Origin of the sequence: Streptomyces sp. NPDC047841 (genome assembly GCF_040704085.1) — a bacterium.
Lineage (GTDB): Bacteria > Actinomycetota > Actinomycetes > Streptomycetales > Streptomycetaceae > Streptomyces > Streptomyces argyrophylli.
Genome location: NZ_JBEYRP010000026.1, coordinates 57672 through 101109, shown reverse-complemented (window position 1 = coordinate 101109; position 43438 = coordinate 57672). Strand labels below are relative to the sequence as shown.

Annotated in this window: 35 protein-coding genes and 1 pseudogene (1 of these 36 running past the window's edge); 16 read left to right on the top strand and 20 right to left on the bottom strand. The window is 72.0% G+C overall.

The window, feature by feature from the left end; translation table 11 throughout:
- Positions 1–221 (bottom strand): HD domain-containing protein (locus AB0947_RS34110; RefSeq protein WP_366754246.1); only part of this gene is annotated, 221 nt, incomplete at its 3' end.
- A gap of 651 nt (positions 222–872) precedes the next feature.
- Between AB0947_RS34110 and AB0947_RS34105 the strand changes: the two genes are divergently transcribed.
- Positions 873–3743 carry a BTAD domain-containing putative transcriptional regulator gene (locus AB0947_RS34105; protein WP_366754245.1) on the top strand — a complete coding sequence of 957 codons (2871 nt, stop codon included), beginning with the start codon at positions 873–875 and terminating at the stop codon, positions 3741–3743.
- A 99-nt stretch (positions 3744–3842) separates the two neighbouring features.
- Positions 3843–4382: a sigma-70 family RNA polymerase sigma factor gene (locus AB0947_RS34100; protein WP_366754244.1), complete on the top strand. Its 540-nt coding sequence runs from the start codon at positions 3843–3845 to the stop codon at positions 4380–4382.
- On the opposite strand, the gene AB0947_RS34095 is transcribed toward AB0947_RS34100, so the two are convergent.
- The gene (locus AB0947_RS34095) at positions 4366–5772 is read right to left on the bottom strand and encodes a hypothetical protein (RefSeq protein ID WP_366754243.1); all 1407 of its coding nucleotides are present in this window, start codon (positions 5770–5772) and stop codon (positions 4366–4368) included. The genes AB0947_RS34100 and AB0947_RS34095 overlap by 17 nt on opposite strands.
- A 154-nt stretch (positions 5773–5926) precedes the next feature.
- Here AB0947_RS34095 and AB0947_RS34090 point away from each other — a divergent pair, with 154 nt between their 5' ends.
- The 3 genes from AB0947_RS34090 (at position 5927) to AB0947_RS34080 (ending at position 12568) form a co-directional block, all read left to right on the top strand.
- Positions 5927–7732: a putative T7SS-secreted protein gene (locus tag AB0947_RS34090; protein ID WP_366754242.1), complete on the top strand. Its 1806-nt coding sequence runs from the start codon at positions 5927–5929 to the stop codon at positions 7730–7732.
- A gap of 80 nt (positions 7733–7812) precedes the next feature.
- The gene (locus AB0947_RS34085; RefSeq protein WP_366754241.1) at positions 7813–8106 is read left to right on the top strand and encodes a WXG100 family type VII secretion target; all 294 of its coding nucleotides are present in this window, start codon (positions 7813–7815) and stop codon (positions 8104–8106) included.
- Between the two features lie 70 nt (positions 8107–8176).
- Positions 8177–12568, top strand: coding sequence for an FtsK/SpoIIIE domain-containing protein (locus tag AB0947_RS34080; RefSeq protein ID WP_366754240.1), 4392 nt, complete (start codon positions 8177–8179; stop codon positions 12566–12568).
- 75 nt (positions 12569–12643) lie between these two features.
- Here AB0947_RS34080 and AB0947_RS34075 read toward each other — a convergent pair whose 3' ends face one another.
- Together AB0947_RS34075 and AB0947_RS34070 are read right to left on the bottom strand one after the other, a co-directional pair.
- Positions 12644–13297, bottom strand: a complete 654-nt coding sequence (locus AB0947_RS34075) for a hypothetical protein (protein WP_366754239.1) — start codon at positions 13295–13297, stop codon at positions 12644–12646.
- The gene (locus tag AB0947_RS34070) at positions 13294–13596 is read right to left on the bottom strand and encodes a hypothetical protein (protein WP_366754238.1); all 303 of its coding nucleotides are present in this window, start codon (positions 13594–13596) and stop codon (positions 13294–13296) included. Before AB0947_RS34070 ends, AB0947_RS34075 begins: the two co-directional genes overlap by 4 nt.
- 158 nt (positions 13597–13754) lie before the next feature.
- Here AB0947_RS34070 and AB0947_RS34065 point away from each other — a divergent pair, with 158 nt between their 5' ends.
- Positions 13755–14405, top strand: coding sequence for a hypothetical protein (locus tag AB0947_RS34065; protein WP_366754237.1), 651 nt, complete (start codon positions 13755–13757; stop codon positions 14403–14405).
- 798 nt (positions 14406–15203) lie between these two features.
- Here the strand turns inward: AB0947_RS34065 and AB0947_RS34060 are convergent.
- From AB0947_RS34060 to AB0947_RS34005, 12 genes are all read right to left on the bottom strand, one after another.
- Positions 15204–16133: an LD-carboxypeptidase gene (locus AB0947_RS34060; protein ID WP_366754236.1), complete on the bottom strand. Its 930-nt coding sequence runs from the start codon at positions 16131–16133 to the stop codon at positions 15204–15206.
- 90 nt (positions 16134–16223) lie between these two features.
- Positions 16224–17393 carry a M20/M25/M40 family metallo-hydrolase gene (locus AB0947_RS34055; RefSeq protein ID WP_366754235.1) on the bottom strand — a complete coding sequence of 390 codons (1170 nt, stop codon included), beginning with the start codon at positions 17391–17393 and terminating at the stop codon, positions 16224–16226.
- Positions 17386–18225: a M55 family metallopeptidase gene (locus tag AB0947_RS34050; protein WP_366754234.1), complete on the bottom strand. Its 840-nt coding sequence runs from the start codon at positions 18223–18225 to the stop codon at positions 17386–17388. The genes AB0947_RS34055 and AB0947_RS34050 overlap by 8 nt, the downstream gene beginning before the upstream one ends.
- Positions 18222–19376: an o-succinylbenzoate synthase gene (gene menC / locus AB0947_RS34045; protein WP_366754233.1), complete on the bottom strand. Its 1155-nt coding sequence runs from the start codon at positions 19374–19376 to the stop codon at positions 18222–18224. The genes AB0947_RS34050 and menC overlap by 4 nt, the downstream gene beginning before the upstream one ends.
- Positions 19373–20260, bottom strand: a complete 888-nt coding sequence (locus AB0947_RS34040; RefSeq protein WP_366754232.1) for a hypothetical protein — start codon at positions 20258–20260, stop codon at positions 19373–19375. Before AB0947_RS34040 ends, menC begins: the two co-directional genes overlap by 4 nt.
- Positions 20257–21282, bottom strand: coding sequence for an ABC transporter ATP-binding protein (locus AB0947_RS34035; RefSeq protein ID WP_366754231.1), 1026 nt, complete (start codon positions 21280–21282; stop codon positions 20257–20259). Before AB0947_RS34035 ends, AB0947_RS34040 begins: the two co-directional genes overlap by 4 nt.
- A complete protein-coding gene (locus AB0947_RS34030; protein WP_366754230.1) occupies positions 21279–22319 on the bottom strand; it encodes an ABC transporter ATP-binding protein in 1041 nt (346 codons plus the stop codon). Before AB0947_RS34030 ends, AB0947_RS34035 begins: the two co-directional genes overlap by 4 nt.
- Before the next feature lie 5 nt (positions 22320–22324).
- Entirely contained in the window at positions 22325–23290 is a 966-nt protein-coding gene (locus tag AB0947_RS34025) for an ABC transporter permease (protein ID WP_366754229.1), read from the bottom strand.
- Complete coding sequence (locus tag AB0947_RS34020; protein ID WP_366754228.1) at positions 23287–24345, bottom strand: ABC transporter permease; 1059 nt, start codon at positions 24343–24345, stop codon at positions 23287–23289. Before AB0947_RS34020 ends, AB0947_RS34025 begins: the two co-directional genes overlap by 4 nt.
- A gap of 3 nt (positions 24346–24348) precedes the next feature.
- Positions 24349–26190: an ABC transporter substrate-binding protein gene (locus tag AB0947_RS34015; RefSeq protein ID WP_366754227.1), complete on the bottom strand. Its 1842-nt coding sequence runs from the start codon at positions 26188–26190 to the stop codon at positions 24349–24351.
- A 256-nt stretch (positions 26191–26446) separates the two neighbouring features.
- The gene (locus AB0947_RS34010) at positions 26447–27760 is read right to left on the bottom strand and encodes a M20/M25/M40 family metallo-hydrolase (RefSeq protein ID WP_366754226.1); all 1314 of its coding nucleotides are present in this window, start codon (positions 27758–27760) and stop codon (positions 26447–26449) included.
- A 244-nt stretch (positions 27761–28004) separates the two neighbouring features.
- The gene (locus tag AB0947_RS34005; protein ID WP_366754225.1) at positions 28005–28973 is read right to left on the bottom strand and encodes an SIS domain-containing protein; all 969 of its coding nucleotides are present in this window, start codon (positions 28971–28973) and stop codon (positions 28005–28007) included.
- 128 nt (positions 28974–29101) lie between these two features.
- Between AB0947_RS34005 and AB0947_RS34000 the strand changes: the two genes are divergently transcribed.
- The 5 genes and pseudogenes from AB0947_RS34000 to AB0947_RS33980 all read left to right on the top strand — a co-directional run.
- On the top strand, positions 29102–29824 hold the full coding sequence (locus AB0947_RS34000) for an XRE family transcriptional regulator (RefSeq protein WP_366754224.1): 723 nt from the start codon (positions 29102–29104) through the stop codon (positions 29822–29824).
- 4 nt (positions 29825–29828) lie between these two features.
- Complete coding sequence (lysA, locus tag AB0947_RS33995; protein WP_366754223.1) at positions 29829–31217, top strand: diaminopimelate decarboxylase; 1389 nt, start codon at positions 29829–29831, stop codon at positions 31215–31217.
- Positions 31218–31425: 208 nt separating this feature from the next.
- A complete protein-coding gene (locus AB0947_RS33990) occupies positions 31426–33489 on the top strand; it encodes a prolyl oligopeptidase family serine peptidase (protein WP_366754222.1) in 2064 nt (687 codons plus the stop codon).
- 1038 nt (positions 33490–34527) lie between these two features.
- Positions 34528–36450: an N-acetylmuramoyl-L-alanine amidase gene (locus tag AB0947_RS33985; RefSeq protein WP_366754221.1), complete on the top strand. Its 1923-nt coding sequence runs from the start codon at positions 34528–34530 to the stop codon at positions 36448–36450.
- A gap of 453 nt (positions 36451–36903) precedes the next feature.
- Positions 36904–37080 (top strand): annotated as a pseudogene (locus tag AB0947_RS33980) (hypothetical protein); the annotation flags it as partial.
- 792 nt (positions 37081–37872) lie between these two features.
- Here the strand turns inward: AB0947_RS33980 and AB0947_RS33975 are convergent.
- Positions 37873–38616 carry a nitroreductase gene (locus AB0947_RS33975; RefSeq protein WP_366754220.1) on the bottom strand — a complete coding sequence of 248 codons (744 nt, stop codon included), beginning with the start codon at positions 38614–38616 and terminating at the stop codon, positions 37873–37875.
- A 393-nt stretch (positions 38617–39009) separates the two neighbouring features.
- Here AB0947_RS33975 and AB0947_RS33970 point away from each other — a divergent pair, with 393 nt between their 5' ends.
- The 4 genes from AB0947_RS33970 (at position 39010) to AB0947_RS33955 (ending at position 41337) form a co-directional block, all read left to right on the top strand.
- Positions 39010–39687 carry a TetR/AcrR family transcriptional regulator gene (locus AB0947_RS33970; RefSeq protein WP_366754219.1) on the top strand — a complete coding sequence of 226 codons (678 nt, stop codon included), beginning with the start codon at positions 39010–39012 and terminating at the stop codon, positions 39685–39687.
- 188 nt (positions 39688–39875) lie between these two features.
- Entirely contained in the window at positions 39876–40409 is a 534-nt protein-coding gene (locus AB0947_RS33965; RefSeq protein WP_366754218.1) for a DUF4863 family protein, read from the top strand.
- A gap of 181 nt (positions 40410–40590) precedes the next feature.
- Positions 40591–40878, top strand: coding sequence for a helix-turn-helix domain-containing protein (locus AB0947_RS33960; RefSeq protein ID WP_366754247.1), 288 nt, complete (start codon positions 40591–40593; stop codon positions 40876–40878).
- Positions 40879–40896: 18 nt separating this feature from the next.
- Positions 40897–41337, top strand: coding sequence for a GNAT family N-acetyltransferase (locus tag AB0947_RS33955; RefSeq protein ID WP_366754217.1), 441 nt, complete (start codon positions 40897–40899; stop codon positions 41335–41337).
- Here AB0947_RS33955 and AB0947_RS33950 read toward each other — a convergent pair.
- From AB0947_RS33950 to AB0947_RS33940, 3 genes are all read right to left on the bottom strand, one after another.
- Positions 41273–41551: a nuclear transport factor 2 family protein gene (locus tag AB0947_RS33950; protein WP_366754216.1), complete on the bottom strand. Its 279-nt coding sequence runs from the start codon at positions 41549–41551 to the stop codon at positions 41273–41275. The two genes, AB0947_RS33955 and AB0947_RS33950, sit on opposite strands and share 65 nt — an antisense overlap.
- Positions 41548–42048, bottom strand: coding sequence for a hypothetical protein (locus AB0947_RS33945; protein ID WP_366754215.1), 501 nt, complete (start codon positions 42046–42048; stop codon positions 41548–41550). The genes AB0947_RS33950 and AB0947_RS33945 overlap by 4 nt, the downstream gene beginning before the upstream one ends.
- A gap of 83 nt (positions 42049–42131) precedes the next feature.
- A complete protein-coding gene (locus AB0947_RS33940) occupies positions 42132–42734 on the bottom strand; it encodes an isochorismatase family cysteine hydrolase (RefSeq protein WP_366754214.1) in 603 nt (200 codons plus the stop codon).
- Between the two features lie 454 nt (positions 42735–43188).
- Between AB0947_RS33940 and AB0947_RS33935 the strand changes: the two genes are divergently transcribed.
- A protein-coding gene (locus AB0947_RS33935) for a hypothetical protein (RefSeq protein ID WP_366754213.1) crosses the window boundary here: on the top strand, positions 43189–43438 show its 5' portion. The gene runs 131 nt beyond the window's last position; only the first 250 of its 381 coding nucleotides appear in the window; it begins with the start codon at positions 43189–43191; the stop codon falls past the right edge of the window.

The window sequence follows — 43438 nt, the reverse complement described above, 5'->3', positions numbered from 1 at the left end:
CGGTAGTCGTCCGTCAGCCCGAGGTCGTGGAAGAGGCCGCCGACGTAGGCGAGCTCGGGGTCCACCTCCAGGTTCCGGGCGGCGCTCTTGAGCATCCCCCAGAGGAACACGCGGCGGGAGTGGTGGAACAGCGTGTCGTCGGCGGACAGGCGCACCAGCTCGGTGGCCTCGCGGACCAGGGCGGTGTCCGGGACCGTGATCCCGGCGATCGTTTCGGGCATTGTGTCTCCAAAAGGGAAAGGTTCAAAGCATCTGTCGCTTCCGTCCCAGCTCCACGTTCCCTGATCGACGTTGCGGTGAGAAGCGTCCGAACGGACGCATGTGCCACGGATTCGGACACACGATGGCGTACGGCGAGCGGGCCGGCCCCGGTCGGCGTCACACGGGCTGCTGGAGCAGGGCGCCCCCTTCGCACCGGCCTCGGGCTGGTCCGCCGGGCAGCGCCGGGCGCCGGGCACCTTGGCCCTCGACCCCTCGCCGTGCCGTGCCGCGATCAGCCACGGTCTCACCCGCCACACCGCGCGCACCGTTCTTCGACAGCATGGGGCGACCCGGTCACCGCCCTCGGCATCAGCGCGCCAACCCAGCGCCTCACAAGGGGCCCCAGTCCCCGATTTCTGTGGGACCGCCGTGCCACGGGCGGTGGTCCCAGCGCATAAAGGATCGGACACCGGAGCGGGCGGGCCCTGCGCGTTCGAAGAGACGATCCCGGCCTGCAACCGAAGCCGGGCGAGGTCGTCATCGACATAGCGGCCCGGGATCCCCATGCGTCGCCCGGCGGGCGCGGACTCTATGCTCGTCCGCGTCGGCGCGCCCCCCGACGGTCGGGCGGGCCGGTCGTCCATGTCGTCACAGTCGGTTCAGGGGATTCGGTGCGTACACGATTCGCCGTGCTCGGGCCCGTCAGAGCCTGGCGCGACGAGACGGAACTGGTGCTGGGACCGCCCAAGGAGCGCGCTCTGCTCGCGTTGCTGCTGAGCGCGGCGGGACATCCGGTCGCCGTCCACGAGATCGTCGATGCGCTGTGGGGGCAGAACCCGCCGGACACCGCCGTCAACGTGGTTCAGCGGCACGTCGGAGCACTGCGCCGGCTGCTCGAACCGGATCTCCCGGCCCGGGGGACGTCACGGTGGCTGGTGCGCGGCTCGGGCGGCTACCGCCTCGAAGTGGACCCCGACTCGCTCGACCTGCTCCGCTTCCGCGACCTGCGGCAGCGGGCGGAGCAGGCGGCTGGAGACGGGGACGCGACCGGCGCCACCGAGCTGTTGATCGAAGCGCTGGCCTTGTGGCGCGGGCCCGCAGCCACCGGGATCACGGCCGAGGTGCGCTCCCATCCGGCCTTCACCGGCCTCGACGCAGAACATCTGGCCGCCGTCAAGGAGGCGGCCGAACTCGCTCTGGAGGCCGGTGGGGGACTGGGCGCCCGGGTGCTGGTCACGCTTCGGCAGGCCGCCGCGCAGCACCCGTTGGACGAAGGACTGCAGGCCAGACTGATCCTGGTGCTCGCGGCCACCGGTCATCAGGCCGAGGCGCTGGACGTCCACCGAAGCGTGCGCGCCCGGCTCGCCGACGAGTTGGGCGTCCAGCCGGGCCCCGAACTGCAGGCGGCCCTGCAGCGAGTCCTGGGGCGTACTCCCACCGCCTCCGGCGAGGCAGCGGCAGCGGCGCTCGACTCCCAGCCGGCACAACCAGGTGCCCTCGCCACCGTGCGGCCCGCTCAGCTCCCTGCGGACCTGGCCTCCTTCACTGGTCGGCACAGTGAACTCGCCCGCTGCCGGCAACTCCTGCCCGAGGCCGGAGAAGTGCCGCCGACCGTGGTGATCAACGCCGTCGGCGGCATGGCCGGCGTCGGCAAGACGACCCTGGCGGTGCACTGGGCGCACAGCGTCGCCGACCGCTTCCCCGACGGGCAGCTCTACGTCAACCTGCGCGGTTTCCACCCCAGCGGTTCGATCATGAGCGTGTCCGAGGCGATCCGCTCGTTCCTCGACGCGTTCGGCGTGCCCGCGCACCGCGTCCCCGCCGGGCTCGACGCCCAGGCCGCGCTGTACCGCAGCCTTCTCGCCGACCGGCGCGTCCTCATCGTCCTCGACAACGCGCGCGACACCGAGCACGTGCGCCCCCTGCTGCCCGGCGCGCCCGGCTGCCTGGTCGTCGTCACCAGCCGCAATCAGCTCTACGGGCTGGTGGCCGGCGAGGGCGCGCACTCCCTGACGCTGGACGTGCTCCCCCCCGCGGACGCCCACGAGTTCCTGGCCCGCCGCCTGGGAGCCGAACGCGTGGCGGGTGAACCCGAGGCGGTCGCGGAGATCATCGAGCTGTGCGGGCGTCTCCCGCTGGCGCTGGCCGTCGTCAGCGCCCGCGCCGTCGTGAACCCGACGTTTCCGCTGGCGTCCGTCGCCGCCGATCTGCGCGAGAGCGAGGACAGCCTCGACGCGTTCTCCGGAGAGGCCCCGATCGCGGACGCCCGCAGTGCGTTCTCCTGGTCGTACCGACTCCTCACTCCCGCGGCGGCCCGCGTCTTCAGGCTGCTGGCCCTGCACCCGGGCCCCGACTGCTCGCCGGCCGCCGTCGCCAGTCTGGCCGGGCTGCGAACGAGCCAGGTACGACCGCTGCTGGCCGAGTTGGTGCGCGCGCACCTGCTCTCCGAGACGCTGCCGGGCCGCTACGGCTGCCACGAACTGCTGCGCGCCTACGCCGGCGAGTTGGGCCGGGCCGAGGACGGCGTACCGGATCTGGAAACGGCCCGGCGCCGGCTGCTCGACCATTACCTGCGCGGCGCGCACGCGGCCGACAGTGCCCTCGCGCCCAGCCGCGAGCGCATCGCGCTGCGCCCCCACCTGGCCGGTGTGACCGTCCCGCGCCTGCCCGACCAGGCGGCGGCGGCCGAGTGGCTGGAGACCAACGGGTCCGTCCTGCTCGCCGCGATCGAACAGGACGCGCGGCACGGCAACGGTGAGTACAGCTGGCAGCTGGCCGCGACCCTGGACATGCACCTGGACCGCACAGGCCGCCGGCAGGAGCAACTCGCGGCCCAGACGTTTGCCCTGGGAGCGGCCCAGCGGCTGGGCGACATCCGCGGCCAGGCGCACGGGCACAAGGCCCTCGGCTTCGCCTGCGGTCGCGTGGAACGGTGGGACGAGGCCGACGCCCATCTCGCGCGCTCGCGGGAGCTGTTCGCCGAGATCGGTGACCGGGCCGGTCAGGCCAGGGCCCATCGCCACTCCGCCTTCCTGGCCAACCGGCGCGGACGGCACGTGGACGCCCTCGCCCATTACGCCGATGCCAGTGCCCTCTACCGCGCGGCCGGATGGCGCAACGGCGAGGCGAACGTCGCCAACGAGGTGGGGTGGACGTACGTCCTGATGGGCAGGTACGCAGACGCCCTGCGGGAATGCGGCTGGGCGCTGTCGGTCCACCGGGAGGCCGGTGACCGCAACGGCGAGGCCGCCGCCTGGGACAGTCTCGGGTACGCCCACCACCACCTGCACGAACACGACCGGGCGCTGGAGTGCTACGAGCACGCGCTGGAGCTGTACCGGGCGATCCGCGACCGCTATCTGCAGGCCGACACGCTGGTGCACATCGGCGACACCCACCGCGCGGCCCGCCACGGCACCCGGGCCGCGCTCGCCTGGCGCGAGGCACTCGGCATCCTCGAGGACATCGATCACCCGGAGGCCGCGCACGTCCGCGACCGGCTGACGGACCTCGCCGTACCCGGGCGGTCCGGGCGTCAGTAAACCGTCAGCGTTCCGGAAGCGGGCCCTGCCTACGCTCCCCGCGCTCCGCTCCATCAGGAGCGGCAGCCGCGTACGGCACTCCCCTTCAGGAACTGGATCATGACCACGACCACTGACGTGGCCGCCACGTCGGCCGAGCAGCGGGACGAACTGCTGCACACCCTGGTGTCCGACCACGCGAAGGCGTTGCTCGCCTACGCGGAGAAGCTGCTGAGAGATCGCCACCTGGCGGAGGACATCGTCCAGGAGACCCTCATCCGCGCCTGGCCGCACACGGAACGGCTCTACAGCACCGAGGGATCGGTACGCGGCTGGCTGCTCACCGTGACCCGCAACCTCGTCGTCGACCGGATGCGCAGCGCGGCCGCCCGGCACGAGACCATCGGCGCCGACGACCGGGACATGCCCCTGCCCGACCACTCCGGCGCCGTGCTGACCTCGGTCGAGGCGGCCGACCTGCTGCGGCAGCTGTCCCACGAGCACCGGGAGGTCCTGCTGCACACCTGCATGTACGGCAGGACGGCTCAGGAGACGGCCCGCATCCTGGGGATACCCGCGGGCACCGTCAAGTCCCGCCGGCACTACGCCCTGAACACCCTGCGCGCCAAGGCCGGACACGGGCTCAGGCCGGGACGGTGAGCCGCATGTCCAGCACCGGGATCTCCACACGGCCGCCGGCGTCGGTGTGCCAGCGCCAGTGCGCGCCGTCGGCCTCGCCGTAGACCAGTCCGGTCCATCCGGCACCGCCCGGCCCGCACAGGGCGGCCAGCTCGGCGGCCTCCCGCTCGCCGGGCGTCCCGGCCACCACCACCAGGCCCCGCACCGGTCGACGCGCCGCGCCGGCGCGCAGGGTGCCCCGCCCCGTGGCGGGCGCCGTCGGAGCAGGTGCCTCGACCCGGGGAAGCTGCCGCAGACCCGCCGGCACGGTGAGTGGCGGGGCGCCGTCCACCCCACGCAGCACGGTGACCGGCGTGTCGGGCCTGGTGCGTGCGATCTCGGCCAGCAGGTTCAGCACGACGTCCCGGGCCACGCCCTGGTCACCGCTGACGCTGAGGACACCGTCCAGCCGGCTGAGGTCCACGAACACGGGTTCGTCCGCGTCGTCCGTGCCTGCACGGACGAGGCAGGCCGCGCCGATCGACGCCTGCGTCGTCGTACCGGTGTCCTCCCCGCGGGTCAGCCGGCCCGCGGCGCTCGCGGGGCGGCGCCAGCGCGTGCCGTCGATGTTCGTCCACGGAGCGTCGGCCGTGTCCGGGGCCGCCAGCCACACCGTCACGCCCGTGCCATCGACGCGCAGCGCGTGCACCGGCTTCTCGGGTTGCTGTCGGGTGGGCCCGAACTCCGCCAGGGTGCCGTAGGCGCGTCGTACCGATTCCACGTCCGCGGCGAACCGGCGGCCGGTCGCCCGGCGTTGCATGAGCCGCCTCTTGCGCCGCATCGGCTCTCCCAGCCTGCGGGCCCCGCGCACCACGGCGCGGTACCAGGTGCGCACCTTCCGCCTGCCCACGATGCCCGCCGTGATCAGGGCGAGCAGGACCGCGCCGAGTACCGCGACGGCCGCAGCCAGCGGGATGGTGAACATCGTGGACGCCTGCCGTCCGGCGGCCGGGGGAGCGGAGGCGGCGCCCCGGGCCCCGGTGTCGCGGGCCAGCCGGACGTCGGGGCCCGCGGCGTCCTGCGGCAGGCGCAGGATCCAGCCGGGGTGCAGCGGGGCGTCGGGGGCGGTGAGCGCCCCGCCGTCCTTCTGCGCCAGGCCGCGGTTGAGGTCGAAGATTTCGCCGGAGCGTGATGTGTCGCCCAGGGTGGCCGCGGCGATCGACTGCAGCGTGGCGAGCTGCCCACCCGTTTGTGCGGGGTCCGGGACCAGGAACACCTTGACCAGATCGTCCCCGGGCGCGGCGTGCGCGGGAGCGGTTGCGCCCAGTGCCACCAGGCACGCGGCCAGCAGCGCCGCCAGGACTTGCAGAAGTGTTCGTGCCTCAGCGGTCGCCGGCCTGTGCTCGGACCCTCGGTCCGCGCCGTTGCTCATCGTGTCCACCCATGTCCTCCGGGGTCGCGTTGCACCGACTACACGGATCCATGCGGCGAAAACGTTCGACGCGAAGTCCGGTTCGAACCTTTCGGCAGGCTCGGCCCGTGTATCTGGCGACCACAGCTCACACGCACTGCAGCGGGGGATCGCAATGGCACGTCGGCACTCGAGTCCCGAGGACTTCCGGCTCGTCGGCATGGACTCGGACCCGACGCCGGGCGACCCCGCCCTGATCCAGGGTGTGATGCAGCGGTACCGGGACATCGGGGACGCTGCCGAGAAGGCGCTCAACGTCCTGAAGAAGGACGGCACGATCTCGCAGGGCCGCGGTTCGGCGATGGACCAGCTGAAGCAGAAGATCGGCGACGATCTCCCGAACAAGCTGACCAAGACCATGACCTCCTACCACGACGCGGCCCAGGCCTACAGCGACTACATGCCGCGGCTGCGCGAGGCCCAGGACACCTTCGACCGGGCCGTGGACCAGGCCCGGGCCGCCGCACCGCAGGCCGACCAGGCGCCCAAGCAGCTCGGCGCGAATCCGACGGACCAGGAGAAGTCCGAGGCGCGTCGGACCCAGGACGCCATCGACGCCGGCAAGGCCGAGCTGAGCGCGGCCAGGAGCCTGGCCGAACAGGCGAAGTCGATGCGGGAGAGCGCGCAGCGGCAGTGCGCGGAGGTGCTGGACCGGGCGGCCGGGGAGGCGATCCCGGAGCGGAACATCTTCCAGAAGATCGCCGACTTCTTCAAGGACTTCCCGTTCGTCCAGATCCTGCTGGCCGCCCTCATCGCCGTCGTGGCCGTGTTCTTCCCGGTGGTCGGCGCGCTGCTGGGCGGGGCGCTCTTCGTCTTCAACCAAGTCGTCGCGAGTCAGACCGGCGGCCTCAAGGCCGGTGACTTCGTCGTGGGCCTCCTGGGGATCATCCCCGGCGGCTCTCTGCTGAAGCTGGGCGGCCGGGCCGTCGAGGCGATCGCTCCGGCCGCCGTGGCCGCCGTGAAGAGCTCAGGGTTCATCACCAAGAGCACCGCGTCGATCACCGGGATCGGTGAGTCCTTGGCCAACAGCAAGGTCGTCGGCGGCATTCTCGCCAACCCCGTCGGCAAAGTCACCACGGAGGTCACCGGCAAGTTCCTCGCCAACTCGGCGCTGGAGGCGGGAGCCAAGGCGGCCAACCACGACAAGATCACGGCCGCCGGCGTGTTCGCCGGGGCCGCGGCCGGAGCCGCGGCCGGAGCCGCCTTCAAGGGAGGCGTCGGCAGGATCGGCAAGGGCCGCGGGAACCCTGCGATGGAGGAAGGCAAGGGCGGCCGGTTCGGCGATACGACGGCACCCGCGGCCGGTGACACGGTGGGCAAGCGGGCCGCCGACCAGGTCGGTGGCTTCGTCGAGGAGGGCGCCACCCTCGGCACCAAGATCGGCGTGGGCGTCGCGCAGGGCGGTGATCCCCACGAGGTCGCGGCCGGCGAGATCGCCAACTCCGCGCCGAAACTGGGCGCGGGGCCGATCGGGAAGGCAGGGCTCGGCCGCACGATCGACGGCCTCACCGGCAAGATCCCCGTCAAGGGCAGCCCGAGGCCGTCGGCCGGCCCGGCCGTTCCTCCCGCCGCGCACCCTTCGGCGCCGGATCCGGCGCAGGTGCCTCTCCCGTCGTCGCCCACGGCTTCGCGGCCGTCGAGTCCGGTTGCGCCGGATCCGGCGCAAGTGCCTCTCCCGTCGTCGCCCACCGGCTCGCGGCCGCCCACCCCGGCACCCGTGAATCCGGCGGACGTCCCGCTGCCGCCCTCCCCGACCACCGACTCCCCAGGACGGCCCGCGGTCCCGCCCGTCAGCACGTCCGACGCGCAGTCGAACGCCGGCAGTGAGTCGCCGTCGCCGTCTTCGTCCCCGTCCGGCGACGGATTCGTCACGGCGCCCACGAGCCCCTCGGACAGCCCGGATACCGGCGGCGGCCGCTGACACACCGCCGGACGTCCGCGCACCCAGCCGTCCGTCCCGACCGGGACGGTTCGCACCGCAAACCAGCAAGGAGCACCTCCATGCCCAACTACAGCGTCAACTCCGACACGACGTCCTCCACCTCGCAGGCCCTCCTCAACGACTTCTCCCAGTTGCAGGACAAGCTCAACGAGGTCAAGGGCAAGATCTCCAACCTGCTCGCCGACGGCTACAGCACCCCGGCCGCCCAGCAGAAGTTCTCGCCGTTCTTCGACGAGTTCGCCAAGGGCTTCGAGCAGGTCAACCAGGGCCTGCAGGGCATCGGCCAGTACGTGAAGTCCGTCGGCGAGGCCTTCGACCAGACCGACAGCCAGCTCGGGTCCAACCTCGCCTGACCCACCGGCTCGGCTCGCCGCAACGGCGGTCGGTGCCGCACCCACCTCCACACGAGAAGGACGATGAGCAGTGCGATTGACCGTCAGCGTGCGTGATCCGCAGGTCGAGGGGGTGTCCACCACCGTCGCAGTGGAAACCGAACCGTCCGTGCGAACGGGCACGTTCGCGGCCGAGCTGGCCCGCGCCGTCGGATACGCCGGGGCGACGGCGGGGGAGCCGCCCCTGTACATCGGCCCGACCCCCGTCGACCCGCACACGACCCTCCGGGGCGCCGGTGTGCGAGACGGCATGGACCTCGGGCTCGGCGCTCCCCTGCCCAGGGGGCCCGAACCCGAGGGCCGCACCGAGGTCCGGCTGGTCTCCGGCCCCGGCGCGGGAACCGTCTTCCGGCTCGTCCCCGGCGACTACGACATCGGCAGCGGCGCGACCTGCCGGGTCCGCCTCGCCGAGGGCACCCCGCCGCTCGCGGCCCAGGTGCGGGTCCGCCTCGACGGCAGCGCCGAACTCCTCATGACTGACGGCGCGTTGCTCGACGGCAAGCCCGCGCGGAGCCCCGCGCCATGGCGGGAGGGCAGCCAGCTGGCCGTCGGCGACATCCTGCTGGAGCTGACCTCACGCCCGACCGCCCGCGCCCCCCTGACCCCCGCCCAGGACGGGCTCGGCCTGGAGTTCAACCGGCCGCCGAGGTTCCTGCCACCGGCCGCGGGCGCGAAGTTCCGGCTGCCCACCCCGCCGGTCAAACCCGACAAGCGCCCCGTACCGCTCCTGCCGATCCTGCTGCTGCCCGCCGGCAGCGCCGCGATCGCCATCTTCGTCACCCACCGTTGGTCCTTCGTCTTCATCGCCCTGCTCTCGCCGATCGCCGCCCTGGTCACCCAGTTCGGGGGACGCAAGCAGGCGATGCTCAAATACCTGGAGCAGAAGGAGGAGTACGAGCGCACACTGGCCAGGGTCCGCGCGGACATCGACGCCGCCGTGCTGGAGGAACAGCACCAGCTGCGCCAGTCCCTGCCCGACCCGGCCGCCCTGATGCAGATGGCGGCCCGGCCCTCCGAGCGGCTGTGGGAACGCCGCTGGCAGGACCCCGACTTCCTGTCCCTGCGCGTCGGCACCACCGACCTGCCCTCGGCGACCAGCGTCGACGACCCCCAGCAGGACGAGCACCGGCGCAACACCGTGCCATGGCTGAACCAGGTCCCCGTCGCCGTGCCGCTGCGCCGGGCCGGGGTCGCGGGTGTCGCCGGGCCGGGAGCGACCCGGCTGGCCGGCTGGCTGGCCGCCCAGGCCGCCGCCCTGCACGGCCCCACGGACCTGAGGATCGTCGTGCTCGCGGGCCCGGACGGGGAGCGCGACTGGTCCTGGACCCGCTGGCTGCCCCACACCCAGGCCCAGGGCGAGGACGCCTACGCCCTGATCGGCACCACCGCGGACTCCCTGGCCCGGCGCATCGGCGAGCTCGGCCAGCTCGTCGCCTCCCGCCTCGCCGCCGGCCCCGACGTCACCCGTGGCGGAGCGAACGGCTACCCCGACGTCCTCGTCGTCCTGGAACAGGCGCGCCGGGCCCGCTCGCTGCCAGGAGTGATCGCACTGCTACGCGACGGCCCGTCCGTCGGCGTCCACACCATCTGCATCGACCGCGAGGAGCGGCTGCTGCCCGAGGAGTGCGGTGCCGTCGTCGTCACGGGCGCGGACGCCACCACCGTCAGGGTGCGCACCGGTTCCGGCGCGGCGCTGGACGACGTACGCGGCGACTCGCCCGAGCCCGACTGGTACGAGCACTTCGCCCGTGCGCTGGCCCCGTTGCGCGGGGTCGGCGACAGCGACGAGAGCGCTCTGCCCGGCTCCGTACGCCTGCTGGACCTGCTGACCCTCGAACCGCCCACCGCCGAGGCCGTGATGGCGGGCTGGTCGCTCGGCGGCCGCAGCACCCGAGCGGTGCTCGGCGTCGGGTACGACGGTGAGTTCGCCGTCGACCTGGTGCGCGACGGCCCGCACGCGCTCATCGCCGGTACGACCGGTTCCGGCAAGTCCGAGCTGCTGCAGACGCTCGTCGCCACGCTCGCGGTGGTCAACCGGCCCGACGAGATGACATTCGTGCTGGTCGACTACAAGGGCGGCAGTGCCTTCGCCGAGTGTGCCGACCTGCCGCACACCGTCGGCCTGGTCACCGACCTCGACACCCGGCTGGTGGAGCGCGCGCTGGTCTCCCTCGGCGCCGAGCTGCGCCGTCGCGAGACCCAGTTGGCCCGGGCCGGTGCCAAGGACATCGAGGACTACCTCGACAAGCGCTCGCGCAGCGGCGACGTGCTTGCCCCGCTGCCCCGACTGCTGCTGGTCATCGACGAGTTCGCGTCCATGGTGCGCGAACTGCCCGAATTTATCGCGGGCTTGGTGAACATCGCGCAGCGGGGTCGGTCACTCGGCATCCACCTGGTGCTGGCTACCCAGCGGCCCGGCGGCGCGGTGACCCCCGACATCCGTGCCAATACCAACCTGCGCATCGCCCTGCGTACCACCGACACCAGCGAGAGCCGCGACATCATCGACGCCCCCGACTCCGGGGACATCTCCCCGGCCAACCCCGGCCGGGCCTTCGCCCGGCTCGGTCCCTCGGCGCTCCTGCCGTTCCAGTCGGGCCGCGTCGGCGGCCGCCGCCCGGGCGGGCAGGCCCCCGGCGGGACCCAGACGGTCGTCCGCGCGGAGCCCGTGACCTGGGAGAACCTTGGCGGTCCGCTGCCCAGCGCCCGGTCCCGGGGCGGCTCGGCAGCGGCGCGGACCGAGGCCGTCACCGACCTTGCCGTCCTCGCCGGTGCCGTGGCGCAGGCGGCCCGGATCGCCGGCGTACCGCGTCAGCCCAGCCCTTGGCTGCCGCCGCTGCCCGGCATGCTGCCGTGGACGCCGCCGCCCGCGCCCAAGCCCACCGCCGAACGTGCGGCGGCCCTGCCGGCCGTGGAGTACGGCATGGTCGACCTGCCCTACCAGCAGACCCGCGCCCCACTGGTCCTCGACCTGGACCGGGCCGGGCATCTGCACATCGTCGGATCGCCCCGCAGCGGACGCTCCCAGACCCTGCGTACCCTGGCCGCGGCACTCGGGCAGGCGCACGGCGCCGACGACGTCCACCTGTACGCCATCGACTGCGGCAACGGCGCACTCAACGCCCTGACCACGCTGCCGCACTGCGGGGCGGTCGTCGACCGCAACCAGACCGAGCGCCTCGGCCGGCTGCTGGACCGGCTCGGCGCGGAACTCACCGCGCGCCAGAGCATCCTGGGCGCCCGGGGCACGGCCGACCTGACGGAACTGCGCGGGACCCAGGCCCCGGAGGAACGGCTCGCCCACATCGTGCTGATGGTCGACCGGTTCGAGGTCTTCGAGCGGGAGTTCACCTCGTACGACAACGGCAGCTACCTGGAGCGCCTGAACCGGCTGCTGCGCGACGGAGCCGGTGTCGGCATCCACGTCGTCCTGGCCGGTGACCGGGTGCTCGGCAGCAGCCGCTTCTCCGGCACCACCGAGGACAAGATCGTCCTCCGGCTCAACGACCGCCAGGACTACTCCAGTGTCGGCATCCCCGCCAAGTCAGCGCCGTCCGACCCCGCACCCGGGCGCGGCGTCCGCACCCAGGACCTGAGCGAGGCGCAGATCGCGGTGCTCGACGAGGACCTGTCCGGCAGCGCCCAGGCCGAGGTGCTGGTCAGGCTGGGCCGGGAGCTGACCGAACGCGAGGCCCGGGTACCGGCCGCCCGCCGCCCGATCCGCCTCGACGTGCTCCCTGACCGGATCGCCTACGCCGACGCCCTTTCGCTGCACACCGGCGGCGGGCCGATGCGGCCCCTGGTGGCCGTCGGCGGCGACACCCTCACGTCACTCGGTCCCGACCTGGCGGACGTGCCGACCTTCGTGATCGCCGGACCGCCGCGCACCGGCCGCAGCACTGCCCTGCTCACCGCGGCGGAGTCGCTGCTGGCCGCCGGCACCGGCCTCATCGTCCTGGCGCCGCGGCGCTCACCGCTGCGGCAACTGGGGGGCCGGCCCGGCGTCGCCGCCGTCATCACCGACGCCGAGGTGACGGCGGAGGAATTCCGGCGTGCGCTGGGCAACGTGCCGCAGGAGCACGGCGTGATCGTCGTGGACGACGCCGAACTGTTCATGGGCGCCGAGATCGACCCCGACCTCGCACTGCTCGCCCGCGGCGGCGCCGGTACCGGCTGGGGTGTCCTCGTGGCCGGCAACGCCGAGTCCCTGTCGCTGAGCCTGGCCGGCTGGATGGGGCAGGTGAAGCGCAACCGCACCGGCATGCTGCTGTCCCCGCAAGGACTGAGCGACGGCGAGGTCATCGGGGTGAAGCTCACGCGGGGCGTCGTCGGTCTGGCTCCGCAGCCGGGCCGGGGCCTGCTGCACCTGGGCGACGGAACCCTGCGGACGGTCCAGGTGCCGCTCCTCGCAGGGGAACGCTGAGGCCAGAAGCACAACAGGAGGGCGGCCGGACCCTGGGGGGTCCGGCCGCCCTCCTGTTGCGCCCTTCGGCCAGGATCAGGCGGCGACGCCGGAGCTTTCGTCGCCCTCGTCGGCCGCGGAGACCTGGACACCGTCGTCGGTCACGAAGCGGAAGGTGCCGGTGATGGCGTCGAAGAGGTCGTACACCTCGTTCTTCAGCGGCAGATTGGGGCTGGCGAGGGTGACCACCAGGAAGTCCTCGGTACTGCCGGGAACCGGCATCATCGTGTGCATCGTCAGCAGTTTGACGTCGATGTCCCCGGTCAGCCGCGTCACCTCGGTGCCGGTGACCCGGGCAACGGTGCCCACGTGCGGCACCTTCGCCGACGTGATGACGCGGTCCCTGGGCGCCACCCCGTTCGCCGAGGAGACCCCGAGCCGCGCGGACAGGACGGGCAGGGTGAGCTCCTCGCCCTCGGGGGTGCTGACGGCGAAGACCATGGCGTACGCCATGAACAGGCCCTCGGTGTACATCGTCGCCGTACCCGCGGCCAGCAGCGCCCCGTGGCGGCGGGCCGCCCTGGTCACCTCCCGTCCCTGGCGGAACATGTCATTGATCCGCGCCTTCTCGCGAGGGTCGTCAGTCGAGGCGAGGGCCCGCGCGCGGGTGCGGGCCAGTGCCTCGCCGCTGAGGTCGACCTGCTGCCACGGGTCCGGTATGTCCAGCAGAAAACGCTGTGCGGTGCTCATCGGCCGGTCGCCGCCTTCCCGTCGTCGAGGTTCGACACCGCGTCCTGGTCGGTCTTCTCGAAAGCGTCCAGGATGTTGCCGATGGCGTCCCGGATGCCCTGCACCTGCTTCTGCAACTGGTGCTTGCCGTCCTCCCACTTGTTCTCGAAGTGCTGTGCGGAACCGTGGGAGAGCTCGGGGCCGAACGCGGCATCGAAGTCGAACGTGTGGTGTCCGATGTCGATGTGATCGTGGACGAAACCCAGCATGTCCTGGGCCTCCTTCAGTTCGCTTCCGGGGATGTTGACGTCCGACGCCACTACGGGCCCCCGTTCGTGTGCGGTGAGGATTCGTTCCTCGTGGTGATTCGTGTCTGCGGGGAACACGAGAGTGCCGATGTGAAACGTTCACCGCCTGCGGGGCCGACCGATCCCGGCAGTGGATGAACCATCGCCGGTGTCTGTCTCGTGTCGCAGGCATGACCTCGCTCTTCACCCACCCGCTCCTCCCCGGCGCGTCCGCACGCCGCGCCGTCCTCGCGTCCGTTCTGGCCTTGTGCGGTACGGCGAGCCTGGCGGCCTGTGGCAAAACGATCACCATCGGCGACAGTTCGGCCCCGTCGGCGTCCGTCACGCCGGCGGCGTCCAGCCAGGGAGCGGACAACTCGGCGCTGCAGGTGATCGACTCCACCGCGCAGGACGCCGGTCTCAGCGGGAACGGCGGGACCGTGGTCGGAGCGGCGGTGCAGGAGGAGCCGCCGAAATGGGTTCAGTTGTCCGCGGTCACCTCGGCGCCCCTGTCGGCACCGCATCTGATCAACATCAATCAGGCGGCGCTGTATCGCTTCGACGACGACACCGCCGACCCGTCCCGGTCGTCCTGCGTCGGCGCCTGCGCGGTGAAGTGGCCGCCCGTGACCATCCAGGAGGGTGGCAAGGTCTACCTGGCGGGGGTGAACCCCAAGGAGGTCGGGGCCATCCGCCGCCAGGACGGCCAGGTCCAGATCACCGTCGCAGGACTGCCCGTCTACCGCTTCTCGGGCGACCGCGGGCCGGGGGATCTGAACGGCCAGGGCATCGACGGCAAGTGGTTCGCGGTCGGCTCGACCGGCGAGAAGGCGACGGGATAGGGGAGCCCGATCGCTCTGGCGGGGCAGGTGCGACGCGACGTGGGACCGCACCCGACGCGCGGCACTTGACCATGCCGACACAGTGCACCCAGTGCGCGAGGACCACCAGCAGGCGCACCACCCACGCTGTCCGGCCGGGAGGGCACCGAGTCACCCGGGAGCACGTGACCGAGGGACGGTGGCCGGGATGCGATCGACTCACCTACCGGTCTGCCTCCGCTCGGCCCCGTCGGGATGCGTTCGCAGGGCGGGCCGCCGCCGGCGATCAGGCTCTCCGGCGCCGCGCACCGCGACAGCGACGGAACCGCAGCCGGTGCGACCTCCTGACCAGGAGCGAGGCCCGGACCGGGCGGGCCGGGCAGGCCTTGAGCCTCTTGACGGGTGGCTGCCCGCCCAGCACCACGCAGCCGGCGCCCGTGCCATCGACGTCACCGGTCTTCCGGCGCCGAGCAGCCGCCGCCCTCTCTGACTCGCCGACGCACTGGCTGTCCTGGCGCCGGCATCCCACGCCTGCTGGGCAACAGCGACGCCTGCGGCCCCCGGACGGCCCGGCCCGTCCGCTGCGACCTCGGCGAAGCAGTCGGCAGCCTCGCCGCTCACATCCGTGACTCCCGCGCCGGACGCGCAGCCTTGAGCAAGCCGACCGGCCGCCTCCCACGTTCGCAGGCACGTGATCACCCTGCTCACCGTCGAAGGGGCCGGCTCGGCCCACTCGCATGCCCGGGGAGCGGCGCATCCAGACGTGTCAGGGGACGCGGTGAGGCGGGGCGTCCGGCAGGGCGCTCCTCCCGTCGCGGCTCACGAGAGGACCGGACGCAGGAATGTGAGGACGCCCGCGTCCGCGTCGAGCCCGGCCGGCGTGCCGATGGGGAAGGTCTGCTGTGGCACACCATGGCCGATGTCCGCACCCACGAGGACCGGGATGCCGAGGTCGCCCAACCGGTCGTACAGCAGCTCCTCGACGCGCTCCCGCGTGCCGCAGTCCGTGAACGTACCGCAGACGATGCCGGCGGCCCCGTCGAAGTAACCACCGCGCCGCAGCTGGGTGAGGAAGCGGTCGAGCCGGAACGTCTCCTCGTCCACGTCCTCCAGCAGGACGATGCCACCCTGCGCGGGCAGGGAGGTGTCGGTGCCCAGGGAACAGGCGAGCAGGGTCACCGTGCCGCCCAGCGTGACGCCCTGCGCGGTACCGCCGACCAAGGGGCGGGAGCCGGGGAAACGCAGTTCCTTGACGGACGCCGGGTCGGTGAGCAGCGCGGCGAGCCCGTCGAAGTCGGGCCGGCCCGGGCGGAAACCTCGGCCGGCGGGCATCGGCCCGAACAGCCCCGTCCAGCCCAGCTTGACCGCCACCGCCTCCAGCAGCGCCGTCACGTCGGAGAAGCCGATGACGGTGCGCGGGGTGGGCGTGCCGATGGCGTCCCAGTCCACCAGTTCCAGGGTGCGCTGGGCGCCGTAGCCGCCTGCCGCGCAGAAGACGGCGGTGAACGCGGGGTCGGTGAGCGCGGCGGTCAGGTCGCGGGCGCGCAGCGCGTCGTCACCGGCGAGGTACTCGCCACCCGCCCGGGCGGAGGCGAACACCTCGGGCTGGAGGCCGAGCCCGCGCAGCGACTCCAGGCCGACCTCCAGGTTGTCCTGGTCGGGTGGCCCGCTGGCGGCGATGACGGCGACCCGGTCACCGGGCTTGGGTGCGGCGGGGCGGACGAGCCCTTCGGGGGGCAGGGTGGGCATGTGGCTCCTTGGAAGGGCGAAGGTGCAGCAAAATCCGGTGCGGTGGCCGGTACTGGGCGTGCGGGGCCGTGCCGGCCGTCGGTGGGGCGGTCAGTGGGTGTCCAGGTACGCGGCGATCAGGGCAGCCCTCTCCAGCAGGGAGGACAGCGAGGCGCGTTCGTCCTCGCTGTGGGCACCGGCGCCGGCAGGGCCCAGACCGTCGACCGTCGGGATGCCCAGCGCGCCGGTGTGGTTGGTGTCACCCGCGCCACCGGAGGTACCGAGAGCCAGATCCAGGCCCAGGGCACTGGCGAGCGCGGTCAGCTCTGCCGCCAGGGGGTTGGCGGGGTCCATCGCCCAGGCCGGGCGGTGGGACAGTGTCGTCGCGGACAGGGCGGCCCGGGCCCGCACCGGGCTCGGTTCCAGCAATGCGGAGAGCAGCGCCCGTTCGGTCTCGTGCGTGGCATAGCGCAGGCCGATCTCCGCCTCGGCGTGGTCGGCGACCACGTTGGCGCGGGAACCGCCGCTGACCGTGCCGACATTCAGTGCGGCGTCGGGGAGGGCGGCGGCCGTGGCCCGCAACGCGGCGAGCTGGTCCACGAGTTCGTCTATCGCCGAGACGCCGAGGGCGGCGTCCAGGCCGGCGTGGGCGCTGACTCCGCGCACGGTCAGCCGTACCCGGGCCACTCCACGCCTGCCGATCTTCAACGCGCCGCCGGGCAGCGGCGGTTCGAGGCCGAGGACCGCGTGAGCGCCCTCGGCGTGCCGGGCCACGAGGCGGCTGCCGTCGGGGCTGCCGATCTCCTCGTCGGTGACCACCACGAGCCGTACCGGACGCCTGGGCGTGGTGCCCGTACGGCACAGCAGGTCCATGGCCAGTTCGACGGCCACCAGGGAACCCTTCATGTCGAAGACGCCCGGGCCGGTGACCGTGTCGCCGTCCTCGGCGAGGGCGAACGGTCGCCGGGCGACCGTGCCGGCTGGGAAGACGGTGTCGCTGTGCGCCACGAGCAGCGTGTGTCCCTCAGGCGTGCCGTCTCCTGTGTCGTCCCGCGTCCCGCGGCCGTTCCAGTACGCCACCAGGTGTGCTCCGTCCGGGCCCGGCGGCTGTTCGATGCGGTCGGCGGTGGCGGCGAGTCCCGTGGCGAGCCGCTCTGCGAACACGGCCGCGCGGCCGGCGTCGCCGGACGGGGTCTCCAAGGTGACCAGGTCTTCCCAGCGTTCCAGTACCGGGGCGGCGAACGTGCGTGCCAGGGCGAGGAGTTCGGCGGGCTCAGCCATAGCAGTTCTCCACGGCCGAGGTGACCACGCGGGTCAGGGCACGGAAGCAGCGTATCGCCCCGTACATCGTCGGCAGCGTGAACCGCACGGTCAGGGGGTCGGTCTGGACGACGCCGGGGATGTAGCTCGCGGCGGGAGCCAGGTGGGCGGCGTCGAAGGACACCTCGTAGGTGTAGCCCTCGTCGGGCGGGGCGGCCGGCCGAGTGGAGGCGGGCATGGCGGTCAGGCCCTCGCGGGCGGCCTCGGTGATCCGGGCGCCGCTCACCTCAGGCGGCAGGCAGATCGCGGAGTAGCGGTCCACGCAGGTCTTCACCACGGCGTGGGCGGCGTGCGGTGCCCAGGCCCGGGCGTCCTCGCAGCAGAGGTCGTCCCCGGTGACCAGGACCACCGGGACGCCGTACTCGTCGGCGAGCAGCGCGTTCATCCGGCCCTCGGAGGCCGGCGCGCCGTTGACGCGCACCGCGGTGATGGTGTTGGGCAGATAGGTGTGCGCGAGGACACCCGGCTGGCCGGCACCGGTGTGGTAGCCGACGAAGGCCACCGCGTCCGGGGAGCGGTCGATGCCCTCCATCATGCCGAGGGGTTTGTGCGTGCCGATCAGGAGCGTGGCCCGTTTGTCGAGCCGGTCGATGAGCAGGTTGCGCTGGTCGGCGTGGGCCTCGTTGACGAGGATCTCGGTGGCGCCGGCGGCGGCGAAACCGGCGATCGCCGCGTTGACGTCGGCGGTGAGGAACTGCCGGTTGTACTCCCAGCGGGCATGACCGGGCTCGCAGTCGTCGGGGAAGGTGACGCCGGTGACGCCCTCCATGTCGGCGGAGATGAGGACCTTCATGCTGCCTTCTCCTCAGCAGTGGTGAGAGTGGCGCGGGGACGGATGGTCCAGGTGCGCATGGTGTGCCGGCTCAGCTGGTCGAGGTCCACGTCGAGGCCGATGCCGGGCCGGGTGCGGGGCACGGCGACCATCCCGTCCACGGCGCGGATCGGCGGCGTGACGATGTCCCGCCGGTAGTACTTGTCGGAGCCGGAGACGTCCGAGGGCAGGGTGAAGCCGGGCAGTCCGGCGAGCGCCAGGTTGGCGGCCCGGCCGATGCCGAACTCGTGCATCCCGCCGCACCACACCGGCACCCCGGCGTCCAGGCACAGGTCGTGCACCGTCTTCGACGGGCCGAGCCCGCCGAGCCGGGACACCTTGACGTTGACGACGTCGGCCGCGCCCAGGTGCAGCGCGGTGCGCAGCACGTCCGGTGCGGTGACCGACTCGTCCAGGCAGACCGGAGTGTCCAGTCGGGCGGCGAGCCGGGCGTGGGAGAGCAGGTCCGAGGCGGCGTACGGCTGCTCGATCATCAGCAGTCCGCGCCCGTCCAGCTCCGCCAGGTGGTCCTCCTGTCCGGGTCGGTAGGCGGTGTTGGCGTCGACCTGGAGGGCGACGCCGGGGAAGGCGTCCTGGACGGCGCGGACCGGTTCGAGGTCCCAGCCGGGACGGATCTTCAGCTTGATCCGGCGGTAGCCGTCGGCGACGTGCTGGGAGACCTGCGCGAGCAACGCGTCGATCGTCGGCTCGATGCCGAGGCTGACCCCCGCGGCCACCGCGTCGGCGCCGGCGCCGAGCAGGTCCGCCAAGGGCTTGCCGCGCCGCTGCCCGTACAGGTCCCAGCAGGCCATGTCGAGGCCGGCGCGCGCGAAGTGGTTGCCGCTCACCTTGGCGGTGAGCCGGGCCGCGTCCTCGGGATGCTCCCAGGGCCGGCCGAGCAGCATCGGGGCGAAGTACTCGCCCAGCACCTGCCAGCAGCTCCAGGTGGACTCGCCGCAGTAGTACGGGTCGGTCGGCGAGGCGCACTCGCCCCAGCCGACGCTGCCGTCCTCGGCGGTCGCGCGGACGACGATGTGTTCCAGGTGCGACTTGCGGTGTGAACTCGTCTCGAAGGAGTGGACGAGATCGAGCCGGACCAGCGCCAGCTCGATCTCGGCAAGGGTGACGGTCATGTGTGGGTCGTCCTACCGTGGGGGCCCGGGTCAGGGGCGAGGGGCCGTGCCGGGTGCGCGGCACGGGGGATGAAGCGGTATGCGGCGAGCCCCCCGGGCAGCCGTACGCAGGAGGCGGCCGTGCGGTCGGCAAGCAGCCGGGCGAACGTGTCGGTGAGGCGGCCGCGGAGCCGAGCCGCCTGCTCCGGACCGGCCTGCGCGCGCAGCCGGTGCCAGTCGTCGGGCAGGACCACGACCCGGTCGTCGCCGTCGTCGTACACCCGGCCGACGCTCCAGCCGCCCGGGGGCGGAGCGGGGACGGGGGCGGAAGGCCGTGCCCGGGCGTCCAGGTGCCAGGAGACGATGAAGCGGTCGGTGGACTCGCCGGTGGCGGCACCGAAGCCCGAGGTGCCGTACATGGCGGGCTTGAGTTCGTCCACCACCGCGCCCAGCACGTCGAGGTTGAAGTGGGCGTTGCGGGTCTGTATCGGGTCGTATGCCCAGCGGACCAGCGTCGTCCCCTGCGCGAGGCAGCGGTCGCGTTGGCCGAGCTTGAGCAGCCGCCCGATGCCGAGGCCCTGCCGCTCGGGCGCCACCACGGCCAGCTGCGAGTACTGGTACAGACGCGGGTCCCGCCCGTCGGCTGGGCGCTCGCGGGCGAGGAAGCTGTAGGTGAATCCCACCAGCGCCTCGCCGAGGAAGGCGCCTATGACCAGGCCGCTGTTGTCCTGGAGAGCCGTCAGCAGGCGCGGGTTGAGGCTGCCGTCGTCGCGGCGCAGCCCCATGACGCGCTCGTACAGCGCGACACAGCCGGCCATCTCCAGCGGGCCGTCCACATCCCGTACGACCAGCGGCCGACCTTGCCGGGCGCCGGCCGCCGACCTCGGTGTGGCCGTCGAGTTCACGACACGCCCGCCAGATGACACGCGGCCTGACCGCCGGCCGTCGCCTCCGCGCTCAGGACGGGCAGTGCCCGTCGGTCGCAGCCCGTCTGCGCGCGGTCCGCCGTGCCGAGGCCGGCCCAGACCGGGCAGCGCGGGTGGAACCGGCAGCCCCCGGGCACGGACGTCGGGTCCGGCGGCTCCCCCTGCAGCAGCTGGGGCCTACCGCCCCCGCCTTCCACGGACACCACCGACAGCAGTGCCTTGGTGTACGGGTGCTTCGGCGCGAGCAGGACCTCCTCGACGGTGCCGACCTCGACGATCCGGCCCAGGTACATCACCGCCACCCGGTCCGCGATGTTCCAGGCCAGGCCGAGATCGTGGCTGACCACCAAGGAGGACAGGCCGAGATCGCGGCGCAGGTCGAGGACGAGCTTGAGGATCTCGCCGCGTACCGAGGCGTCGAGGGAGGCCACCGGTTCGTCGGCGACGATCACCGAGGGTTCCAGCGCCAGCGCGCCCGCGATCACCACCCGCTGCTGCTGACCGCCGGACATCTCGTGCGGGAAGCGTGACAGGAACTGCTCCGGGGGGCGCAGCCCGGCCTTGGACAGGGAGGAGTGCACGCGCTGTTCGAGGCCGTCCTTCATCCGGTGCAGCCGGGGACCCTCGGCGACCGCGTCGAACACGTTCTGGCGCGGGTTCAGGGCGCCGCCGGGGTCCTGGAGGACGAACTGGACCTTGCGGCGGTGCGCCTTCAGCGCGGCACTCGTGTAGCGCAGCGGCACGCCGTCGCACAGCACCTCGCCGGAGGTGGGCTTGACCAGGCCGGTCAGAGCGCGCGCGAGCGTGGACTTGCCGCAGCCGGACTCACCGATCAGCGCCAGGATCTCACCGCTGCCGAGCCGGAGGTCGACGCCGTCCACTGCCCGGGCGGGGCCGCGGCCGGCCCGGGGCGGGTAGGTGACGTGCAGGTCACGGACCTCCAGCGCGGGTGGCGTGGCCGCGTCGGGTCCGGTGGCCGTGCCGGTGGTGGTGGCGGTCATGAGCGGGCTCCTTCCGCGGATGGCTCGGGCATGTCCGGGGCCGGGGAGACGTCCGGGAAACCGGGCAGCACCCGCAGGCACGCCGACTTTCGTCCGGGGCCGGCCGGCCACAACCGGACGGGGGTGCTGTCGCAGACGTCGTGCGCGTCGGGGCAGCGGACCGCGAAGGGGCAGCCCGGCCCGAGCGCGGCCGGGTCGGGCGGGTCACCGGGCAGCCCGGCCGGCGCCCTGCGGGAGGCGGGGTCGCCGATGGTGGGGAAGGCGCGGGCCAGCGCCCGGGTGTACGGGTGTTCGGGGTCGTCCAGGAGCTTCCGGGAGGGCCCCGACTCCACCAGCTCGCCGGCGTACATCACCGCCAGCCGGTCGCACATCTGGCCGAGCACGGCCAGGTCGTGGCTGATCATGATGACGCCGATGCCCTCGTCGCGCACCAGGTTCGAGAGCAGGTCCAGGATCTGGGCCTGCACCATCACGTCCAGGGCCGTGGTGGGCTCGTCCGCGATGATCAGGTTCGGACGGCAGGCCAGTGCCATCGCGATCATGACGCGCTGGCGCTGCCCGCCGGAGAACTCGTGCGGATAGCTGCGCATCCGCCGCGCCGGGACTCCCACCGACTCCAGCAGCTCGGCGGCGCGTGTGCGGGCCTGCCGGTCGGTGATCCGGCCGCCGTCCTCGCCGGTCCTGCGGCCGTGCAGCAGGATCGGCTCGATTAGCTGGTCACCGATGGTGTGCACCGGGTTGAGTGCGGTCATGGCGCCCTGGAAGACCACGGAGGCCTCCGCCCAGCGCACCGCGCGCATCCGGTTCCACTTCGCGGTGAGCAGGTCCTCGCCCTGGTACAGCACCTGGCCGGTGACCTCGGCGGCGGACGGCAGCAGCCGCAGCAGGCTCATCGCCAGCGTGGACTTGCCCGAGCCGGACTCGCCGGCCAGGCCGAGCGTCTGCCCGGCGTCCAGCGTGAGGTCCACCCCGCGTACGGCGGGCACTGTGCGCCCGCCGCCGCGATAGGTGACCTTGAGGTCCCTGACCTCCAGCATCGCGTTCAACGTGTCTTCACCGACCTCGGGTTGAGAAGGGTCTCCACGGCGCGGCCGGTCAGGGTGAAGCCGAGGACGACGATCAGGATGGCGATGCCCGGCGGGTACAGGTACCACCAGGCGCCGGAGGTCACGGCGCCGCCGCTCAGCGCCGAGTTCAGCATCGCGCCCCAGGAGATGCCGGTCGGGTCGCCCAGACCGAGAAAGGTCAGGGTGGCCTCGGACAGGATGGCCGATGCGACGGTCAGCGTCGAGGAGACCAGGATCAGCGGGGTGACGTTCGGCAGGACGTGCCGCAGCATCACCTGCGGCCCGCCCGCCCCCAGCGCCCTGGCCCGTTCGATGAACGGCTTGGCCTCCACGGCCAGGGTCTGCGCCCGGACCAGCCGGGCCGTGGACGACCAGCTGGTGACCGCGATGGCGATGGTGATGGAGGTGGTTCCCTGGCCGATCACCGCCGACAGCGAGATGGCGAGGGGCAGGCTGGGCAGCGCGATGAACCAGTCGGTGAGGTGCATCAGCGCCTTGCCGGTCCAGCCGCCGTAGTGTCCGGCGACCAGGCCGACGGCGCTGCCGAGCACCACCGTCAGCAGGGTCGCCATCAGCCCGATGGACAGCGAGGAGCGGGCTCCCCAGACGACCAGCAGCAGGATGGAGCGCCCCTCCTGGTCGGTGCCGAGCGGGTAGCCGTGGGTGGGGGCGTGCAGGGAGGGGCCGTCCACCTTGATGACGTCGAGGTCGTTGTCGGAGATGAACAGCGGTGCGCACAGGGCGAGCAGGCCGAACACGACCAGGATGCCGAGGCCGGCCACGCCGGAGCGGATGCGTACGAAGGAGCGTGCGAAGCCGGTGAATCCGCTGCGGCGCGGCTTCGCCGCGGCCGGTGCGATCGGCGGGGCGGGTTCGGCGCCCGCCTGCGGCGGGGCGGAGACCGGGTGGTCCGCCTGGGTGAGGGGTTCGTGGTGGGTCACTGGGCACGCACCCGGGGGTCGAGGAAGCGGTAGATCACGTCGGCGAGGAGGTTCATGATGATCACCGATGCGCTGAAGACGATGAACGTGCCTTGTAGCAGGGGCAGGTCGGGCACCTTCAGGGCCTGGTAGCTGAGCTGGCCCAGGCCCGGCCAGGAGTAGACGGTCTCCACGGTGATGGCACCGCCGAGCACCGTGCCCAGGTGCATGAAGATCATGGTGACCGAGGGCAGCAGGGCGTTGGGCACGGCGTGCCTGCGTCGTACGTCGTCGTCGCGCAGTCCCTTGGCTCGTGCGGTGAGCAGGTAGGGGCTGCCCAGCTCGTCGATGATCGAGGAGCGCATGACGGCCACGTACTGGGCGAAGACCACCAGGACCATGGTCAGGCAGGGCAGGACCAGGTGCTTGGCCACGTCGACGACGTGGTCGAGGCCGCCGGTGATCGCCGGGTCGCTCATGCCGCCCGCCGGAAGGAAGCCGGGGAACGGGCCGATGCCCACGCTGAAGGTGATCAGGAGGATCATGCCGAGCCAGAAGGTCGGCACCGACCACAGCGTCAACGAGGCACCGGTGGCGATGCGGTCCAGCCAGCCGCCGTGCCGCCACCCGGACCTGACGCCCAGCCAGAGTCCGAGCAGCACCGAGATCACGGTGGCGGTGCCCATCAGCAGCAGGGTCGGCCACAGCCGGTCGCCGATGAGTGAACTGACCGGCTGCTGGAACTCCCAGGAGGTGCCGAGGTGCCCGGTCAGGGTGTCGGTCACGAAGGTGAAGAAGCGCTCCGGCACCGACTGGTCCAGGCCGAGCTGATGGCGCAGCTGGGCCATCTGCGCGTCGCTGGTGGGACGGCCGCGGGTGATGGACTGGACGGGGTCGGCCGGCATGAGGCTGAACAGGACGAAGCCGATGACGAGCGTGACCAGGAAGCTGATCGCCGCGGCCACCAGTTTCGTGACCAGGTAACGCGCGAACCCCGAGCCTCTGCGGCGCCCGTCGTCCGGGGCGCCGGCGGGCCCGGCCGCGACGGCGCCCGTGACGTCGATGGTGTCTGCCACGGTCTACTCGCGGTCGTCGGAGGAGGAGCGGCGACGCGCCAGGAACAAGCCTCCGGCGGCCAGGGCGACGACCACGGCCACCGACACGCCGATCACCGTGCCGGAGTTGCCGCCCGAGGAGGACGAGGCCTTCGCCGGGGTCGCGTGCAGGTACTGGTCGAAGGAGACCTGCGCGGGGAAGGCACCGGTGGAGTCGCCCTTGCCGATCACGATGCCGCTCACCCGGTCGCTGCGGTACGCGGCCAGGCCGTTGGCGTTGTAGATCATGATGTTCTCGTTGGCCTTGTACAGGATCGCCTGCATCTGCCGGAGCAGACCGGCGCGCTCCTTGACGTCGAAGGCGCTCTGCTGCCGCAGGAACAGGTCGTCGTAGTTCCTGTCGCAGAAGAACGAGTCGGTGCTGCCGCCCTCGCCCTTGCCGTCGGGCAGCGCCGAGCAGGTCTGGATGCCCAGCAGGTACGTCGGGTCGGGCCCGGTCGACCAGGAATCCATCAGGATGTCCCAGTCGCCCTTGGCCAGGTCGGCGTTGAGCTTGGCGGAGCTCATCGACTCGATGTCGACCTTGACGCCGATCTGCTTGAACCAGCCCGAGAGGTAGGTGGAGACCTTGGCGTCCGCGTCGTCGTCGGAGTGGATGCCGAGACGGAACTCCAGCTTGCGCCGGGACTTCGGGTCGACCCGGATTCCGTCGGAACCCGTCTTGTAGCCCGCCTGGTCCAGCACGGAGTTCGCCTTGGCCGGGTCGTAGTCGAACTTCTCCGGGTCCGAGGGGTGCCACGCGTACTGCGGCAGTGACGGCGGCAGGTAGCCGGCGCCGACCTGCGCCAGGCCGTTGCGGACCTTCTTGACGATCGTCGCGCGGTCGATGGCGCGCGCCAGCGCCTCACGGACCTTGGCATCGCCGAGCGCCGGGTGGCCGGTACCGATCTTCTTGCCGTCACGGGTGCGGGCGCCGCCGTTGACCTCGATGCCGTTCCAGCGGTTGCCGACCTGCTCGTAGGCCGTGATGCCGGACTGGCCCTTGAGTGCCTGGTACTGGGTGGGATTGAGGCCGCTGACGTAGTCGAGCTGACCCGAACGCAGGGCGGCCACGGCGGCGTCCGTGTTCTTGAACGCCTGCTGGATCATGTGGTCATACCGGGGCGCGCCCAGCAGGAAGTCCTTGTTCGCGTCGAACTTGGCGTACTGCTCGGGCTTGTAGTCCGTCATCGTCCAGGGGCCGTACCCGACGATCGGGAAGCTGTCGTTCTTGTAGTTCTTCAGGTCCTTGACGTGGGATTGCCATATGTGCTTCGGCACGATCGGGATGCCCGACACCGGGATGCTGACCGACAGCATCGTGGCCTGGGGCTTCTTGGTCCTGACGACCAGCGTGTGATCGTCCGGTGCGCTGACGGAGGCGAAGTTGCCCACCAGCGAGCCGTTGGCGGTGGCCGCGGTGGAGTTCTTCATGATCAGGTTGAAGGTCCAGGCGGCGTCCTCGGCCGTGATCGGCTTGCCGTCACTCCACTTCAGACCCTTGTGGATCTTGAATGTCCAGGTGAGCTTGTCGCTGGAGGTCGTCCAGGAGTCGGCGAGGTACGGCTTGACGGTGCCGCCCTGCTGCACCGTGTCCAGCGCGGGATAGATGCCCGAGAAGACGTCCAGGCTGCCGGCGAAGTAGGCGAGGAAGGGGTTCAGGGAGTCGATGCCGATGCCCGTGATCGGCATCCGCAGCGTCGTGCCGCCGTCGTCGGCCGAGGCGGCCGGCGCGGCGACGAGGCCCCCGACGGTGCCGAGCAGCAGGGAGGCGGCCAGCGCGGCGGCCTTGCGGCCGGTTCTGCGCAGCGGGGTGGACGAGGTCATCGTGGACATCTCCAGGAGGTGCCGGCGGCCGGGGCGGCCGCGGAGGGGGACGGGAGGGGATACGGGTGCCGCCGCGCGCGGCGGCGGGGTGGACCGTGCGGGCGTGGTCGGTCGGTGTATGACGGACCTGGCGGGGTGTGCGGGTGGGTGGTGCGTGCGGGTGGGTTTCGCGCGCGGGCGGCAGGGCCGTCCAGGGGAGGGACGGCCGATGCCCGACGGCGGTGCGGCGGGGCGGTTCAGGCGGTACGGCGCCCGGTCACCGGTCCGCGCCGACGGTGGGCAGGTCGCTGCGCAGGAAGTCCTCCAGCACCCGTACGCCGAACTCCAGGCTGCTCACCAGGACCTGTTCGTCGACGCCGTGGACGTACCGCCAGGCGTCGAAGCCGGGCGGGGTCAGACCGGGGCCGAAGCCGTAACACTGGATCCCGAGCCGGGCGAAGGCCTTCGCGTCGGTGCCGCCGGACATGATGAACGGCAGGATCAGTGCCTCGGGATCGGCCCGGCGCAGCGCCTCGGCCATCCCCGCGAACTCGCGGGATTCGTGGTCGGCGAAGACGGGGGCGCAGAAGCTGTGGAAGGAACGGGAGACCTTCTCGCCGAGCAGCGCGTCCACCGTCGCGAAGAAGTCATCCTCCGCGCCGGGCAGCACACGGCCGTCCACACCGGCCGTCGCCTCGCTCGGGATGACGTTGTGCTTGTAACCCGCCCTCAGCGTCGTCGGGTTGAGCGTGTTGGCGACGGTGGCCTCGACCAGTTTCGCCGCCTCGCCCAGCTGCGCCAGCGACGCGGGATCGGCCGGGTCGACCGTGACGCCCAGGTGGGACGAGAGTCCCTCCAGCAGGGCGGCGACCGCCGGCACGATCCTGACCGGCCAGCGGTGCGCGGCGAGCGCCGCGAGCGTCGTCGCCAGGGTGGCGACAGCGTTGTCAGGAGCGGGACGGGACCCGTGGCCGGCCGCACCGCGCGCGGTCAGGTCCATCCAGGCGCTGCCGCGCTCCCCGACGGCGATCGGGTAGAGCCGGCTCGCGTCGGGCAGGTGGACCGAGTAGCCCCCTGACTCGCCGATCGCGGTGGCCACCCCGTCGAAGAGGTCCGGATGCCGTGCGACGAGGAAGCCGGCGCCCAGATCGCCCGTGTCCTCCTCGTCGGCGACGAACGCCATCACCACGTCGCGTGGTGGACGCACGCCGCGGCGCGCCCACGAGCGGGCGACCGCCAGCATCATCGCGTCCATGTCCTTCATGTCCAGCGCCCCGCGACCGAGGACGGCCCCGTCGCGGATCTCTCCGCAGAACGGGTCGAAGCTCCAGTCGGCGGGCTCGGCCGGCACCACGTCCAGATGGCCGTGGACCAGCAGGGCCGGGGCGTCGCGGTCCTCACCGGGGATACGGACCACCGTGCTGGCTCGGCGCGGGGCCGACTCCAGCACGACGGGCTCGTAACCGGAGTCGGAGAGCAGTTCGGCGGTCCACTCGGCCGCCTCCCGCTCACCGCGGGAGTCGCCCGCACCGTAGTTGCTGGTGTCGAAGCGGATCAGCCGTGCGCACAATTCGGTGACTTCGGCGGTCAAGGCGGCGTCCTCAACGGGGGAGGGAGCGGCGCTGTCCTGACAGTGGGAGGGATGGCTCATACGGAGGGGACCAGGTGCCTTCCCGGCGGCAGGGACGAGGGGTTGCCTCTGGCGCCGATGGCTCCGCGCGACGGACTCGCGGAGGCGAGGAACGGGTGGGACATGGACGGGGCGAAGGGGGCGTGCACCGTGCGGGTGGGTGGCCGCCCGAGGGGAAGGAGGGTGTGTCACGGATGGCCGGGGTTCACGTGTCCGGATTGCCGGCGGCGGTTCCGGTGAGGCCGGGGTCGCCGCCGACGCCCCCTAAGGTCGCCGGAGCCGCGTCGGACGCCGGATGGCCGAGGCCGTAACTACCCAGGGAGCGGAAGAGCTCCGCGCGACGTCGGCTCCTGCGGGCCGCGCCCTTGGCGCCGGCGGCGGCCAGGGCTGCCAGCACGTGGGCCGCCGCCGCCACCGCCGTCGGCGAGTGGTGTGGCGACTCGCTGCGTGTGTCCACCGCCAGGACGTGTGAGGCGAAGGAGCACACCGGACTGGTGTAGCTGTCGGTCAACGCGATCACCGAGGCGCCCAGCGCGTGGAACTCTCGAGCCACGTCCACCGTCAGGCGGCTGTAGTTGCGGAAGCTGAACACGACCAGGGCATCGTCCGCGTGTGCGTCGCTGACGGCGTTGACCGCCGCGCCCGTCGCTGGCTGCACCAGGAACACGTCGCGCATGCTGCTGGTGAGGTCGCTGGTCAGCAGCGAGGCGTACCCGGCCGACTTCAGGTCGCCGAGCACCCACCGCCGCCGCGCCCGCAAAAGGGCGGCGGCGGCCACCTCCAGCGACCCGTTGGCCTGCAGATCCGCCAGCGTGCGGCGGAGGTTGTCCTGCTCCGCGGTGATCATGCGACGCAGCGCCGACCGCTCGCGCGGCTCGGACCGGGGCTCACGGCTGGTGAACCGCAGATCGGGCTCGGCCAGGCGCTGACCGGCCTCCCGGGCCGCCAATCGGCGTAGGTCGTCGGTGGACGCCACCCCGGCCGCCGCCAGCAGTCCGTCCAGGTCCGCGGCACTTGCGCCGGCCGCGCGCAACAACTGACCCGGACGGCGCTCCAGCGAGGCCGGATAGTCCTTCGCCAGCACCGCGAACAAGCGCTGCGCGGTGGGCCCGCACAGTTCGGCCGCCGCGCGCAGCAACTCGAGAGTCGGCGTCGGCGCCAGAGGACCGGTCACTGCTCACCCCTCCCGCTCAGGGCGGCCCGCACCTGGGAATCCGGGTGCTGAACTGCCTCTGTGCTGACAGTTAAATGACGGCGTCAGATTGCTTGATCTAAGTGATGCGTGAGTCTTACTGTCGCCGCATGACCTCGTCAAGAGTCACCGGAGCGGGAAACTTTCCGGCCAAGTCCCCCGTGCCGGCGCAGGTTTCACGTCCTTCCCCGGACGATCCCGGACAACAGGACGCCGAAGCGGGCAGAGACGCGGGAAAGAGCGACCCCACCGGGTTCGGCCGCATCACGGTCCCCGGCAGCGTCGGCACCGGGGACGCGCTCGCAGCCTCCGTCGCCCGTGTGCGCCGGGCCGCCGGCCTCACCCTCAGCGCGGTGGCCGCCCGGGCCGGCGTCTCAGCGGCGTACGTCTCGCAGATGGAGTCGGGTGCCGCCAACCCCACGTTCCGCACCCTCTGCCAGATCGCCGACGCCCTCGGCTCCACGCCCGCCGAACTCCTCGGCGGCATCCGGCCGGGCGCCGCCGGCGTGGCGAGCTTCCCCCCGCGGTTCGCACCGGCCCCGCTGCTCGCCCAGGTCGACGGCCACCACGGCATCTGGGACCTGACCGCCCCGGGCGCGGGCCTCATCGGCATCCGGCTGCTCCACGCCGACCTCGGCGACCACGACCACCCGACCACCCACCCGGGCGAGGAGTTCGTACTCGTCCTCGCCGGCTCCTGCCGGGTGGCGGTGGGGGGCGGCGTACGGCTGCTGCGCCCCACCGACAGCTGCCACTTCGCGGCCACGGACGAACACCACTTCACCGACGCCAGCGACGACCTGCTTCTGCTCGTCGTCCTCACCCAGGAGTAACCCCGTGTCCACCGCACGCTCCCTGCCCGCACCCATCGCGCGGACCCTGCTGCCCGACGGACTGGCGGCGGCCGCCTCACCCGAGACGGCCCCCGAGGTGTGGCCGCTGACCGCCCGCACCGTCAAGGGCCGGCTGCACGTCGGGGGTGTCGCCCTGGACGACCTGGCCGACGCCTGCGGCACGGCGCTGTACGTGGTGGACGAGGCCGACTTCCGCCACCGGGCCCGGCTGTGGCGCGACTCCGGCGCCGACCGCGTGCACTACGCCTCCAAGGCATTTCTGTGCGCGGAGATGGTCCGCTGGGTCGATTCCGAGGGGCTGCACCTGGACGTGTGCAGCGACGGGGAACTCCAACTCGCCGTGGACACCGGCTTCGACGCCGCCAGAATCGTCTTCCACGGCAACAACAAGTCCGTGGCCGAACTCGAAGCGGCCGTCGGCCACGGCGTGGGTGTGGTGGTCGTCGACTGCCTGGAGGAGATCGGCAGGCTGGCGGACGCGGCGGCCGCGGCCGACCGGGTCCAGGACGTCTACGTCCGGATCGCCCCCGGCGTCGCGGCGGAGACCCACGACTACATGGCCACCGGCGGTGACGACGTCAAGTTCGGCTTCCCGGTGCGCGGCGGCCACGCCGAAGGGGCGGTGCTCGCCGTCGTGGCGCGCTCCTCCCTGCGGCTGGCGGGAGTGCACTCCCACATCGGCTCGCAGATCACCGCCACCGGGGGATTGTCCCTGGCCGCCGAACGGGTCGCCGCCTTCGTCGCCCTGCTCGCCGAGCGGCACGGCATCACGGTTGAGGAGATCGACCTCGGCGGCGGCGCCGGCATCCCCTACCTGCCGGGCCAGCCCCGCCTCGACCCTTCCGCATTCACGGCCGCCCTGCGAGCCGGCCTGGAGCGGGTGCTGCCCGGCGCGGCAATACGGCTCGCCGTCGAGCCCGGCCGGTCGATGATCGGCACCGCCGGGGTGACGCTCTACCGCGTCGGCGCCGTCAAGGACGGGCTGCGCCGCCGATTCGTCTCCATAGACGGCGGCATGAGCGACGCCCTGCGCCCCTCCCTCTACCTCGCCCGCTACACCGCGTGGACCGCCAATCGCCCCGCCGAGGGCGATCCGGTGCACGCCGTGGTCGTCGGCCGCCACTGCGAGAGCGGCGACGTGGTCGTGCCCGACATCGCCCTGCCCGCCGGAGTGACCACGGGGGACCTGCTGGCCGTTCCGGCCACCGGCGCCTACCACCACGCCATGGCCAGCAACTACAACGCCCAGCCCCGGCCCGCCGTCGTCGCCGTACGCGACGGCCGGGCCCGCCTGATGGTCCGCCGGGAGACCCCGGCCGACCTGCGCCGCCGCGACGCCCACGGCGAGCCGGTGCAGCTGACCGCCGGGTGATGCCCCCGGCCTCCCGCCGGCCGCCCGCCGTCCTGAGACCGGATGCGGGAACGCCCGTTGCTCACGGCGTGCCCGCGCAGGGTCCGGCGAGCGCCCCCCCCGTGCCGACACGCCGACCCCGCCGTCCACCCTAGGGCGGTGGTGGCCCGCGCACGGAGCCCCCGCCCGCACCGCTGACCAACTCTTCCTCTCGACTCGGAGTCAGCCCATGTCCACCGAGGTTCACCTGCCCTACGGCACCTGGCCGTCCCCGATCACCGTCGAGGCGGTCGCCGACGCCTCCGGATCGACCTCTTGGCCCGCAGGAGCCGCCGACGAGAACTGGTGGTGCGCCTCCGAGCCGGCCACCGCGACCGTACGGCTGCTGCGCAACGCCCCCGGACACGAGGAGCCCGTCCCGGTGCTCGCCCCCGGCGTCTCCGTGCGCAACCGTTCTCTCGGCTATGGCGGCAGACCGTACTGGGTACGCCCCGCGGAGACGGCCGCCGACAGCCACCTGCTGGTCTTCACCGATCAGCGCGACCAGCGGCTGTACCGAGCCGAGGTCCCGCGCCTCGGGGCCGCCGAGGACGACGTGTTCCCGGTGTCCGTCCCGCTCACTCCGGCCGACCCGCCCGGCCGGGAGACCTGCTGGGCCGATCCTGTGACCGGTCTCGACGGCACCGAGGTGTGGTGCGTGCGGGAGACCACTCGCGCGGCCACCGCACCGCACGACGCCGACCCGGCCGTGCGCACCGTGCGCGAGATCGTCGCCGTACCGCTGTCCGGTGCCGCCGCCCAGGACCCGGGAGCCCTGCGCGTCGTGGCCCGTTCGCACCACTTCGTCTGCGGGCACCGTCCCTCACCGGACGGCCGGCGGCTCGCCTGGATCGGCTGGGACCACCCGCACATGCCCTGGGACGCATCGGAGCTGATGGTCGCCGACCTGCACGACGGTGTCGCCGGCGAGCCCGTTCGTCTGCTCGGCGGCAGCCATGGGGGCACGGAGGTGTCCGTACCCCAGGCCGCATGGGCGGGGCCCGACACCCTTTACGCCATGGCCGACCCGGACGGATGGTGGAACCTGCACCGCGTCGACCTGATTCCCAGCCGGCCGACGGCCAGGGCGATCACCAACGTACTCCCCCTTCAGCAGGACTGCGCCGGGCCCGTTTGGCGGGTCGGAGCGAGCTGGTTCGCCGTCACGCCGTACGGCGTGGTGATGCCGCACGGCAACGGCCCTCAGCAGCTGTCCTGTTGGTCACCGGAGAGCGGCGCGCTGACCGGACTCGCCGAGGGCTGGAGCAGGTTCCAGGGCGACCTCTGGTCCGACGGCGAGCGGGTCCTGGTTCGCGCCGCCGACCCGGCCCTCGGCTCGGCCCTGCTGTCGGTGCCGCTGGCACCCGGTTCCGGTCCGGCACGACGCACCAGGACCCGGACCGAGGACCCGCTGTCCCCTTGGCAGCCGCTGCCCGAACGCCGCACCGTTCACGACGCACAGGGCCGGCCCGTCCACTTCGTGCTGCACCGGCCCACCCATCCCACCGCCACGGCACCCGAGGGCGAACTGCCGCCGCTGCTGATACAGGTGCACGGCGGCCCGACGAGCTCCGGCGGCGTCACCGCCGACCTGGAGTACTCCTTCTTCACCAGCCGGGGCTTCACCGTCGCGGACGTCGACTACGGCGGCTCCACCGGCTACGGCAGGGCCTACCGCGACCGGCTGCGCGGACAGTGGGGAGTGGTGGACGTCGACGACTGCGTCACCGTCGCCCGCGCACTGGCCGCCGACGGCCTGGCCGACCCCGCCCGCACGGCCGTGCGCGGTGGCTCGGCAGGCGGCTGGACCGCCCTGGCCTGCCTGACGCACACCGACGTCTTCTGCGCGGGCACGGTCCTCTACCCGATCAGTGAACCGGCACAATGGCGGGCCGATCACACCCACGACTTCGAAGCACGCTATGTGGACACACTGGTCGGCGTGCTCCCGCGGGACCGGGCCCGGTTCGAGAAGATCTCGCCGGCCGCGAACGCCGACCGCATCACCGCGCCGCTGGTGATGCTCCAGGGCGCGGATGACTTCATCTGCCGTCCGGACCAGGCCACGCGCATCGTGGACAACCTGGCCGAACGCGGGGTCTGGCACCGCTTCCTGCTCTTCGAGGGCGAGGGACACGGCTTCCGCCGGGCCGACAGCGTGCGTCGCTCCCTGCTGGCCGAGGTCGCGCTCTACCGCCAGGTCATCGGCGACCACATCGCCCCCGACGTCCCGCTGGACGCCGAGGCCCTGTGACCCCCCGACGACCGGACGAGGGCATCCGACGGACCCGTGAGCTCCCTGCGTCCCAGCGGCCTCCTGCTGCCCGAGGTGGTGCCCCGCTGTCTCCTGCGGCCTGGGGCGCTCCGACACAGGATGTCCCCCGGCCGGCGGATCGTGGTCCATGCGGCCGACGGATCGGCGTGGCCGTGCCGTGCCCAGGTGTGGACGCTGAACGGTTGACGATCCCACCCGGTGCGACTCGGCGGGCTGGCGCCGTTTCTGACTGGTGGGGCCGGCACCTGACACCCGTCCCTGGCGGGACGGCAAACGGCCCCTTGTCCGACGCCGAGCTCTACCGCAGCGTCCAGCCCGCCGACGGGCACCCGGAGGCCCGCTCCGTCTCCACGGCCGTCAAACACGGCCGCGACGACGGCCCCCAGCTGAGTCTGTGTGTCGTCGAAGGGAGGTGCCTAACACCTCAGCGGGCGGCCGTCTTCTGTAGGACCCACACGTAGTGCCACTTGCCATGTATGTGTTTGGGTCTGATGTCGGCGGCAAGGACGGCACTCGTGGTACCCACTCGTACTGCAACGGTGCTTGCCGTGCCTGATGGCCAGGTGAGTCGCTGGTGTGGTTATGGGTGGGGACCTTGCGGATGTCAGGTCGTGGGCGCGTGAACTGGACGCGGTGCATGAAGGGCTGCGCGGGGCGTGCCTTCGACACCTCCACCGCGTGCACCGTTCAGGGCAACCTTCGCCTCGCCCGCCGATCAGCCCCCGGCGGGTCGGCTCCGCTCCATGGCCGGCTGAGTTTCCTCGCTCACACCCGCGGGGGTGCCGACGTCGGCGTGAACCCGTAACAACGTGTCTCGGTTCCGGTTGTGGTTGAAAATTTAATCGTCTGCTAGGTTCAGTGTGCATCGACTTCATGGCCGGAACATGGGTTGACGGCGGTTCAGCGTGCCCCGAGATGGGTCCGCGTGCTGAACGATATTTCGCCCGACGATCCGCTCTGTGCCGCTCCAAACTGCTGGCGGATGGTGTGACTCCCCAGCCCTGATTCGGGAATTTGATGACGAAGAACACAGCATCACGCCGCAGGCACGCCTCTCGGCGGCGGCCCATCGCGCTCGGCGCCGCCGCCATAGCGGTGGCGGGAGCCATAGCCGTACCGGTGGTGGCGCAGGCGACGGGGGACAACTCTGCCGCGGACGCCGTACTCCAGCGGGACTTCACGGCGGCGGCCGAGGCGTACGAGGTGCCCCAGCAGGTGCTGCTGGCGGTGGCCTACCAGCAGTCGGCATGGGAGACGCACCAGGGACACCACAGCGCGTCCGGCGGCTTCGGCCCCATGCACCTGACCGATGTCACGCCCGAGATGATCGCCGGCGGCGCCGCCGGCATGGCCGGCCGGGCGGAGGCCGAGGAGCTGGCCAAGGGCGAGGCCCGGCACACGCTGCAGACCGCGGCCACGTTGACCGGGCTGTCATCCGACGAGCTGCGCGACGACCCTGCCGCGAACATCCGCGGTGGTGCCGCGCTCCTGGCGTCGTACCAGAAGGAGCTGACCGGCCGGACGTCCGACGACCCGAACGACTGGTACGGGGCGATCGCCCGCTACAGCCAGTCCACGGTGCGTCAGGGCGCGACCGCGTTCGCCGACCGCGTCTTCGCCACCATGAAGAGCGGTGTCGCCCGCAAGACGGCCGACGGCCAGAACCTCAGGCTCGAGGCCGACTCCGCCCTGCATCCGGCCACCTCGCAGGTGAACAAGCTGGATCTGCCCGCGGCCGCGTCGGCGGACACCGAATGTCCGCCGACGCTGGACTGCACCTTCGTCCCGGCCGCCGCGAGGAACGGGCAGGTCTCCGACCGGCCGGCGAACGGCATCCGGATCGACCAGATCGTCATCCACGACACCGAGTCGCCCTACGAGTCGGCGATCGCCACCTTCCAGAACCCGGCGAGCAGCGTCGCGGCCCACTACGTGGTGCGGTCGTCGGACGGTGCGGTCACCCAGATGGTGCCCACCAAGAACCTGGGCTTCCACGCGGGCAACTACTCCACCAACCTGCACTCGATCGGCATCGAACACGAGGGCTACGCCGCGCACGGCGCCACCTGGTACACCGAGTCGGAGTACCACACGACCGCGGAGCTGGTGAAGTACCTGGCCGCGCGGTTCGACATCCCGCTCGACCGTCAGCACATCATCGGCCACGACAACATCCCGGCCCCGGCCGACCGGTTCACCAAGGACCAGCACTGGGACCCGGGCCCGTCGTGGAACTGGACGCATTTCATGGCCATGGTGGGCGCTCCCCTCAAGGGACGGCACGGATTCGGGGAAGTCGGCTCCGCGGTGACCATCGCGCCCGGTTTCGCCCGCAACAAGCAGACCATGGAGCTGTGCCCGCAGGACGACGGCAGTGGCGCCACTACGGAGTGCACCACCGTGCACCAGCCCTCGAACTTCGTCTACCTGCGCACCGAGCCGCGTGCCGACGCTCCGCTCTTCGGCGAGCAGACGATCCACCCCGGTGCCCCCGGCACCGACCGCATCAGCGACTGGGGCGCCACCGCCCAGGCCGGGCAGCAGTTCGTCGTCGCCGGCAAGGAGGGCGACTGGACGGCGATCTGGTACAGCGGCAGCAAGGTGTGGTTCCACAACCCGCGAGGCCGCAACACCATTCCGGCCCACGGTGTGACGATCGTCAGGCCCGCCGGTGACCAGGCGCTGAAGGTCTACGGAACCAACTACCCGGACGCCGCCGAATACCCCGCCGGCCTCTCACCGTCGACCCAGGCCCCGCTGAGCATGTACACGGTCCCCGCCGGCCAGGCCTACGTGTCCACCGCGGCACCGGCCCTGACGGACGACTTCTTCCCCTCCAGCGGCAAGGTCGTCTTCGGCGCCAAGAAGATGTACACCATCCAGTACAGCCACAAGACCGTCCTGATCTACGCCGACGGCGTGAACGCCGAAGACAGCTAGGGTCTGGTGGAGTTCCGCGGCGGGGTGGCCCGGCGGCACGTACCCGAGCGGTACGGGCCGCCGGTCACCCCGTTCACGCGTCCCCGCGCCGGTCCGCGGACGGCACATGCACGCGAATGGCACGGGCCGGCCGTGCTGCTCCTCCGAGTGCTGGTGCTACAGCCCGCCCACCCCGGGCCCGGCGCCGCTGCCCGGCCGGCGGACCCGGGGTCGCCGCAGGACGCGGAGGTATCGGTGGGCCGGCGTCGCCTCGGTGGGCGGCTCGCGCAACGTGAACTCGAATGACGTGCGCATGATCTGCACGACGGACGGATCATGCGCGGCCGGGACGGCGAACCCGGGCGGATGCCGCTCGCCGCGCCCAGCGCGCTGATCGTCTACTCCACCTGGTGAAGGCACCGGTCCTGGGCACCGCCGACCAGCAGATCTCCACCCGGCACTTACCGGTTCGGCCTGACCTCGGCGATCGGCGCCGGAGCTGAGGCCCAATCGGGTCGATCGGGCCACCGCACTCGACCTGTACATCATGGGCGAAGCGGCCTGACCGGCGAAGAAGACGCCCAGGACCTGCTGCGCCCCGGCTACTTCGGCGACTTCGCCATCCTCGACCAAGACTTCTTCGAGATCGCCGAGGCGGACATCCCGCACATCGAGTCCCTGCTGACCGTCGTCGGAGGCCGCATCGTCTACGCCACGGCCGAGTACGAGGGCCTCGACGACGCCCTGGCCCCCGTCAGCCTGCCGTGGAGCCCCGTGACCCACTACGGCGGCTACCAGGCGACCGGCCGGCCCGGAGGTGCCGCCGATCTGCCGGGCCAGGCCGTCGCGGAGTCCGACGAGCTCCGCCGGTGGCGCGTCGACCGCGGCCAGATGCCGGCCCGGACGGCGGACAACGTTCCGTTCGGACGTGGCCTGGAGGACGGCCGGGCGACGATGGGGCGGCGCGGTGAGGCGGAGCGACCTGGGCGGCAGGACCTTCCGCATCCGCCGGCAATTCCTCGAAGACCTCCCCGTCCAGCCTCGTACGAACGCATCCGGCGGCTGGGCGCCGCGTTGCCGGTCATGCACTCCCCGACCGACGAGACGATGAAGGCGGACAACGCACGGCAGATCTTCGACGCCGTCCGTCATCCCGGTCCTTCGTCCCGATCCCGGGCGCGGACCATCCGCTCAAAAACCGGTCCGGCGAACGGCGGCGGCCGGTCGGCCCGCTGCGCCGTCGGCCGCGCCTTGGAGGAGCTTGCAGAGGACGGCGACGGCCACGATGGCCACCCCGAAGGTGCCGTGTGCCGGGCGCCGGGCAAGACGGCCGACGGACGGCATGCGGGCCGGCCGGTGTGCCGTCCCGGGTGCCGTCACAGAGGTGCCGGGCCCCGGGCCGCAAGGACGGATCCGGAAGGGCGTCCGGAGGCTCGGGGGCCTCTACTCGGTTTCGTCTCCGTGGAAGGTCGCGAAGGCGCCGACGGGTTCGCGCGGGGTGCGCAGCAGGTTCAGGCGGTGCGCGGGGTCGGCGTACCCGAGGGCGAGTCCGCAGACGATCACCTGGTCGTCGGGGATCAGCAGGTGGCGGCGCAGGACCGGAGAGAAGTCGATGAGCGAAGCCTCGGGGCAGGTGTCCAGGCCGTCGCCACGAGCGGCGAGCATCAAGGCTTGCAGGAAGAGTCCCGCATCGACGAGGGCGCTCTGCTGGGGGTGACGGCTGGTCGTGAGGACGATGCCGACGGGCGCACCGAAGAAGTCGTAATTACGCCGGTGGTGGCAGAGCCGGGCGCCGATGTCGTCCGCGCGGATCCCGAGCGTGTCTCGGTACAGGCTCTCCCCGAACCGGCGGCGGCGTGAACGGAAGGGCTCGGGCCATCCGTCCTGCCCGGGCTGGTAGTCGTAGTCGCGTCCCCGCCCGTCGTCGTCGGCATGCGCCCGCAGGAGCGCGGCGGTGAGGGCATGTTTCGCCGCCCCGGTGACGACGTGGACGCGCCAGGGCTGGCAGTTGGAATTGCTGGCGGACCGGGCGGCCAGGCCCAGGAGCCGCTCGACCGTGGAACGGGGGACGGGCGTCGGCAGGAACGCGCGCGTGCTGCGCCGGCTGCGCAGCGCGTCCTCCACCGTGACGGGGGCCGTTGCCGCGGGCGGGGCCGCGGCCGGCGCCGTCGCCGGGGTGTGGTGCATGGTCGTTTCCAATGTCAGGCCTCAAAAGGCGCGGTGCCGGAGGGCGGATACGGGGCCGGGGCGGGGAGCGGCGCGCTGGCCGTTCCTCTGAAGGCCGGAGGACGCTGCGCGGCCGGGGTGCCCCGGCGTGGTCGATCGGCTCCGTAGTGGTGTCACCATGGTTGACCTCCTCGACATCGGTCCCATCACCACGCTCTGTGGTTCGCGTGACGCTAGAGGCTAGTTCAGTTACGGTCAATATCTGTAAACAAAATGCCTCCGTTCGCCGCGTCGTCCTGTGAAGGTGCGGCGCGCGGCGGCCCGCGGTTCGCGTAGGGTGCTGGTGCGCTGGGGGAGTGTGTGGCGATCCGGCTCCGCCGCGCTCGTGTGTCGGGAAGGGATGAGATGGCTAGGGTGAGGACGACGCGGTCCGAGGAGCGGGCCGGAAAGAGCGGGAGGCGTCCGGGCGCGGAGCCGGCGGCGCCCGCCGGTGGCCGCCCCCGGGACCCGGCGATCGAGGAGGCGATCATCCAGGCCACGCGCAAGCGGCTGGCCACCGATGGCTTCGCCTCCATGACCATCGGCGACATCGTCGCGGATGCCGGCGTCACGCGGCCGACCTTGTACCGACGCTGGGCGAACAAGTACGACCTGGTCATCGACGCGCTCGAGTACGGGCTGCGCAAGCAGCGAGAGGCCTATCCCCCGCTGGACATGGAGCAGTTGCCCCCTCGCGACGCGCTGGTGGAAGCGGTCAGGCGTCTCGATCCCCGTTATCACAACGAGCGCGCCATGGCCCTGCACGGCAATTTCATGGCCGAGGTCGAGCGGACGCCCGGTCTGCTGGAGCAGTTGCGCGAGCACGGCGTGCGCCCGCGCTGCGAGGAACTGCTGATGGCGCTCGTCTCGCTGCAGCGCCGCGGCGCCGTGCGTGAGGACGTGGACCTGGACATGATCGTCACCTTCTGCTTCGGCAGTTACTTCGCCGACTACCTGCGGACCGGCCGGGAGGTCCCGGCTGGCTTCGCGGAACAGATCGTCGCCACCATCTGGCCTGCGCTGGCCGCGGACGGCGGGGATTCTTCCGCCTGAGGGCGGTTCCTGATACCACCCTGAGCGGGCGCGGCTCCTGGCCGTGTCCCGCGGCTCCGCCGCGCCGCGCCCGGTGCGCCCAGGGCGGACGCCGAACCGAGCCATTTCCGTTACAGCTATTGACTGTAATAAAATATGGGAGCAAAGTTTGGCATCGGACCCAGTGACGACACGAGAGGAGCCCGCGCATGAGCGAGGACAGCCGCAAGGCACTGATCGAGCGCAGCATCCCGTTCCTGGCCGAAGTCAGGAACCGGACGGCCGGCACGGACCTGGAGAGCTGGCTGAACGCCACCTACGGTCCCGACAGCGAGCTGTACCAGGACCTGGCACGCCTGATCAAGAAAGGCGTCCTGCTGGAGGGCTGGGCTGCGAACGTCGAGGTCGACGGTCCCCGCTACCGCCGCAGCCGCATCGTCGAACCGACGGACGAGACACACTACTTCAGCATCACCGCCGTCTACATGGACAGCGTCGAGCCCTACCGGGGCCAGTACCACGCGCACCCGTACGGCGAACTGAACCTCGTCGTCCCCATCGACGCCGGAGCCGAGCTGGCGGGGCCGAACGGCTGGCAGGGACCGGGCTGGACGGCGCCCGGCCCGGGCAGCCACCACTACCCCGAGGTACGCGGCGGCGCGGTGATCGCCCTCTTCTACCTCCCCGCCGGACGCATCTCCTACGACATCAGTCCCGGCAAGGCTGCCGATGCCGCGGTATAGGCAGGCGCCGCACGGGGCACGTTCACCGCGGCGGCCTGCCGCGGTGAACGTGCGCCTGTGGTGCGGAGGCGCCCGGTGGGCGCGCCCGGCGGCTGCCGCCGGCCGGGTCGGGGGGTGCAGGGGCAGGACATGGCGTGCTACCAGAGCGGTGAGTCGGTAAGCGCCCGCGCCGGCACGGGTCCTGGAGGTTTCCACCCACGACGGCCGACGGCTGACCGCCGCCGGGATCGCCCGCCGGGCGGCCCTCCCGGTCGCGCCGGCGCACCGGCTGGTCGCCCAGCTAACGGACGTGGGTTTCCTGGATGCGCACCGGAGGGCGCCGGGTGGGCATCGGCCCGCCTCTGTGGGAGTTCGCCGCGCCCGGGCCCTGGACCTCCGGGAGGCCGCTATGCCCTTCCTGGAGGACATCCACGCGGCCACGCGGCAGCACACCCAGCTCGACGGGACCGACGTGCTTGTAGTGGAGTGAGTGGCTGGCTGAGGGCACATGAGTGCCTGTAGGGCTTGCTCCTGCACGCGCCGGGCGCCGGGTGCCCGCCCACGTGGCGGCGGTCGGAGCGGTACTCCTGGCGCACGTCGAGCCCGGGTCCCGGAGGAATGTTCGTGGTTCGCCGGCCAGGGTCTGGCGTCGCGGCTGGTGTACGACGCCCTGACCGACGTACGGGCCGTCGGCAAGCGCGTGGTCCCCGTGTGCCCGTACGCCAAGAAGTACCTCTCCTGGCACGACGAGTTCTCCGACCTGGCCGACGCGGTGACACCGGATCCTGCAGTGGCTCGACACTGCGCCGAGGTGACACCACCGCCCGGCGGAATGCCACGCCCACGCGTTGGTTGCCGTCACGCAGAGCGGTGGGCGGTGACTCTCAGGAAGAGAGGAACGCTGCGGCCACGGCCCTTGCCGTCTGGCTCGCGGGCACTGTCCGGATAGGGACCCGCCGCCGCGTCACCAGGTCGAAGTGGGCCTGCGCGCCGATGTTGTCGGTACGGTTCCAGTCGCGCACCCGGTCGCGCCCCTGGAACTCGCGCCCATAGTCGTAGAGGTGGGCGTCCTCGGTGAAGGCGGCGACGAAGGCCTCGCTGTCGCCGCGGTTGGTGGCGTCGATGAACGTGCCAATGGCAGCGGGGACGTCGACTGCGGTCATGGTCGCTCCTGGCGGGTCGTGCGCTGTCGGATCGGGGGCGCCGACGGAAGGCGCTGGCCCAGGCGGGTCCCGACGAACTGGGGCACGAAGAAGAGCTGGAAGGCGAAGATGCCCGGTGTGGTCGCGCGCCGGCCGAGCCGCCGGATGTACATGGCTGCGAAGATCAGCAGCACGAAGACCACGTCCGCCGGGACCCGGTACGGCGCCAGCGCGGCACCGGCCACCGCGGTCGTCAGCGCGACGGGCACGCCGGCCGCGAGCGTCCGTGCCTGGTCGTATCGTCGCGGCTCGGTGACCGCGACGGTACTGACCATGGCGGTGAGGGCTCCCGTCACCAGGATCGGCCCCGCGGCGTGCAGGGCCGCCAGGCACCGAGCGCGTGCAGGGCCGCCAGGCACCGAGCGCGAGCAGGGCCGCCAGGCGCCGAGCGCGAGCAGCACCACGCAGACGGTGCTGAGTGCTGACAGCAGCCGGAGCAGTCCGCAATCCGATGCCACGAACCGGTGCCGTACGCCCGCCAACCCCGCTGGCGCCCGCCGCATGTCCCGGCCCTGCCGCTGGCCGGTCCGATGGTGAGGTGTTACGCCGCGCGCTTGTCGAGCGAGGCGAGGAAGTCGTCGACGCTGACCACGTCGTGGGAGATCATGTTCAGTCCGCGCATCATCGCCTGGTAGGTGACCAGGCCGCCGGGGGCGGCGATCGCGTCGGTGAACGTCGTGACGTGGTAGGCGCGCTCCATCGCGGTGCGGGCCGTCGACTCCACGGCCATGATCCCGGAGACGCCGGCGATCGCCAGGTACTCGACGCCGCGCTGCCGCAGCTGGAACTCGAGATCGGTGTGGTGCAAGACGTCGAGGCCCTTGTGCGGGGAGAGGACCACGTCACCCGGCTGGGGGGCCAGGTCCACGTAGAACTCGGTGTTCCAGGTGTTCGCCTCGAACATCCGCTGGCTGAACAGCTGCCGGTGGATGCCGGAGACGTGCTTCCACGACGAGTAGTCCTCGTCGCTGAAGGACGTCGTCGAGTAGAAGACGGGGATGTCCTTGTGCTGCCGCACCCCCGCTACGAGCTTCTTGAGATTGTCGATCGTGCCCAGTCGTTCGAACTCGGGGGCGTAGATGGGGTAGGCCTTGCCGTCCACGGAGAAGTTCTCGTTGACCAGGTCGATGAGAAGCAGACCCACTCGACCGCGTTCGGTGCCACTCGGCATGACGGTCCTCCGGTGCAGATTCGGTAGCCGGATCGGCCGACCCGACTTCTATTACAAGTAATGATTGTAACGTAATCGAGGGCCGGAGTCATCCCCGCACCGCGGAACGCTGTGCATGAATGGTGTCGCGGGCATCCCCCTCCCTCGATGCGGGCGCTCGCCGGGCCGGTCATCAGACGTTGCGGCTTGTGGCGCGTCACGGTGTTCGCGCCCTCACGTGAGCGCGGCCACGCCGGGACTCGCGGGTCGCCTCGCCGAGATCCGACGGCCGCGGGTGTACCGCTCGGCCCTCGGTGCGGCAGTGGCTGCGCGCGGCCTTCGTGGACGATGTGCACCGGCCACTGGTAAAGTTACAGATAATAGCTGTAACGTAAACACGGACCGGTCCGAAGAGGCCGAACGATCGGCAACAGTGAGAAGGTGTCCCATGAAAAAGCTGATGCGGCCCGCCGCCGTCGCGGCCACCGCCGTACTCGCCGCAGGTGCCCTGTTCTGCGCCGGCGGCTCCGCGGCCGCGGCCACCCTGCCGCCCGGTCGGCACCTGCCCGCCGAGGTCACCGTGGCCGCGGGGACCACGATGCAGGACCCCGGCCGGGTGCGGTTCGACCATGGGTACCGGAACGGACACTGGTCCGAAAGGGACCGTCACGTCGGTGCGTACACCGGGAACTGCCGCC

Bases quoted from the DNA above. Each gene is read 5' to 3' on its own strand.
- AB0947_RS34035 (WP_366754231.1), bottom strand. From the start codon at position 21,282: ATGACCGCCACCACCACCGGCACGGCCACCGGACCCGACGCGGCCACG.
- AB0947_RS33975 (WP_366754220.1), bottom strand. From the start codon at position 38,616: ATGCACCACACCCCGGCGACGGCGCCGGCCGCGGCCCCGCCCGCGGCA.
- AB0947_RS34055 (WP_366754235.1), bottom strand. From the start codon at position 17,393: ATGGCTGAGCCCGCCGAACTCCTCGCCCTGGCACGCACGTTCGCCGCC.
- AB0947_RS34095 (WP_366754243.1), bottom strand. From the start codon at position 5,772: ATGAGCAACGGCGCGGACCGAGGGTCCGAGCACAGGCCGGCGACCGCT.
- AB0947_RS34085 (WP_366754241.1), top strand. From the start codon at position 7,813: ATGCCCAACTACAGCGTCAACTCCGACACGACGTCCTCCACCTCGCAG.
- AB0947_RS34100 (WP_366754244.1), top strand. From the start codon at position 3,843: ATGACCACGACCACTGACGTGGCCGCCACGTCGGCCGAGCAGCGGGAC.
- AB0947_RS34050 (WP_366754234.1), bottom strand. From the start codon at position 18,225: ATGAAGGTCCTCATCTCCGCCGACATGGAGGGCGTCACCGGCGTCACC.
- AB0947_RS34090 (WP_366754242.1), top strand. From the start codon at position 5,927: ATGGCACGTCGGCACTCGAGTCCCGAGGACTTCCGGCTCGTCGGCATG.
- AB0947_RS34000 (WP_366754224.1), top strand. From the start codon at position 29,102: ATGACCTCGTCAAGAGTCACCGGAGCGGGAAACTTTCCGGCCAAGTCC.
- menC (WP_366754233.1), bottom strand. From the start codon at position 19,376: ATGACCGTCACCCTTGCCGAGATCGAGCTGGCGCTGGTCCGGCTCGAT.
- AB0947_RS34060 (WP_366754236.1), bottom strand. From the start codon at position 16,133: ATGCCCACCCTGCCCCCCGAAGGGCTCGTCCGCCCCGCCGCACCCAAG.
- AB0947_RS34015 (WP_366754227.1), bottom strand. From the start codon at position 26,190: ATGACCTCGTCCACCCCGCTGCGCAGAACCGGCCGCAAGGCCGCCGCG.
- AB0947_RS33990 (WP_366754222.1), top strand. From the start codon at position 31,426: ATGTCCACCGAGGTTCACCTGCCCTACGGCACCTGGCCGTCCCCGATC.
- AB0947_RS33955 (WP_366754217.1), top strand. From the start codon at position 40,897: ATGAGTGCCTGTAGGGCTTGCTCCTGCACGCGCCGGGCGCCGGGTGCC.
- AB0947_RS34075 (WP_366754239.1), bottom strand. From the start codon at position 13,297: ATGAGCACCGCACAGCGTTTTCTGCTGGACATACCGGACCCGTGGCAG.
- AB0947_RS34065 (WP_366754237.1), top strand. From the start codon at position 13,755: ATGACCTCGCTCTTCACCCACCCGCTCCTCCCCGGCGCGTCCGCACGC.
- AB0947_RS33985 (WP_366754221.1), top strand. From the start codon at position 34,528: ATGACGAAGAACACAGCATCACGCCGCAGGCACGCCTCTCGGCGGCGG.
- AB0947_RS33950 (WP_366754216.1), bottom strand. From the start codon at position 41,551: ATGACCGCAGTCGACGTCCCCGCTGCCATTGGCACGTTCATCGACGCC.
- AB0947_RS33965 (WP_366754218.1), top strand. From the start codon at position 39,876: ATGAGCGAGGACAGCCGCAAGGCACTGATCGAGCGCAGCATCCCGTTC.
- AB0947_RS34030 (WP_366754230.1), bottom strand. From the start codon at position 22,319: ATGCTGGAGGTCAGGGACCTCAAGGTCACCTATCGCGGCGGCGGGCGC.